Genomic DNA, 57,671 nt, shown 5'->3' on the forward strand with positions numbered 1-57,671 from the left:
AAGGGCAGGTTACTCACGTGTTACTCACCCGTTCGCCACTAATCCCCGGTGCAAGCACCGGATCATCGTTCGACTTGCATGTGTTAAGCACGCCGCCAGCGTTCATCCTGAGCCAGGATCAAACTCTCCGTTGAAGTAAAACAGACACAACCCAAGAACCCCGGGAAAACGGGATAACCAGGCTGCACAAAATTTGAAACCAGCTGTAAAAACCAGACCACACCACGGGGTGGCRYAACCTGGTCAATTCAACCAATCCATTACAATAAATTGGTATCAACAAACTTGGCACACTATTGAGTTCTCAAACAACAGACACACCCGGCACCACCACAACCAACATTCAGTCGCGGATCGCTCCGGAGCAACTTTTCAAACTTACCCGATCTTGGGAGTGTTTGCAAATTCGCATTTCTGCGATTTACTTTCTTCCAAGAAGGTCCCCACCGTTATTTAGCGCGCAAATTTGCGAACCATTTTCAGGCTGTTTATCAGGGGGTCGGTCGCTTTCTTTCCGCATCAGCGGCGGCGACTCGAATTACTTTACACGCCGGGAGGACCCCGCACAAATCGGCCCGTGGAGGCGGTGCCCTACGCGCAGAACCCTGAATTGGCGCGGATTACCGGCCGCCCCCGCCCCTATCAGGCCGCACACACGCCCAACTGGGTTTTGTGCACCGCGTCACACTCCGCAACAGTGCCGCCGTCGTGCGTCTCGCAGACCCGCCGGCACGTGGTCGGGGGCGCTTCCCGAAGCCTCTGTCCCGGCGTCGGCCGCAGGACTATGCTTCCAGCTGCACCGATGGGATTACCACCGTGCGGAAGTCGTTGCGTGGAAGGACATCAGTCATGGAATGCATAACGTGGTTCGCGCCGATTTTGCCCGGGAAGCTGGAGGCGTGGAAAGCCCTGGACTCGGAGATGAACGGGACGCGCGCCGCGGACCACAAACGTTCGCGCGAGCGCATGGGCATCACCCGGGAGGTCGCCAGCCTCATGCAGACTCCCCAGGGGGACTTCGTCTGCCTGTTCCATGAGGCCGAGGACCTGGCCAAGGCGTTCGGGATCCTTGCGACCTCGGACGATCCCTATGACGTCTGGTTCCGCGAGCAGCTGGTGGAGCTTCACGGGCTGACGCCGGAGATGCTGCAGGGCCCTCCCCCGGCCCAGCTGACGTTCGACTACAAGGCGGGGTGAGCGTCCGCCACACCGAATTCGACGGCGCCCCTGCGTGCCATACTCAGAGCGTGACGACGTCGTACGCGTTCCGTGCCGAGCTGTGGCACAACCCCGAGCAAGCCGGCTGGCACTTCATCACGCTGCCGCCGGACCTGGCCGAGGAGCTCAAGGACGAGGCCGCGCCGTTCCGCAAGGGCTTCGGTTCGGTGAAGGTGAGCGCCTGCATCGCCGGGCAACGGTGGCTGACCTCGCTCTTTCCGGACAGCAGGCGCAACTCGTACCTGCTCCCGGTCAAGAAGACCATCAGGACCGCGGCCGGCATCCATGCCGGGGATCAGGTGGATGTGGAACTCGACCTGGAACTCCCGGGCTGAATCCGGCGACGGTCCGGCGCGGGCCTTCGACGGTCCGGCGTCAGTCCGGGTACCGTCACCGCGCCGCCGTGGCCTCCACGAACGCCACCTGGGTGGCATATTGCTGATAGAGCTTGACGGCCTCGTCGATGTCAATGTGCCCGAAGTTCAGCGAGACCTGCAACCCCTCCAGCTGGGCGCTGGCCGTCTCGGCCGCGCTCACACGGTCCGCCACCGACCGGGACGTGGCGAAATTTGTTGCCAGCGCTGCTGCCACGGAACAGACCACCGCCAGCAGGCACAGCCCGCGCCACACGATCGAGTCGTCGGCCAGGTTGAAGACGGCCGCCACCGCTTCGGTGAACCCAGTGCCCCCGACGGCGGGACCTGCCGTGAACGCGGCGGCAAGTGCGCTGCCCACAATGCTGATGCCGGCCAACCGGGTCCGACGTGGTCGTTCCCGGCCGAGGTAGGACTGAAGGTCCCGTTGTTTGTCATCGATGCGGTTGGATAGCTTCTGCCGCGTATCGGATGTTTCGTCCATGACCTGGTCCCCGGTTCCCTCGCCGATCGTGTCCGCACGCCCGAAAAGTAGGATCCGGCTGCCAGCGGTCCGCCTGTTTCCCCGGCTTCCCCAGCCAAGGCGGAAGCTCCGCCGCGTAGCCGCTCCCCCGAAACGCGCACACGTTTAGGATGCTCCCGCGCCCCGGCGAGTGTCTAGACAGACCCGCCAGCTGCGCTGCCGGAGAATTCGCCCTGCACCGGCATTCCGCACCGTCCCCGGAATTGCGCGCCAAAAACGGACAGCCGCTGCGTGAATCCACGTAGCGGCTGCCCGGAAACGTGGCGGAAACCAGGTTGCGGCCACTTTTTTTCCCGCCGCCGTGGGTCCGCGGATGATCCCGGCGACCTCCGCATGGCACTCAGGCAAACGCACGACGTCGGGCCTGGCCTCCGTCTCCGTTTCTGGAGGCGGGGGTCAGGCCCGGACGGTTACTGGAGTGCGGCTGCGGGGATTCGGTCAGCGCAGGGTCCGCAGGGTCGCGTACGGTTCGCTGGGGAGATTGCCGGCCATCCATGGGCGGGTGGACCGGACGGGCGGGGTGTGGCCCCGGCCGTCGCGGAAGACCGCGACGAAGGTGGCGACGGCTGCGAAGACCAGGAGTCCGGCGAGCAGGATGGCGGTTAATTCCATTTGTGAAGCACCTCGGGCGAGTGAGCTGGTTGATGGGGCGGATGATGGGCAGGTTGTGGGCCGGAATCCGGGGTGATCGGTGCGGGTTTGGCGTTGCGGCTGTGGTTCTGGATTCCGGTCCTTTTGTGGGGACATGTCCAGTTTCCGCTCGGACCGTGTGAGCCACCGTGTGAGCTTTTTTCCGGCCGGCTTCCGGCCTGTTTCCGGCCAGGTTTACCGCCCGGTGCGGCTCCGATCGCGCGTCGCCAACAGCTCCGCCAGCACCCCCGCCGCTACCCCGTGGCACCGCCACCATCACCCCCTCCCGCCCCCCCACCAGCGGCGTAGCATGACTCATATGGCCGACACTTGGATTCGGCTCCTCGGTCCGCCCAGGATCGAGTCCGCTGGCACCGCACCCCGGCAGCCCCGCGGCCGCAAGGCGTGGGCTGTGCTGGCCTACCTCGCGCTTCAACCGGGCGGCACCGGCCGGGCCCGGACGGCGGCCCTCCTGTTCCCCGACGCCGAGGACCCCCTCGGCGCCCTGCGCTGGAACCTCTCCGAACTGCGGCGGACCCTCGGCGCGGAATCGGTCGGCGGCGACCCGCTGCGGCTGGTGCTGCCGGCCGGGTGGAACTGCGACGTTATGGCGGCCCTGGCCCCCACCAAAGACGCCGACCCCCGCACCCTCGACGGCGAACTCCTGGAGGGGCTCGCCTTCGACGAATGCCCAGCGTTCGAATCTTGGCTGGAGGACCAGCGGCACCGGCTCGAGAACACCGTCCTGACACTGCTCTACGAGGCGTCGCTCGCCGCGCTGGCGGCCGGAAGGGCGGACGACGCCGTCGACCTCGCCACCCGTGCGCTGCACCTGGACCCCTTCAACGCCGACTGCCACGCCGTGCTGATCAAGGCCCTGGTGTCCCTGGGCGAATACCGTCGGGCGCGGGAGCAGGCGGACAAGTGCCGCGAGCTCTACCGCCGGGAGCTCGGACTGGGTGTGCCCGCGGAGGTGCGCCGGGCGCTGTCCGACGCGGCGCCGGCGGCCGGTTCTGCGGCCGAGCCGGGGCTGCCGGCGAGTTCCGCCGCGGTGCGGTCCTACCTCGATGCCGCCGAGGCCTCGCTCTCGGCTGGCTCGGTGGACCGTGGTCTGGAGCAGTTACGCCTCGCGGCCGAGATCGCGCAACGGACCGGCGACCATCATCTGCTGGCTGAATCGCTGGTCACGCTGTCCGGGGCGCTGATCCATCAGGCCGGCGGCCGCGGCGCCGAGGTGGCCGATCTCCTGCACAGAGCTTTGAAGTCGGAGGGATTGGATCCTGAGGCGCTGCAGTCGGACACGCGGAATCCCGGGCGGCCGGCCTCGCGGGTGGCGGCGGCCGCGTACCGGGAGCTCGGGTACCTGTCCGTGCAGCGCGGCATCCCGGACCGGGCGGCCGGCTGGCTGGAGCAGGCGGCCCGGGCCGCGGACGGGTTCGACGACGAACGGTCCCGGATCCTGGCCATCCAGGGCATGGCGGCCTCGGATACCGCGCACTACAGCGAGGCTTTGGCGGCCCTGGCCGAATCGATCCGGCTCGCGACCGCTGTGGGCGGCCGCCGTCTGCTGGCGTTCAGCGAGGCCCTGGCCGGCCGGGTGCATCTGCTACGCGGGGATCTGGAGCCCGCAGCTGAGTGCCTGGACCGGGCCCAGGAACTGATCGCGGCCGAACACTGGACGGCGTTCGAGCCCTTTGTCGCCGGGCTCCGCGGCGAGACCTATCTCGCCGCGGGCCAGCTGGAGGAGGCCGCTCCCCTGATCGACCGCTCCTGGGTGATGGCCGACGTCGCGGGCGACCACTGCTACCTGACCCTGGCCGCCGGGGCCAAGGCCCGGCTCAGCATGGCGCTGAACGATCCCGCCGGGGCCGAATCCTGGCTGAAGCGGGGTCTCGACACCACCCCCTGGTATCTCTGGTACCGGGCCCGGCTGCTGGACACGGCCGCCGAGGTCGCGATCGACGCCGGCTCGCCCGCCGCCGGGGACTACGCCGACCGGCTGGGCACCATGGCCAGCCGCGGCGCCTTGCGCGAACTCGTGGTCCGGGCGCACTCGCACCGGGCGGTCCTGGGCGACACCGCCGCCGCCGAGACCATCCCGTGGCTGGCCAAGGACATCGACAACCCGGCGCTCAACACCTACCTGGCACGGCGCGGGCAGCTCTGACGACTGGCTAAGTCGCGCAGGCTGTGGAGCCACTGCGTCGCCCCGATGCACAGGCGAAGATTCCTGCTGACGGGACCCACACCCGGTGCTAGGGTGACGAAATGGCAGCAACCCTGGTTCGTCCCCGGCGTGGCAAGGTCATCGCCGGGGTGTGTGCCGCCCTGGCCGACCGTTTCGAGGTCCCGCGGTCGTTCGTCCGCCTCGGGTTCATGTTCTTCGGCCTTTTCGGCGTGGGCGAGTTTGTCTATCTCGCGCTGTGGATCATCATCCCCGAGGGCGACTAGCCCGAGCACGGCTTCAGCACAGGGCAGGACTGCCGCACCGCACAGGGCATAGCTGCCATCACTGGAGCTGAACGACGGCGGTGGCGCGCCGCCGTCGTCGTCGTACTCCTGTGGAAGCACGGGTGGGTTAAACAAAAGCAGGGCCCGTCCGAAGACGGGCCCTGCTAGAAACCTAACGGTTCCGGGTATCTAAGGAAATTAGATAGCCTGGATGTTGGTGGCCTGGGGACCCTTGGGGCCCTGCTCGGTTTCGAAGGAGACCTTCTGGTTCTCTTCGAGGGAGCGGAAGCCGGAGGAGTTGATCGCAGAGTAGTGTGCGAAAACGTCCTGTGAGGAGTCATCGGGGGAAATGAAGCCGAAGCCCTTTTCAGCGTTAAACCATTTGACGGTACCAGTAGCCATTATTTTTGTCCTTCGTGAAGGTGGAGGAACTGTCCCGACTTTCGGGTCCTCCTGTTTGGGGTGCTCAAAACCGCTGCTTCAGAAGAACATGGGCTTTCGACCATGCGTACTGCCTGAACTACGAACTGCATAAACACAACAACAGGATCAACTGTACAGGAGATTCCGGACACCAATTACCACACCCCCGTCGAGGCGCCGTCCGCGGCACCCCGCCCCGCACCGCGCCAGCCGTCTGCGTGCCCGAGTGTGCCGTGCCGCTCGCGGGCATATCCTGCAGGAAGACCTGTCCGTGACCGTCAGTTACCGGAGGAAGACCCATGGAAATGCCGAAAGCGTCCGACGCCGACAAGGAGCACTTCCGCTCAGTGCTGCCCGACCAGCCCGAGGTGGTCATCAAGCCGATGTTCGGAAACCTCGGGGCGTTCGTGCACGGGAACATGTTCGCGGGCCTGTTCGGCCCCACCATCGGTGTGAAGCTGGCCGAGGCGGACAAGGAGGCGCTTGAAAGCACCGAGCGGACGGTTCCGTTCGGGCCGCCGGAGCGCCCCATGGGCGGCTACACCGGTTTGCCGGAGGTCTGGAACGCCGAGGGTGACGGCGACGATGCGCGGGCCAAGGCATGGGTGGAGAAGGCATTCGAGCACGTGGCGGGACTGCCGCCGAAGGCTCCGAAGGTTTCCAAGCCCCGGCCCAAGAAGTAGCAAGGCTTAGGGCATTACAACGTTCACGAGTTCTGACCGGCTGCCGGTCTCCAGGTCCTCGGTGAGCGCAAGCCCACCGATCTGGGGGCAGTGATACTTGTACTCGCGGGCGCCCTTTTCAAGCGGCGTCCAGTCGTAGACCTTGACGCAGTCGGTGTACGTGCCTGACTTGGTGGAGACGGTCTCGCCGGTGGCTACGGTGTCCCGCGTGTCTTCCGCGTGGCCAGGGTAGAACTCCTGCTTGTAGGAGTCACCGACGCTCTGCTCGGCCTTCATCCAGATGCCGGCTTTTGCCCCGTCTTGTCCATGGAGAAAGCTGCCGGAGTGGTTTACCAGCGTTCCATTCGCGTAGTTGCCCACTTCCTCGCCGAAGTACCAGACGTCGCCGTTCTTGTGTTGCGCCAGGTAATCCCGGGTTTCCTCTACCAGCTGCCCGTTCTTGTACTCCTTATCCAGATAGATCGCCGTCTCAACGCCCTCTATGGTTTTGGTTTCCGGCAGGATTTCGATCTCGATCCTCTCGGTGACTTTTCCGTGCTCGGTGGTCTCGTAAGTCAGTTTTTTGCCGACAGGGAGGGCGAAGTATTTGTTGGTGATTTCCGTGGTGAAATCGGCGGGGTTGATCTGCGGGTTGTACTCCGCGGCCATACTCCTTTTTGTGTTGTCGAGGACAAATAATGTCGCCCCGCCAACAACGAGCAAGAGGACGATCACACCAAAGAAGATTTTGGTTCGTCGCTTCATGACCGTTCCCACTCCTTCTGAGTAGAAATTCCTGCACTGGGTCAGAGCACCGTTGCTTGCCCATGGCCCTAGGAAAAAGGTAGCGGTCCGCACGGAACCAGAACACCCTTGACGAACACCGCATGTGGAGAGCGCCTCCCCGTAGCGCCAGCGAAGGTACGATCTGTCTCAGCGAGCGGGACGCCGCCCGTCATCACTTTTGCCTAAGTCTTTATGGGGGAGACGAAATGCTTGAATTGATACGCATCTACTGGACGCGCCAATTACTCAGGCTGAGCATGGCCGCGTTGACAGTGTGGATCTTCGCGGCTGCCATCCTGTCGCTCGTGGCGCGTTCCGGGAACGCAACTGCGGTACGACAACCCACGACCGTCACAACCATTTTTACAGGGATGTTCGACGGCATACTGGCGGCCGTCGCGCTTCCTGGCGTACTCGCCGTCGTCCTAGCCATTAGCGCGTCGGTCATCCGGGCGAGGGACGTGAAGCGCCGCGATCCGGTCCGGCGCTTCAGCCGCCAGCAGCGCCGGGAAGGCATGTCGAGGGCGGAAGGCAAGTGCGAGATGGAGGCGGGCTTCCGCCGCCGTTGTTCCCGTCCTGCGGAACACGGTGACCATTTCTATCCGTGGTCCAAGGGCGGATCCACCAGCCTGCAGAACTTCGTCGCCGCGTGCAGCAGGTGCAACCGCGCGAAAGGCGCGAAGATCCCGTCGCCAGGCCAGCAGGAAAGGCTGGAACGACGACGGCGGACGTACGTAACGCACGAGGATGCGGTTGCGGTTGGTGAACGGCAGCCGCTCCCGAACTGAACCGAAATCAGACTCCGCAGAGGGTCAACACCCTGGCGATCGGGGCCGGGGTGGCCGGGCTGGCCACCAGGTACGGGCGAACGTGGGACGAAATCCAGACCTATTACAGTTGACAAGAAATTAAAACCGCAAATGACAGGTTTTGTTGACTAAAGAAGTCTATATCGAACGCGAGTTCCAGTGCTAAGGTCGGCGAGAACTTTCATCTGAATCTGATTTGTGGGGGCACAAATGAATACACGCCTGGGGCGCAACGATGTTCGATTTCCTGACGGAATGACTTGCCAGCTGGCCAACGGCAAACGGCTTTCGCCAGTTTCTGGTCGGCTAGCCAAGACCGCAGTCATGGCAAGCGCTGCTCTCCTGGCGCTTACAGCTTGTGGAGGCCAAACTGTGGCCTCACTGCCGACGGCGTCATCTTTCAAATCAGCTTCCGAGACTCCCACTGCATCGCCCACGGCTACTGCGCCCGCAACAATCTCCTGCATCACGGAAGATTCCAGTGAAACCCACCAGCAAACCGTCTTTATCTGCACGAAGGCCGACGATGGAAAGCTGCTGTGGATGGAGCAAACAGCATCAAAGCGGGTAAAGGATGCTCGGGCAGCGGCCGCTTCGGTCGCCCTTAAGGCCGCTGCCGCCAAGGCAGCTTCTGACGCAGCCGCCGCGGAAGCGAAAGCCAAGGCTGCGCAGGAACAAGCCGCGGCGGAAGCGGCACGCCAGCAGGCCGCTGCGGCAGAATCAGCACGCCAGCAGGCCGTAGCCGCGGAAGCCGCACGCCAGCAAGCCGCAGCGGCGGCTGCCGCAGTGAAGGTTCAAATCCCCGTTCGGCCAGTAGTCCCAGCAGCTCCCTCTGGATGCGATCGCAACTACTCAGGTGCATGCGTGCCGATCGCTTCTGATGTGGACTGCGCTGGCGGGAGCGGCAACGGTCCAGCCTACGTACGAGGACCAGTAACCGTCGTCGGAAGTGACATCTACGGCTTGGACCGCGACGGTGACGGTGTTGGCTGCGAATAGCGCGGTCTACTCCATTCAACACGTGACTAGGCCGTATTCCTCCACCGGTATGGGGGTGGGATTACCAAAACCGGGCAGCATGTAGCCCCCCCCCCCCCGGTGTCGTGGTTGCCACATATCCGCTGAGCACGCGACTGCCTTTGCGTGTCCTCAAGAGTGCAAGGCAGTTGCCGGGCCGGCGGCAGCGCTGCTGACGGCGACCTGTACGTAGCGACGCTGCGGGCATATCCTGCCAGCAAAGCCAGCCCTGCATCTTGGCTACGGAGAAGAACCATGGAGACCCCGACGGCCGCCCGACATGCGGCTCCGCAAAGCGTCGACACAATTATCATCGGGGCTGGGCAGGCGGGCCTGGCCACGAGCTACTGGCTGAGCCGGGCCGGCGTCGAACATCAGTTGCTGGAACGGCGCGAAACCCTTGGCGGGGCCTGGCAGGACCGGTGGGACGCGTTTTGCCTGAACACGCCGAACTTCTCGCTCGCGCTGCCCGGCATGCCGTATGACGGCCCCGCCCCGGAAGCATTCATGCTGCGAGATGACCTCATCGGCTATTTCCGGCACTATGCGGAGAGCATCGGCGCTCCTGTCCGGACGGGTGTGGATGTCACGCGTATCGCGCCCGCGGAGGGCGGCGGCTTCAACGTGGCCACAACCCAGGGCAGCTGGCGGGCCCGGAACGTGGTGCTCGCTACCGGCGGTTACCAGAAGCCGAAAATCCCCGCACTGTCGGCCCAGCTCCCTGGCCACATCCTGCAACTTCACACCGACAGTTACCGCAACCCGGGCCAGCTGCCCGACGGTGCCGTGCTGATCGTTGGCACCGGCCAGTCCGGCGGCCAGATCGCCGAGGAACTGCTCGCCGTCGGCCGCGAAATCCATCTGGCGGTGTCCACGTGCCCGGAAGCACCGCGCCGGTACCGCGGCCAGGACCTCCTCTATTGGATGATGCAGCTTGCACAATTCGGCCCCGACTACGGACTGAACGGCCTCACCGTGGGGCAGTTGCCCTCCCCCGCGGCGAGGTTCGCCTGCAACCCGCTGGTGTCCGGCGCCGACGGCGGCCACGACATCCACCTGCGGGACCTCGGCCGGCGCGGCGTCCGGCTGCACGGCCATTTGGAAGCAGCCGACGACGGCGACCTCGTCTTCACTGATGACATTCCGGAACGCCTGGGCCTGGTGGAGGCGGCGTTCTACCAGCGGATGAAGCCGATGTTCGACAGCTATATTGCCGCCACCGGCATGTCCGCACCGGAGCCGGAGCCGCCGCGCAAGGACGACTGGATTCCTTCGGAGCCGGCGCGGCTGAACCTTGAAGCCGCCAACATCACCTCGGTCCTCTGGGCCACGGGCTACCGGCTGGACTTCAGCATCCTGGACATCCCGGTGCTGGACGAATGGAACTACCCCCGGCACCACCGCGGCGTCACCGAACACCCGGGCTTGTACGCCGTCGGGTTGCCGTGGCTAACCGGGCACGGCTCGTCCATCGTGGCGGGCGTGGGCCGCGATGCCGAATACATCGCGCAGCACATCGCGGAGAACAATGCACAGGACATCGGCGCCCGGTGACGGCGGCGTCCCAGAGGGGCGGCTACCCCGCGCAAGGCCCGTCGAAGTCCACTGGCGCGGCGAGGCCGGCCGAGCTGAACCATTCCCTGGCCCATGCCTGAACCGAGGGCATCGCGAGTTGCTCGGCAACAAGCCCCGGCGGCCCGTCGAACACGGCCTTCCCCTCCTCCAGGAGGTCCCCGGTACCGCTGCCGGCGAGGAGCCCGAAGAGGGCAGGCTGGTCGAGGAAGGGAAACTTCGCGCCGTCGCCGTCGGTCAGCACGCCCCAGCGCGAGGTGAACAGCGAAAACTCCTCCGGACGCTCCGCGCAGTCAACCACGAGCGGGCAGGCTTCGCCGTCGAGCTGGATCCGCCGGTAGTTGGGCTCCGTCTCGTCGAGGGCCATCAGCTGGACATCGTCCAGCCACGAAAGCCAGACCGCTGCGCACTCCCCCAGCAGCGGATACGGGGCCGCGGCGATGTAGCCGGCCTTGCTCACGTGGGCGGAGTGGCCGACGGCGATGTTGTGGAGCTGCCCCCGGACCAGCGGCAGGACCGCGCTGACAGGCTGGTGGTAGTTGGCGAATTTCCGCCGCATCACGTCGGCGCTTGAATTCGAGCCGATGGAGACCACCAGGGAACGGGCTTCCAGCGGTGCCGCGCCCGCTTGCGCGAGGGCTTCATCCAGTCCGGCTGAAAGCTCAAGGGGCCGGAATCCATCACCGTCCATGACACCCGAAGCCACGGGCGAGTCCCACGGATACAGCAACGGATCCAGATGGCCGGCGGCGCTGACCCCGCCGGTCCGGTTCAGTTCCATGGACTCGGCCGGGTGAAGCCGTCGGCATCGTGCTGGAGACTAATCAAGGTTGCCCGCTTTCGTGATTCGGGACTTCCAGTGTCCCGCACTTTTTGGGGAACGCCACCTTCGGATTTTAAGGGGCCCCGGAACCCGGCGCCGGAGATCGACGACGCCTCCATGGTCGGGCGGACGGCTACGCCGCGTCGCGCCAACGCGTCACGCAGGGCGGGGTGGACGCCAACGTGCGCAGCTCCGAGGTCCTCACCGGCGACGTGCACCGCAACTGGGCCACTGACGTCAAGGTGGACTACAAGGATCGGGCGCCGCCGCAGTGGGGTCGGAACTGGTGTGCACGTCCATCACCTCCACGGGCAATGGCTCCGACTCCACCACGGACGCGACAATGGCCTGGAACCCGCACCTGAAGTTCTACAACGTCACCCGCGGCTACGTGAATACGAAGATCACCAAAGACGCGATGACAGCCGGCTTCCGGACGCTGGACCACGTCACGACGCTGGGACCGCCCGTCCGCACGAAGGCCTTCTTCCAGATCCGGGAAAGTGTTCCGGGGCTGCAGTAGCGGGGGAAGAATCCGTTCGAACCAGCCTGGACGACGGCGGGCACGCGTACGCCGTCGTCGGCTCTCCCCCGCCGTTGGGCCTTCACGGCGCCCGCGAATACCCACGGATGCCTGGACTGGTTAGCTTTGAATGGACGCAAAAGCCGTACTCACGAGGCAGAATCGTGAGCCCAACGGTACGATCTCCCTAGCTGCAGCGCAGCAGGGTTTCGACAGGGCTGTAAATCGATGGGGGACGACTGAATGGTGGAACTGAAACGCATCTACTGGATCCGCCAGGCTCTCCGTGCGGCCTATTCGGCTGTGATTGTGTGGCTGGGCGCCTCCGTTGTCCTGGCGCTCATGCCGAAAGCGAACCCGGCGGGCAGCCGCAGCGCAGCAACCGCAGCCGAAGTTCTTCGCGGCATGGCCGACGGCGTTCTGGCTGCGGTCGCCGCCCCGGGGCTTTTACTGGTGGTTCTGACGATTGTTGCGGCCGTCATCCGCGCCAGAGACCTGAAACGCCGGGACCCGGCCCGGCGTTTCAGTCGCCAGCAGCGCCGGGAGGGCATGACACGCGCCGGTGGCCAGTGCGAGATGGAGTCCGGACTCCGGCGGCGGTGCCGGCTTCCTCCTGCGCACGGCGACCATTTCTACCCGTGGTCCAAGGGCGGATCCACCAGCCTGGAGAACTTCGTCGCGGCCTGTGCCAGGTGCAACCGGGCCAAGGGCGCGCGGGTTCCCTCGCCCGGTCAGCAGGCAAGGATGGAACGACGACGGCGGGAGTACGTTGCACCGGCCGGTTCCGTCAGCGTCGGTGCGCGGCAGCCGCTCGCCTGAGCGACCGGAGACGAAGCAGTGCGGGTAGTTCGCTGAACTCCTGACGCACCCAGGTCCCAGCCACCCGCACCCCGGACCGACGCCGCAATAAAATAGGGACGGCACTACTCCTCCACAGCCTGTCTGTGATCGCCTGTACCTTTGGCCTAACGTCAGCACGCACCGCCGCCTCAAAGACACGATGGACTACTACGCAATCAATGCCCCGCGTGAAAACCACGCAGGCTGGTCCCTGTTGGGCGCCTAGAACGCGCCGCTCGCCATCTCGTTTTTTGTGGCCGCCTTCACCGTGCCCAACCAGCGCAACCTTGGGCGGCAGCAGCTCGCCGAAATTCAGCGGATCCGCGAGGGCACCATCCGGGTCATGACAGCGCCGGAAGCGCTGGACCATTTCCAGCAGCTGACCGCCCTGGCCAAGGACCTCCTCTCAGACTTCCGCGAGGTGGAGCAGAACTTCCGGAAGCCGGACCGCCAAGTCCGCGAACCGATCGCCACGAGGGACGGCACCCAGGGCGAGCTCCTGGAATCGATCTTCGCCAACCAGCAGGACATCAGCAGCTCGCTGCAGGGCCGGACGTTCCAGGGCTTCGGGGACTACCTCATGTCCCCGGAGTCCCGGAGAAAACTGCAGGAACTCCTCCAGCGCGCCACACGGATCGAAGCCCTCGCCCACACCGAGAACCTCCACGCCGTGGCGAACCTGCACCAGGACTGGCTGCCCGCCGTCGAACAGACCGAGGGCACCGTCCGCCAACTGTCCCAGCAGATGCGCCGGCTGCTCGACGACAAGGTCTTCCTGGAGAACAAGCGCATCATGCAGCTCATCCGGAGTGTCGACTCCGGCGCCCTCGCCACCCGGGAGCAGCCGCCGTCGGGAGACTTTATGAGCATCGCGGCACCGTCCGTCGACATCACGCTGCCGTTCGAACGGCCGCTGTATGAGCCGAGTCGGCGGGTGATGGTGGACGACGTCGTCCTCACCGCCGATGACGCCGACGTGGACGCCGGCGCCCTGTTCAGCCAGTTCTACGTGGACAAGGAACGCCTCAAGGCCAACATCGACGCCGTCCTCGCCGACGCGGAACAGGCCACGCTCGCGGAGGTCACCGCGACTTACCCCGTCTCCCAGGGCCTCGCGGAGATCATGGCCTACTACCAGCTGGCGACGGAATCGGACTGGGCGAGCATCAACGCCGAGTCCTTCCAGCAAATAGCCTGGCATTTCCCGGACGGCAGCATCCGCGAAGCCACCTTCGAACAGATCATCTTTGGAAGGCCAGCATGAATCCGGCAGCGAATTTCCCCAGCCCGGCAGAAGCGGACATTATTTAGGCGGAAGCTCCGAACACGCCAAAGGCAGGGCGGCTTTCACAGCCGGCCTGCCTTTGGTTGCGACCTTGCGAAGTTCGTGGCGGGGCTCGTCGCAGCCCGAAGACGCCACATTTCACGCTCCGGGAGTCTCGGAACCCCAACACGACTCTGGAGAACTTCTGGGACAACATTCCGAGGCCCGTTCACCTGCGCACTGCCGGTGGACGTGTCTCGTCTCGTCTAGGAGATGTTCACGAGACAGAACTCCCCAGTGTGTTCAGATGACGCTACAGGCGCTGTCTGCTGACCCGGGACCGGAGGTAACAGGATCGGCATGTTGGCGTGACATGAGCAGCCACACGGGTGAGGCGTGGAGCAATCAAAGAACCGCACGCCGTCCTCTGTGCCGGTTCCCTCGACCGTTTTCGCCTGGCAGGTTTTATCGGTTGTCAGCTGTCGCATTGGCGGCTGTTCGGTCTTTCGGGTGCCTCATCTCAGCGGGCACGGGGTCGTCGGCTATTCCAGCGGTCGGAGAGGGCAGGTCTTGCTCTTCAATCTCCACCACATAGCGCTGCCATCCGGACCCAGCTTGGTATCGCGCCAACCAGACCTCGATGGTTCCCAGCAGTTTCCGAGACTTGCGTCGGGCTCTGCCTCTGAACCAGACGTCGGAGATGCCCTCCGGCAGGGCGAGATCCTCAACGGGCTCTATCGACCCGTCCTCGTACGAGTCGGACAGGCGATAGAAGTAGTGCTCCACGTCGTGACCTCGCCCAAACAGGAAGAGATGGCGCTCATCCGCCGGTTGGGCTTGCAGCTTCTCGATGTTTTCGCGCGCCCAGTCCGCAGCCAGCAACTCCGCGCAGACGTCAGCGAGCTCGTTCAGGCGCAATGGGATCTGCCCGCCCTCCGTCTGAGGTCGGCCTTCCTTTTTCGCCCGGGCCCATTCGGTCAAAAGGTCCGTGGCAGGAGGTGACGTGATCTCGACGATGCCTCGAGTTCGGCCGTCGTCACTCACCCACGCGCCATCGGGCATCTTGTCCCCGCCCGCGGAGTCCGCGAGCCTGATGTCGACACCAAGGACATGCTCCATGGCCAGGAATGCGATCTCTTCTTCGCGGCGTGCTTTCGCGCCGGCACCGTTGCTCATTCCTAGATTCCACCACATCCTGGTGGCCACGGTGAATTTGGGTTCAGGCTGAGCCCGAGTATTCGATCACTTGCTGTGACTCGACCAGCCGCGCGTGTGCGGCGGTGATCATGCGCCCTTCCGGTAGGTCGCATTGAACACAACCTCGGCAAGCCATCCCTTGAAGCTGCTGTTGTCCTGGAACTCCTTGAAGAGCTGGGTGTCATCGGCGATGAGTCGAAGCATCACTTGGCTAAGCGCCCGGTCACTCTCGACGCGGGCGTTCACCGGGTCGTTGTTGGTCTGTGCGTTCCGGTAGGCCTCGTCCTCAGACACAAGCCGCGGGATCTCCTCCGTGATGAAGCGCTCGACGCGGTCGGCATCATTCCACTCGATGTTGCCGAAGTAATCGTTGAAGCTCCTCACGATCGCGGAGAGCCTTTCGAGCTCCGGGTCCGTGCGGTGTCCGCCACCGGCGGCCGGAACAGGGTCGAGCGTGCCGTCCTCGTCATCGAGCACGATCTTCATCGCGTTGAGCTTCTCGGCGCGGTACGACTCCAGGTCGATGTTCTCGAGGATCCCGGCGGCGAGGTCTTCTTCCTTGGGGGCTGGCAGCTTGGGGACGAGATGGTCGAGGAAGATGGAACGCTTCTCCCACTCAGCGCTGCCGTACGGCAGCACCGTGGACAGGAAGTTGTAGGTGCGCAGGAACGCCTTCGCGTTGCCCTTGAACGTCACCTGGTCGTCCTCGTCGGGGAGCTCAATGTACTTGGCGACACAGACGTCGAGCAGCGGGTCGAGACGGTCACGGGTCTCCCCCGCCAGGTAACGGCTGACGAACTCGTCGATATGCTCCGGCGTGTAGATGCCGAACGCGTCGAGGTCGTTGACGAGATCGTGCAGTTTGTTGGCATCCGTCTCTTCTGCCAGCACCGTCGTGCGGTAGTACGGCTCGAACGCTCGCTGGATGTCGTCGGCCTCGTTGGCGAAGTCGAGCACGAAGGTGTCGTGCTTGGCGGGGTGCGCTCGGTTGAGCCGCGACAGCGTCTGCACAGCCAGTACGCCAGAGAGAGTCTTGTCGACATACATCGTGTGAAGAAGCGGCTCGTCGTAGCCGGTCTGAAACTTGTTCGCGACGACAAGAACCCGATGTGGATCGGTCTTCACTTGCTCGGCGATCGCGTTGGACGGAAAGCCATTCAAACTAGCCTCCGTCACCTTCATGCCCTCGTAGTCGTGCTCGCCGGAGAACGCCACGACAACCTGGTACGGGCTCTTGCGGGCGGTGAGTGCATCGCGCATGGCATGGAAGTACTCGATGCACCGTGCGATCGATGAGGTCACGACCATGGCACGGGCCTGGCCGCCGATCTTGCGCTTCGCAACCACCTGAGCGAGGAAGTGGTCGACCATGATGCCGGCCTTCTGTCCGATCGCGTGTTCGTTGCCCTCAACGTAGGCGCGGAGCTTCTTCGAGGCGCGCCTGGCATCGAACTCGGGATCGTCCTCGACGGTCTTCATGAGCTTGTAGTAGCTACCGACCGGAGTGTAATTGGCGAGGACGTCAACGATAAAGCCCTCCTGGATCGCCTGTTTCATCGTGTACGAGTGGAACGGCCGGAAGCCCGTGCCCCCGTCCGCGTTGGGGACCGGCTCGCCGAACATCTCGAGAGTCTTGTTCTTCGGCGTCGCGGTGAACGCAAAGTAGCTCGCGTTCGTCAGGAGCTTCTTGCCTTCGATGATCCGGTTGATCCGGTCCTCGACGGTGTCCTCCTCGTCGGCTTCGACGCCGCCGAGCGCACGCGAGACGGCCGCGGAGGTCTTCGACCCCTGGGAGGAGTGCGCTTCATCGATGATGATCGCGAAGGTCCGGTCACGGTGATCCGCGCCGATGTCGTCCAAAATGTACGGGAACTTCTGCACGGTGGTGACGATGATCTTCTTGCCCGCCGTGATCGCCCCCCGAAGATCACCGGACCTGTCGGCGTGGACCACGGTTGACCCGACCTGCAGGAACGACTTGATGGTCTGAGTGAGCTGGTTGTCGAGGATGATGCGATCAGTCACCACGATGATCGAGTCGAACGCAATGCGACCAGCGTGCGTGGCCTCGGTGAGCTGGTGAGTCAGCCAGGCGATCGAGTTCGACTTGCCGCTGCCCGCAGAGTGCTGGATGAGATAGCGGCGACCCGCACCACGTGCTTCGACGTCGGCAAGCAGGCGGCGCACCACGTCGAGCTGGTGGTACCGGGGGAAGATCCCCTTCGATACCTTCTTGCCAGACCTCGGGTTCTTCTCGACGACGATCTGAGCGTAGTTCTCGATGATCCCTGCGAGACTCCGCGGCGCGAGCACTCGCCGCCACAGGTAGTCCGTCATGACCCCCTCGGGGTTCGGCGGGTTCCCGGCGCCGTCGTTGAACCCCTGGTCAAAGGGAAGGAACCATGACGAGATCCCCTTGAGTTCCGTACAGAACCGCACACGCTGATCGTCAAGCGCGAAGTGCGCGATCGTCCGCCCGAACGCAAAGAGCGGCTCGCGAGGATCGCGGTCACGCTGATACTGCTGCACCGCGTCTTCAACCGTCTGGTTCGTGATGTTGTTCTTCAGCTCGAACGTGAACACCGGCAGACCGTTGACGAATGCCACGAGATCGACGGCATCACCTGTGTTGCTGACGCTATGATGCACCTGTCGGGTGATAACGAACCGGTTCGCATCGAACAGGACGGCGGCCTTAGCATTGCCCACCGCCGGCGTCGGGTAGTACAAGTCGACGTTGAAGCCATGGTGGTCGACCCCATTGCGCAGGGCATGGACGACGCCTCGCCGGGTGACCTCTCCCTGCAACCGAGTGAGGAACTTATGGCGCGTGGGAGACTCCGTCGCGAGGCCGAGCGGTTCGACGAGGTTGGGCTGGGTCGCCCCAATGAACGCTACGAAGTGGCCGAGGTCAAGGGCGTAAGACGCGCCGTAGTCGGCCGGTGCGCCCTCGATCCAGCCGCCATCTCTCATCTGGGCGACGATGAGCGCCTCCAGGCTTTCCTCGTTGAGTCGCTGCATGGTCACTCCTCGATCTCGCCCAATGCTTCCTCGAGATCATCATCGGGCCCGAAGGTTCCGCCATCGAAAGATTTGGGGCCATCAGGCAACGCCGCTGCGATCCCCCTGACATCAAACTGGCCCGTCACAACGTCGGCAACGAGGCGAGTGCGGAACTCCTGGAGGAGCACGATCTCGCGCCGAACTCGTTGCATCACACTGCTGATTTCCTGTTCAGCTGCCCAGACTTCCCGAACGAAGGACGCTTGAGCGTCCAGCGGGGCCAGCGGGATACTGATTCGCTTCATCCGACCAAGACCAAGATCCTGATTAGTCGCTCCTCGAGTCTCAAGTTGTGACTGCTCGTAGCAGGCCGGGGAGTTCAGCACAACCTCGAGAAACTCTGGAGACACTAGATCCCTCTTGAGCTTTAAGACGGCGATGTGCACCCACACCTGAAACCTCTCATCGAGATCCACAGCCTTTGCTACACCAGTCGTTCCACCCTTGGTATAGAGAACATCACCGACCTCAGGACGCACGCGCCTGTCAAACTCGGCGGCAAGGCCATCATCGACATATTTTAGGTCCTCGAACGACCACGCCCCTGGTCGAACGTTTCGAGCTGACAAGAATGGGACGCCTGAGTCCGTATACGTGGGTGAGAAATGAGGGCCGTCAACGGCGCGATGGATAACCCGTCCGAGAGGAACGGCGCTCCAACCGTTCCTCACATACGGAAACCATCGATCTCCCGTAAAGGTATCTCCGCCCGAAATTCGGGTGCTTACTTCGACGCGACGCTGTTCTTCAAGGAGGGAGATGAGGCGACGCTTTGCGGAGATGGCCTTGTCGATTCGGGCATTCGCGTGGGCGAGGTACTTCGCGATCGCGGCCTGCTCCCCTGCCGGTGGCACCAGGCACGGCATGCGTTTAAGGTCAGCCCAACTCAACTGCTGGCGCAGACCGCTACCCATCCCATATATCCGCTTCGATGAGTCGACCACCCTCAGGTACTGAAACGCATATGGGTCGGTCCAGCCACCGATCGATCGAAGGCCAATGTAGGCCGAGGTGATGATCCCCCGATGCTTGACTTGCCCTACTCGGATGCTCGTCCGGTCATTCTGCAGATCAGTAGGACGTACGACAACGTCCCCTGGATCAAGCACCTGGTAGCCCTCATAGGATTCAGGGACAAGACCACGCTGCTTCTCGATGGGCTTGACAACCACCTGCCCATAGCTCAGCGAAAGTACCTGCGACTCAATCAATCCATGGTTCTTGCGCCGGTTCTCCTGCAGAACAGCGAGCCCCGGTTGCACCCGCCAGTGACTCGGAGTTCGAGACGACCAGAAAGAATTCGACGATAAGTCCGCGTACCGCGGCAGATCACGAAACATCAGTCCACACCCGCGATCTCGGCGATCAGGTCATCGGTCTCGGCTTCGAGGGCACGGATGTCGGCCTGAATTTCGGCCAATGTGCGCATCGGCGAGGGCTTGTAGAAGTGGCGGGTGAAGGAGATCTCGTAGCCGATCTTTGTCTTCGACTCGTCGATCCAAGCATCTGGGGCGTAGGGGGTGACTTCGCGACGGAAGAAGGTCTCGATGCCGTCGCCGTGTTCACCTGCCGGTTCGGTCAGCGGGACTTGCTCGGTGTCGCGGAGCTCGGTGTCGGGCTCGTACTCCACTACGCGAATGCTGTCGTCGACGATCGCTTCGTAGCGACCGTGCAGCGGGTCGGGCACGGCTGCGTACGCGAGCACCTTCCTGATGACAGGCGGCGCTGCCTCATCGCGCACGCCTTCCTCCTTGAGCTGCTTGATCTCCTTGACCGTGTAGACGCGGTTCGGGTCCACCCCGACGATGCGCAACGGTCGCTCAACGGTGATCTTGTGGTAGCCAAAGTCGACTCCGTCGAACACCTTGGAGCGATCGGGGTCTTCGTACTGGTCGAACGCCGTGAAGGCTTTGAGCACCTTGTCGGCGTCAGTCTTGGAGACCTCGACGCCCTTTTCACCGAGGTTCTTGCGGAGCGGCGTAGACCATCCGGTGGCGTCAATGAGCTGCACCTTGCCCTTGCGGCGCTCCTCCTTGCGGTTGGAGAGCACCCATACGTAGGTCGCAATACCGGTGTTGTAGAACATTTTGAGCGGCAGCGCGACTATCGCCTCGAGCCAGTCGTTCTCGATGATCCACCGGCGGATGTTACTCTCGCCCTGTCCCGCATCGCCGGTGAACAGCGAAGATCCGTTGTGGACCGATGCGATCCGCGAGCCCAGCTCCGTGCCCTGTTTCATCTTTGAGATCAGGTTTGCCAGGAACATCAGCTGCCCGTCGCTGCTGCGCGTCACGAGGGAGAACTCACTGTCGCCATCGTGCGTGACCACGAAGCGCGGGTCGATGATCTTCTTCGCGCCTCCGAGGCGGTCCTGGTCGGTCTTCCAGCTCTTGCCGTACGGCGGGTTCGAGAGCATGAAGTCGAACTCCTGGCCGGCGAAGGCATCGTTCGACAGCGTCGAGTACTCGGGACCGCCAACGATGTTGTCGGCCGCTTTGCCGTCGCCCTTCAGAATGAGATCGGCCTTGGCGATCGCGTATGTCTCGGCGTTGATCTCCTGCCCATACAGGTGGGTAGAGACCTTCTTGCCGGCGGGTTCCGTGAGATGGTGCAGCGTCTCCTCGGCGACAGTCAGCATGCCGCCGGTGCCCATCGCGCCGTCGTAGAGACGGTACGTGCCCGAAGGGATCGCGTCTGCGATCGGTTCGAACATCAGCCGGGTCATCAGCCGCACGGCGTCGCGCGGGGTCCAGTGCTCGCCGGCTTCTTCGTTGTTCTCCTCGTTGAAGCGGCGCACTAGTTCTTCGAAGACGGTGCCCATGCCGTGGTTGTCGAGGCCTGCCGGCGACAGGTCAAGGTCAGGCGCGAGGAACTTCTCGATCAATGATCCGAGCGCATCGGCCTTCGTGAGCCGGGGGAGCTGGTTGCGGAGTTCGAAGTTGTCGATGATCTCCTGCACGTTGTGGGAGAACCCGTCCAGGTACGCCTCGAAATTCTGCCGGAGACGGGTCGAGTTGGATACATGGCGCAGGTCCTGCAGCGAGAACCCCGACGTGTTGTAGAAGTCCTGCTTCGCCGCGTCCCTGAGCGGCGCATCCTGATCGGCGATGCCTGCACCGTCGAGCATCTTCTTCATCGTCATCACGGCATCACGCGTCGGACCAAGGACGCTGTCGAGTCGCCGCAGGACTGTGAAGGGGAGGATCACATCGCGGTACTTGCCGCGGACGTAGAGGTCGCGGAGCAGGTCGTCAGCGATGTTCCAGATGAGCGCCACGATTCGAGCGTGGTTGATGGAGCTATGCGGCACGAGGATCCTTCACTCTTGACCAGACTGCCGGGGCGACGATCTGCTGTAGGAGAGCCGCCGAACCTGCACGAAGGCAGACGGCTCCTCGGATATTCTCTCAGACCTGGTAGTTCCACCTCTGAACGGTCACACGGCGAGCCGTCCCAGCATTTTGCATCCCAAGGCCCCGGCGACTGCCATGAATGTCGAATGGCATGATGCCAGAGGATTGGGAAGGCGGTGGCGATGCACGTGCGTCGCGCGACTCAAGCACTCCGCGTGGAGACTATTCCAGTGTCGACAGCTTTCTCTGGGCCAGTCTCTTCACGGCCTCGGGAGTTGGTCGGCCACGTTGGGCGTCCACGCAACCCTAAGTTGCGCAGCCCGGATCGTCCGGTGCAAATTGAGAGCCATTTCTCTCCGTGATGCCGGATCCGTCCGGAGCTTCCCATCCGGCGATCTCAAAGTATCGAAGGGTGACGGCAGGGGCGGCATCGTCAGATGCGACAGTCGCACCACCTCTTCCGGCGTCTGACGTCCCTGGGCCTCGTCCAAGGTGACCCGCAATTGGGCCGCGTGGATATTGCTTCGCATCCGTCGAATGGTTTGTTCGCTGGAGGTCCGGGCTTCCTCGTCAGCGAAGGACTTAGCTCGCGCCAGCCCTGTGCTGTATCGCTTTAGTCAATTCGCGCAACAACATCGCCGCTTCCCGCAAAACCTCTGGTGGGACCTCCCCAGCCCTCCGGTGGAAGACTCGGTTGCGTAGGTCACGCATCGTGTCCAATTCCGTATATTGCTCGGGAGAAATCAGTCCTCGATCACGAAGCTGCCGTAATAGGGCCGACAAAGGTGGCAACCTATCGTCTTCGAACTCGGCTATGTCCTTCAGCAGAGTTTCAAACAGCACCCACGCAGTGACGAACTCGCCGAGGGCCAGCTTTCCTGGTGAGCTGGCTTTCAAACTTGTAGTCGTAGTCCGTCTTCGATTTGTCGGATGGCGCGAAGCAGCCATAGCGCTTAGGTACGCGTTGTAGCGTGATTGGTCGCCCGAGAGCATAAGATCCGCGAGTTGATCAGCCACGGGCCGGCGCTCGAAGTCTTGCTCCAGCAGATTTAGATAAGTCGTCACTGAGGAGGCGGTCGCCGAACTCTGCTCAGCTAGATAGTCGAAGAGCACGTCTATCCGACCCAATGTCGCATCGGTAAGGTCGATACCCAGGGCAGATAGGCGCGTGCGGAGAAACTCAGCTAGTTCGTAGTGGTTTCGAAAAGGTGTCACAGCGACAGTTACTCTCGCATCGCCAGCCTGCTGAAGTTGCTCGAGGGCGATTTCGCCGGCGAGCACTAGACCGTTGAGCTGGTCAAGAAGTGCGTACTCTGAAGACGAAAGTTCGCCTTCCAGTGGCTTGTACACCAAGTCATGCTCGACCTCAGACCACGCATGCATAAGAACAGACGCCACTTGGACTTCAACGAGAGCCGACGCGTAGCGCTCTTGGCCCGCGCTCAAGCGAGACTCCGGGATGTTGACCCGGAAGTGTCGAGCACCGTAACCGGAAAATCGCTGCCGGCGGGCCGGGGCGTCCGAATCTGTTTGCGCGCCGCCACCGCAAGCCACGTCAAGCTCGGGCTCGCCAGCCTTGCTAGCATCTGCGTCCCTCTTAGGGGGGAAGTGTTTGCCCGTCTGAACGTCAAGCGTCGTTCGAATGACTTGCTCCACTTCATCCATCTGGCCAGGGAAGTAGAGCGCTACGCGGACGCCAGCACGGTCAGCGATATCTTCATTGATCTCCGCAATGGACTTGTACGGCGTCTGGCGGTCGCGCGAATGCAACTTATCAACAAGTCGATCAACGGATTTGGCCCGACTAGTGACTATGGCGCGCAGGCCCGAGCTGGCAAGTTCGGTCTCCAGCAGGCCACGAGCCGTGCGCGCCGATGCCTCCCAAAAGTCGAACTGCCGCTCGTACTCACTTATGAAGTCGTCAATGACTCCCACACTTACCCCCTAGACGTGGCTGTCGTTCATGAGGAGTCTACGGTTCGAGCCAGCAAGCTCCACAAATCCAAACGGGCGAAGTCGCGGGGTTTCATGTCTCACGTTGGGATCACATCAGCGCTCCTCAGCCATCCAGACGCCGGACCTCATCGGGAGTCCTCGCACGCGCCGAGCAGTGTTCAGCACTGGCCGGAACTGTCCGAGGAGGGACGCTTGATCCGGGCGCCCCTACTTCACCGAGCCAGGTTGCATATCAGCAAAGGCAACTATTCTGCGGGATCGTCCCTTTACTAGAGCTCCTACAGCGACCTCGACGCGGGCACCGGGTCGCTGTGTCCTGCTGAGTCCAAATGGATTACGCCATAACCGCGCCCGTCAGCCTTCGTCCTTTGCGACGGCATAGAGGTCGTCGGGGTTCCAGACCTGCTTGGCGATGTCGCGGTAGAGGTTGCCTCGCTCGATCACATCAGCAGCCTTGAACTGTTCGTGGGCATTGAATGGCAGCCCGCTGGTCTTGGCGAAGGACATGAATCCGGGGTTCTTCTCGTAGCTCAACGGATTGAGGCTGGCAGCCAGCAAGTTCTGGCCAAAGTAGTGCGGCAGCTTCTTCTCGTAGGGGTCGTCGTTGTAGCTGGCGTTGAACTGCTTCGGAAGCAACAGCAGGTCGCCGATGCGGTTGCGATGCCTGGCGAAGTCGGCCTCATGGTCGAACTCGTCGTTGTGTCGCTCGAAGTGGTCGGCCCAGATGTGTTCGACCTCGTACCGCACCTTCGTGCCGTTGGTCAGCTCAATGTAGGAAGAGCTACGGCCGGACCTGACGCTGATGTAGTCCGTGATCCTCGCGAGGATTTTGTGCAGCTGCCCCCGGTTTTGTTGGTGGACGTACAAGTTGTCGTTGCCGTCAAAGTTCTCGTCGATCTTGAGCAGAGTGTCCCGGAGGGCCGTGGCGAGCTCAGGCACCGTGAGTCCGCGGATGTCGCGCATGACGTTGAACATGGCGTACTGCATCGTCGAGTAGGCGGTGGCCCGGAAGTTCCAGATGCGCCAGGCGAGCAGGATGTCCGTGAAGCGGCCGACGATCTCCAACTTCTGATCAATGACATGTTTGCTGTCCTCGACCAGAAGCGGGGCGAGAAGCAGCTGGTCCTGCAGCGTGAAGCCGAGGTCGGCGTTGTAACGGATGAACCGCAGTGGGCTGTCAGGGAGGAATGTTCCCCTAGAAGCCTGGAGAATGCGCCCGTACTGGTGACTGTAGAAGTCGAGGTCGCGGGTGACGAATTCATGGAAGTCTTCGCGAGACTTGAGCCCAATACTGTCGTGGGCGCCGCGGAGCCAGCGATGAAATTCCGTTCCGATGCGGTCCCAGTCTTCCGGCCTAGCGCCCTTCCTGCGTTCGCGGATCTTGGTTGAGTATTGGCTGCGGAGCCAGGTCTTGAGAAAGTCCGAGCTGGCGTCATCGGCGCGGTCCTCAAGGGTGCGGAGTCGTTTGCGCCAGATGTCGTTTGCCGTCGTGCGGGGCTTGCCGTCTTCCATGTTGGACAGGAGATAGCCCTTGAGCATGTCGGCCGGAGTGAGTTTGAGGCCACGGTCGTTCATCGTCTCAAATATCGCGTACGCATCGTCGTCGGAATAGGCAGTGATTTGCACGAGCTGGACCCTGTCTTTGAGCCAGTCAATGAAGAATGGAAGTGCCTGCTGTCTCAGCTCCTCCGGGAAAAGACCGTCTAACTCGCTGTACCGTGCAACGAGCGTGTGGACTGACTCCGGCGCCTCAGCGGGCGGTTCATACTCGCCGGTCTCGAAGAGTCCCTCCATGCAATCCGTGCGGTCAGGAACAGCGAGATTGAACGACTTCTCGCCGAACTTCTCAGAGAAGATCAGCTGGTCAATGTCGACTGCATCGTCCCGCCCATATTGCAGGCGCCGCAAGTACGTGAGCAGCAGGGTGAGACTGGTCAGTCGCTGTTGGCCATCGACAATGAACGGCTGGCTGCCTTTCTGCGAGACGATAATCGAGCCAAGGTAATAGCCCGGGTACCCGGCCACGTCCTTACGGGCGTGATCAGGCTGGTGAAGCTCGAGAAATTTTCGGGTTAGGTCAGCGACGAGCTCGGCTAGCTGCTTTGTTTCCCATTTGTACTCGCGCTGGTAGTAGTCGATCGAGTACTTCTTCTTCTCAAGCACCTCTGCCACCGTCTTGGCCACGCCATCGACAGTGCGATCCGTTTCGCTCTTTATTGTGACGCTCACGTCATCCCCCTTTTTCGCCGCAGTGCCAACCGAATAATCAGACCATACGGGCGTCCGTATCGACAGAAGCTTCCGACTGCTTATCGTGCCGCCAGCGAAACAGCGGCCAATTGTTGACGACAATTGTCGGTGCAGGCGTGCGTCTGGGTAACCTCAACTCACTCAGCGGACAGCTTCTTCGCCATGGCAACGACGTGGGCTTACTAACAAGTGCGACGTGGACCGAGACCTAGCAGATCGCTTACTAGACTCTCAGGGTGCGAGAGACTGATTTTTTCGAAGAGGTAGAGACCAACGATGTTTGGGCCGTCCAGCAGTACCAGCTGAACTCCGGGTTCATAGAGCGAATTCATACCGGGACGGTTCAGACTGCTACTGACGTTGAAGTCGCCGTTCCCCTGGCCCGGGTCGTCCATGACGAGTTTCTAAGCCGCGGCACTGACGATAACCCCAGGATCTCGGTCCATGAGTCCCGTGCGGTGATGACCGCTCTTAGAGCCGTGCTGAAGCGCCTGGGTGTCGACTTCAAGCCGCCGTTTACTGATTTTGATGCGTTCTACAAATACTGGAAAAACAACGGCGGTTCCGGATCCTGGGCGGCGCGTCGGAGGATGCTCGCGGAACTGTTCGACCCTTTGCACGAACAACTGGCTGATCTAGAGGCCGGTACCGTCGCCTCGACCCTCGCGGAACCAGTAACTTCTAGGCCCCGCACGGGTTGGACCCGAGTTGATGAAGAAATCACGGAACTGCGGCGGCACTTCCAGAACGCAACAACGGAGCAGGACTACCGCAATGTCGGCAATGACTGTGTGATTATCCTGGAACGCCTGTCTGAGGCTGCCTATGTTCGCGAACGTCATCTGTTCGAAGGCGAAGATGAGCCTTCTGTGGCCAGCACAAAGAACCGCTTGGACCGAGTGATAGAAGTCGATCTTGCCGGTCCGAAGAATGCTGCGCTCCGAAAACTGGTGAAGGCGGCTATCGAGCAGGCCCAAGGCGTCAAACATGGCGCGACGATAAACCGGCAGTATGCCGGAGTGGCTGCGGACTCTGTCATCCTGCTCGCGAATATGCTGCGGCGCATCTCGGGTGGCCAGGCGTAGGACTCAACCTCAGCCCTGCACCCCGGGTGCGTGTCAGCTACGACCTTCACTGCGACGGCTCCAAAACGCCAATGTCACCTCGGGCGGACCGTGTCGGCACGCAGGGGTGAGGGCAAGAAGCGGCGCCGAAAGGCGTATAGAAGGGACAAGGGTCCGTGAATTACGACGACTTTCAGCTCGCCTTATTCTGGGTGCTATCCAGAGCCCCAACGGTTAACCCGTTTCCTACTCATATTTCTTTTCCTGAGAAAGCTCACCGGCGGCCGTCGTGTAGCGGAAAGCACGCTTGCCCGGAGCTTGGACTGAACCAGACCACACCTGAAAGGACACCCGGATGGCTATATCTACTTTGTCCCGAAAATTGCTTTGGGGTCGCGCGGCCAGCCATTGTGCGATGCCCTCGTGCCGTAGAACGCTGGCCCACCAGTCCGACTTCAATGGCGACGCCGTTCTGGTAGGCGAAGAGGCTCACATTGTGGCTAAGAGCCCCGATGGGCCCCGGGGCGACTCCCCGTTATCGCCAGAGCATCGCGATGAGTACAGCAATCTCATACTTCTCTGTCCAACTGACCATGCACTGATAGACAAAGCCCCGGAAGACTTTTCCGTTGGCTTCCTGTTGGATATGAAGGCACAGCACGAGGCCTGGGTGCGAACAACCCTCGGGGCCGCGTCCAATCCCGCAGATGAAAAGTGGGCAGCCCTAGTCGATAATCTGACGGCCAGGTTGAGCTTGGATACATGGCACAAGGATGTCAGCTCTGTACTCAGCGGCGGAGAAGCAAGCATGGCTGTCTCAACCGAAGAACGACTACGCGCCTGCTTGCATTGGATTGCCACACGGCCGTGGCCGAAAGGCCATGATGACCTGCGCAAAGTGATCGAGACGATCGGGCACTTCATAAATGAGCTACTGAGCACGTTTTCCCAGCATGCCGGTCCGGACCGCAGCGGCAAGCGTCTCCGCTTCAAAGCCTTTTATAAGATCCCCGTCTGGGACGAAGTGCTTTATGAATCACTCCTCAACGAATACAAAGAATGCCGCCATTATCTCGCCGATATCATCCTGGAGCTGACCCGATACGCAAACCTGTTCAGCGACATCGTCAGGGACGAGATTGATCCGGATTTCCGGGATGAACAGGGATACGCAACGCTCATCATCGAAGGCGACATCCTCCGGTTCGATACCTACGTCCCTCGGTTCTCACAGGAAGAGATATCTGAAATCGTTGCCTCCGAGAATCCGTTTCATGCTTTTGGCGAAGTCCGCTCGGCACGAACCCCCCGCTTCTCGTGGTGAGGGGAGAAGCTTCCAATCCGCGCTGGCCTCTAGGGCACCTTACTCAGCCGCGCTGAAGAAGCTCTTCGGGTCCTCCGTGCCCAGGAGACCGCGGTGGAACGCACCGGCATCCACCGGCCCGATATCGGCGAAGAGCACCGCTACCGTCCTTGAATGGACGACGGTATACCGGGTGAGGCCGTCCAGCCACGAATGAATCCCGGTGTAAAATCCAACCTCCAGCACCTATAAGGGCTCGACAACGGCAAACTTCCTGGCCACCGTCGAGGGAGCACCGATCAGCGTGCGCCGGTACCCGTCGACGTGCACGCGGCGCACTGCGAACAGATCCAGTCTGTGGCCATCGAGCCAAGTGCAGTAGTCGAAGAGATCTCGGCTATAAGCAGCCAGCGTGTGACGCGAAAACTGCGCCAATTGTCAGGCCGCAATAATTTGGGCGTGTCTTTCTACATCTCCTGCAATCACGTTACTCTAAGCGACGTCCACAACCCGAGTCTCTGGCAAACCCACAACATAACGGTCATTATGTTGTGGGTTAACTGCGCACTCTCGGCCGAACAAGCGGCCAGCAGCCTGGTCGGTGTTTGCACGACGACACGCCGGTATCGGAACCTGCGCCGACAGGTTTTGCCGGCGGGTGCCGCGGGAGGATGGGCTCAACTCCTGCGAGCCTAACGTCGCCTCATACTCTCGTACTAGGTTCGAAGAACCCCCTTGTGCAATGGCGAACGTCATGCCAGAGTGCGCCAATGATTGAATCCGATGCGACGGTCGCGCGCGCACTCAGCACAATTCCAGTTCGTGCGTCTCGCCAAATGACCGCCACCGAGTATCAGGTGCGCGTGGCCGAGGTCCTCAACCTTTTTGAAATCGAAGCGGTGGGGAACGAAACGGGAATTCGTTACGGGGACGAGGGCGTTGAGCTGGAAGATCAGCCCTTAGAAGCGGCCGTTCGCATCCTCATTGGGAGGCGATTCGGCATCCCGGAAGCAATGCAGTAGCCCAACAGTAGGGGTCCTTCGGATCCAGTGTCGCGTTCCTGGGTCTTGGTCCAGACTAAGGGGTGGCATCGGTCGTTCCAGCCGTCACACCGGTCCTGAATCAAACTGCCATATTCACCTGGCCGGAGCCGTAAGGGTTCCGCCAGGTTCACCCCCCACTTATACGGAGTTATAGGGGGTTATGGGGTTTTTCCTATAACCCACTATAACTCCGCATAACTTCGTATAACCCCGCATAAGTCCGTATAAGTGGCAATAGTTGGCCATGGAGTGTCTCTGGGCGGTGCTGGTTTGGTTGACGATGACTGGTTTAGATGTCCCTGTCGCACGGGGGTGGATGCTGAACAACCTGCTCAGTATCAGAGTCACGACCCGGACGCAGCAAAATATCGCCCCAATGGAGGACCGTTCCGAGCCGGCACCGTGGCAAGATGACATCCATCATGGACAGGCAGTTGCGGCGCGCTCCTGACGCGGAATGGGTGTTGATGTACCGGCTCGGGCTGAGCCGGAAACGCATCGCTGAGCTGGTGGGGGCCCAACCCGCCGCCGTCGGTTACCACCTCGTCATCGCGCGCCGCCGGGACCCGGAGCTCATGGTGGCACATCTGGCCGCCGCCCACACCGGAACCAGCCCCTCCCCTGCGGCCCTTGCCCGCATGGAACAGATCATCGTCTGGACTACGGCCGAGCAACGGTTCCCCCGCGACCGCTCCGAGAACAAAGAGGAACGATCAATGGCCCGGTGGTTCTCTGACCGCCGGCGCGAGGCAGCCCAAGGCACCCTTCACGCGGCCTACGGCGAAGGCCTTGCCCGAGTCCCCGGATGGGGCTGGAACCCCAGGACAGCGTCCGAGGAAGCCAGATGGCACCGACGGCTAGCCCAGCTCGTGGACTTCCGCGAGGAAGGCAACGATTGGCCCCGCCACAAGAAGTGCGATTCTGAGCGGGAACACACTCTCGGCGTGTGGGTGCATGCCCAGCGGCAAAAGCACCGTCGCGGCGAGCTCGAAGCTGAAAAGGTCAAACTTCTGGACGCCGCCGTTCCCGGTTGGCAGGCCGGGAGGACCAGGGGCCGCCCTCCCCGGCGATGACCAGAAGGTTGCGCCCATTGTGTACAGGTGGAGCCTCCGCACAGCTCAAAGCTGGGCTGTCCCCGTTGGCATGCAACCCGTTTCTGTTGGATCGCTTCTGTCGCCATGAGCTGCCCGCCGGCCAGTTCGGACGGACGCCGGCCGGAGCCGGGCTAATACGGGCTCAGTGCGCTTTCCATACCCGCATGCATAAAGCCATATCCAGAAAGTTGGATATGCGATCAGTCCGTATTCGGCTTGCAAGGGAACTCATTTCTTGCCTCGGCCCGCAGAGGTTATTCCGTGACGGAACTCCACATCGTCGCCATTGCCTTCACCGAGCCGGCCAAGCGGGAACACTCTCTTTTGTTGGGAGCCGCTTCCGTCCATCACATCTTTTCGTGAACGAGCTCAACCGAAGCTTCGCGGAACCGACGCCGAACTATTGCGCCACCGCCGCCGCCATCGCATAAACATGCGCCGGCATCGGCCGGTGCAACTTCCAATTGATCGCAATCGGCTTCTCCCCCGAGTGCTGAACGTAATCCACCTGGCCAAGGCACGTGTACGGAACAGTCAGGCCGGTCTCGTCCTCTGAAGTACCCCTAGTGAAGATCAGAATCCTCGAGCCATACGACGTCCTGTCCAAATACCGTTTGCCCGTCGGACTCCCCGGCGACGTCGCGTTCTGCGATTCCCAGTGGAACAGTTCCGGGCTGATGGCGTAGTCCTTGTACATCGTGGTTGCCGAGTGCTTCTTGTCATCTTTGTTGAGAGTGACGAAAAATGCGTCCGTGGACGTCGCCGGGCACCACGCCACACCTTCCCGGTGCTGAACATTCTTGCCGACCTCCAGCGAACCGTACTGCAATGCCGCCAGAACCTCCTCACGCCGGTAGGTCGCGTGCGAGAGCAGCGGAACGTGCTGCAGCCCCGCTCCGAGGCCCTTGGCGGCATGCTTGGACGCCGCCACTCCCAGCTTCACGAGCTGGCGGATCTCGCTGCACACAAACTGGTAACCGCGCAGGAAGTCCAAGCCGGCGTCGTACGACTGGAAACCGCCGCCGTCGTCCCAGAGAGTGTAGAACAACATGCGGGCGAACGTCTGTTCTCGCATGCCGAGGTCCGCGTATCGGGGCGCGTCGGCGTCGACGAGCATTGAGTAGGCCTCGGCCCGTTCCGGATCGTCCACGTGGATCAGCGCAGCCATACGGCCGAGGAGCTTCTTCTCGTCGGCGTCGGACAAGTCCTGCAGCCTGCCGCTGAGGACGGCCTCCAGCGGCGAGAACCCGTCGATCAGGCCGGCTTGGCGAAGGTAGCCGGTCCATGAATCCTTGGTCGAACGGTAGATCGACTTCACGTCGTTCCCGGACTGCTCGAGATACGCCGACAGCTCAGTCTCCGCGTACGAGGTGATATCCCGGACCAGCTGCGCCCGGTTGAACCGCAGCTGAGCCCTGATGTTGTCCAGCACCACCTTCTGAGCCACCCGGTCCAACACAATTTGTGAGCCCGACGGCAGGTACGGAAACTCGTCCTCAACGGCTTTCTCCAGCTCCTTCCGCCCGTAACCCGTCAGCGCCCGGTACCGCAGGTCGAAGCGGAACTCACGGCGCTGCTGGCCGATGAAGTCCATGACCGTCAGCACGGCCTTGCCCTCGGCACGGCGCAGCCCGCGTCCCAGCTGCTGGAGGAAGATCGTGGCACTCTGCGTGGGCCGGAGCAGAAGTATGGTGTCCACCTGAGGCAGGTCCAGACCCTCGTTGAAGAGGTCGACGGCGAAGATGCAGTTGATCTCCCGTCGGCGGAGCCGCTCCAGCGCCGCCGAGCGGTCGGCGGCGTCGGTGCTCCCGTCGACGGCAGCGGAGGCGATGCCGGCGCGGTTGAACACCTCGGCCATGTAGTGCGCGTGCTGGACCGAGACGCAGAAGCCGATGGCCCGCATCTGTTCCGTGCTCGTGACCTTGTCGCGCAGTTCGCGGATCACCTTGGCGGCGCGGGCGTCGTTGCCGGTGTAGAGGGTGTTCAGCTGCGCGGTGTCGTAGTTGCCGCGCTTCCACTCCAACTGGCTCAGGTCGACGTCGTCCGAGACGCCGAAGTAGTGGAACGGCACCAGAAGGTCGGCGTCCAGGGCGTCCCAGAGGCGCAGTTCGCTGGCGGTGCGGCCCTCGAAGAACTGCTTGGCGACGTCGACGCCGTCGCCGCGTTCCGGCGTCGCGGTCAGTCCGAGGAGCTGCTGCGGCTGCAGGTGGTCCAGCAGCCGGCGGTAGGTGGGTGCCATGGCGTGGTGGAATTCATCGATGACCACGACGTCGAAGAAGTCCGGTGCCAGCTGTTCAATGCCGAGGGATGACAGCGACTGGACGGAGGCGAAGATGTGCTTCCACTGCCCGGGTTTGTGTTCCCCGACGTAGAGTTCGCCGAAGGCGCCGTCTTGCATGACGTCACGGTAGGTGCGGATGGCCTGTTTGAGGATTTCCTGGCGGTGGGCGACAAAGAGCAGCTTCAGATCACGGCCGGCCGCTTCACTCAGGCGTTTGTAGTCCAGTGCTGCGATGACGGTCTTCCCGGTGCCGGTCGCTGCGACCACGAGGTTGTGGTCGAAGCCCTTGAGCCGCTCGGCCTCCAGGTCTTCGAGCATCTCCTCCTGGTGGAGGAACGGCTGGACTTCGAGTCCGGTGGCTGCCCCTGGAATTGCGGTCCGCCGGCCGCCGTTGCGTTCCAGGGCGGCGTCCAGCTTCTCGCCGTCGCGTTCCGGATCGTAGCTTTGGAAGGCGCGTTGCGCCCAGTAGCTGTCGAAGGTGACCTCGAACTTCTGCAACAGGGCCGGTGTGCCGACCGAACTGAGGCGGACATTCCATTCCAGGCCGTCGAGGAGGGCCGCTTGGCTGAGGTTGGAGCTGCCGACGTAGGCGGTGTCGAATCCTGAGTCGCGGCGGAACAGCCAGGCTTTGGCGTGCAGGCGGGTGGCCTGGGTTTCGTAGCTGATCTTCACCTCAGCCCCGTACCGGTTCACGACCTCGTCGATGGCGCGGCGTTCTGTGGCGCCCATGTAAGTGGTGGTGATGACGCGGAGTCTGGCACCGCGTTCCCTGAGCTCCTCAAGCGCAGGGTGGAGCAGCCGGAGGCCTGTCCAGCGGACGAAGGCGCACAGTAGGTCGACGGTGTTGGCGGACTCGATCTCGGTCCGGAGCTCCGCAGCGAGGTTCGGATCGTCTTTGCTGTTGGTGAGCAGGGCACTGTCCGACAACTTCGTAGTGGGGCGGCGAAGGTTGCGGCGTTTGAGTGTGTCCGGCCGGTGGAGCGAGTGCAGTTGGCTGGGGCCTTCAGCGATGCGGTCGCTGTGCTGGATCTCTTGGAGGAGCTTGTTCGCAAGGGCCACGCGTTCGGTGGGTTTTGCTGCTGTCAGGGCTTGGCGGACTGCATCGGCGACGTGGCGGGAGAGGATGTCTGGGCTGTCTTCGTCTTCTATTCCCGCGAAGATCGGCTGAAACCCTGATGTGCGCCCCAGGCGTGCGCCGAGCAGGTCCGTGTTCAGAAGTTCGTATAAGCCCTCGGACAACTGCTCCGCAGCCGCGTCCCCAATGAAGTTAGTCACTGCGTCAGGTTATGGGTTCGGTTCCCGAAAGGCCAACCAATGAAACGAAAGAGTTGAAATTATTCAGCAATTTCTTGGTCGCGGCCCAGATCGCTCACCTCCGTTACGTTTAGTTAAACTTCGACGATCAATGTAGCGGTCAACGCTAAAACCGAAAGCGAGCACTACCGGAAAGCTTGCAGCGGCCAAAATCTTCCCGCCACACCAAGCGGCGGAGAGAAACGAGCATTTCCTACTGGCTCCAGCGATTCGCATGAAACAAGACTTCTTCAAGAATATCCTCACTGCTTTTTACGTCGGCGTTACGTATTCCCAGGCTTACAAGCGGCAGTTGAGCAACTTCGTCTTCAGTATGTCTCAATCGGGCCTGGACCTCCGCGTCACCTGCCTTGCGCAAGCGAAGCCGGCTTTCCGTCAGGGAGGACTCCGGCGATGGCAGCAGCATTACCGTCAGAACCCTATTGGGGAAGCGTAAGGCTGTTCGAACGGCAATTTTCGCCAACGCATGGATAAAGACATGATCATTGGACATGACCGCATCTTGAACGTCGGATAAGTACGCCCCGTAGTACTCATCGAAAATGTAATCCCAGTCGTTGAGCTGACCTTCCAAAATTAGGCTGCGAAAATGATCACGTGAGACGAAGTGGTACTCACCACCCTGTGTTTCCCCGGGGCGCATCATTCGAGTCGTGATCGGAGTAATAAGAGAATAACGCGCCGCCACTGCACTACTGCAAAGACGACTCTTACCCACGGCAGAAGGCCCTGACACAACAATTAACAAGATAATCCCTAAAATAGCTCTGGCTGGGACACAGCAGGTGCCGAAACGCTGCCGTGCAGAAACCGGATAACCTGGCTTACACAATCCGCGCGATAATCGTAAGACCGAAACTCTCCTGGCCGCATCTCAGCATAGGTCTTCTTACTCCCCGCGGGCACAAATATGGAGTGAAAATTATGAGGAATGACGTAAGGAAAATAATCTGCCTCTTCATGCAAGATCCGCTCCTGGAAGGAAATACGACCGCTGCGTTCCGACCTAAACACAGAATAGTTTCCATCCCTTGTCAATACCCCCATTTGACACACAAAGGTAGCTTTACGCCGTGCGGATCTACCCATTAGATTCAACAACCCAGAAGAACCAAGCGCGTTCCACCATCGCTTCGTGTCTGGTCCTGGCAGGATGGGCGAGTTAGCGAAGTCAGCATTGAAATGCTCCACAAAAAGCATTGTGTCTTCGAGAATCAGGGGGTAAGAGTCCGTCTTAGCAGCAAAACGCGCTAGGCGCTTGAGTGGGTCTCTCACAAGGATTTCTTCCTCAAGAAGTCCTTGACCATCAACCTGAGGCTCAGGCGGAGAGGCCCCAATGGTACTCTTCCTGGTCGTAATGCCCGCGGCGCGGAAAAGGAAGTTGTACTGGCCCAACTTGACCGGGCTTCCTGTAGAGAGGTAAACCTCGCGGCACTCCAAGTTCGGCACTAACAGCCGTATTCTCTCTAACACAGCCGAAGGGACTCGCATTCGTTGCGATCCTTCAGATTTATCTGTTGATTCACGAAGTGCTTCGAACGTCACGGAATTTGCCGAGTATTCGCAAACACGCATTGAAGGAGTCTCAGCCAGTTCAGCCTTAGTAGAATTGGCGCACTCGAAATAGACAACAGGTAGAAATACCCGCTCGACCGTTTGAAACAAGACTGCGGCCAAAAGTTGCATCATGTCCATAATGCGCGGCGTCGCAAAGTCGTCAATGCTGATCCGCAAGGAACCGAAACCTAAAACGTCAGGATGCGAGGGAGACCACACATGCACTTTTATAGGGTGTGCATCTTCCGCAGCGGCAAGTAGCTGGATGAAGGACGGTGTAGCGGTCGGTTCGCATAATCTCGCCCCTGGAGGATTCAAAAGCCTCCATGAGGTGTGCTCGGTACGGCTACTTTGGTTCACGGCTGAAAACAATCACATAGGAAACGTCAAAGTAGCGGTCTACAGCAGTCGCTGTGTCCACTTTAGTGACAAGCCGCACCAAACGGTCACCTGCTACGTCGGTAACGAAGCTAGCATCAGTACTTACCCCTGAATTCCCGGCCTTGGGCGATGCAAAGACCAGGAGGGGGAACATGTCGTCTTCCGGCTGAACCTTCAAGTCTTGTGTAGCCGTGGCAGTGCCTTTGATCATGGGCACGGTGACAGCTCTTTCCAGAGCGGTAAGGTTATGACTCTGCAGCTGCTTTACTTGTGCAGGTAAATCTTTATAATCGTTCATGGTTGCGCCGAGCCACAATATTGCACTGACTAGGGAAATAAGGCCGATGCCGCCTATGAATTTTATCCAATTTTCTCTAACAAATTGCTTTGTTGCTAATATTCGCTGATGTCGCAGGGGCAAACTGGAGATCTTCTTCTGGGGAAAGGGATCGGCATCGCCGACGACGATCTTTTTCCAGTTTTGGCCGAAGTGATGGCTCTTGTTAGCAAACGACTCGGAGTCGCCTCTACTGATGGTAGTAGATTTAACCTCGTAGAAGTGGCAAGCGCCGATTTTTTCGCCTATCTGGAGCTCTATAGGAAGCCGACCGTGGTTGACTATGTGAAAAACTAAGACGCCGTTCCATAGAGGATCGATGTAGGACGCTGACAAAACCACCCCAGCGGTTGCGTGCGTCAAACGGGGGAGAGTTATGGCTCCCCATTTCTCGCCGAGTCGAATGCTCTCGATCGAGTTGACCGTAATATTCTCACCCGGGCGAAGCGAGATTCGACCGTTAGTTTCACGTAAATCGAATACCGATTTACGATCCTTAAAATTTTTCCGGTCGCGGCTCCGACCGTAGTTGTGACTGTATACGAGGGGACCGAGTGTTATTCCAAGCCGGTTGCCAAAGAAGTTCTCATCGAAAATCTCTTTGCCACGATTGTTGGTTCTGACACTTAACGGATGGTTGACATGTGATTCCTCCAAGTTCGACGGGTCGAAGGCGTAGGTTATACCGATGGAATCAGCGCTAATGAGCTTCATGACTTCCGACTTGCTTAACATAAACTGCTGTCCGTTCCTGCCCCCAGAGGCGCATGGATGCTTGGGCGCATCCTCTAACTTCCTATACCCGTAGAACACCTAGAACACCGTCACGGACACTTCCATTGACAAGCTCCAGTGAACCTGCCGGCCGGCATGTGTCAGATGATCACGAGAGCGAGCATACAACCAGGGACCCTCATAGGCTGCTTCAGGCGTAATGTAATAATTGCAGCTGCCGACTAATGATCGGAAGCCGAACACGCTATGGATGCTTTTCACTGAGGCGCAGACAGACTCCCGGGCATTGCCGCATAATCAGCGCCATCAGGATGTCCAGGTACTACGGCTTCGAGTCGTGGCCCAATTGCTGCGACCGCCGGTTCCCAGCATCGCCTGCGTGAGAATCGAGTCGGCTGTGCTCCAATTCCCCCGGCAGGACTGGAAGTGTCTCAGAACGAAGGATCCTCGCCCGACCCAGGTCGGACGCGGAGCATGATCTCCGCGCCTGCGCGGTCCGCCTCCCGCTGTGAAGATCTGCTTCGGGAATTCCCGCGGGAAACCGACAAAACGCGCTCCTTGATAGTCATCCCTGGGAGAGCCAAATCCGCTTCCGGAGTCTCACCCGCTCGGACCGTCGCTGCGGCGCGCTACCAGGAAACTCTTCAATGGGTGTCCTCACTTGCACCGCTCCGCCCAGGCGGGAGAGAGATAGTCGCCAAACAATCTCCCGGGGGCAGGGGAACCATCCATAGCAGCTCCCATCGCTCTCACAGCCAATTGCTCCTCGTTTACGAAACACAATGTGTTTCCCGCACCATCCCTTAATGTTGAACCTGAGCCGAACGAAACCGTTTACGTAAACCGTTTGCGTAACCCATCACTCAACTGGGGTCAAGTGGCCCAGCGGGCACCCTCAGGGAGGAGGAACAGTGGTCACCATCCGCGATGTCGCCAGGCATGCCGGCGTCTCCCCGGCCACCGTCTCCCGGGTTGTCAACGGGCTCGTCGGCTACTCCGACGAGACCCGGGCACGCGTCGAAAACGCGGTCAAGAGCCTCAGCTACGAAACGGACTCCCTCGCCCGGGGCCTGAAGACCCGGCAGACGTCCGTGATCGGGCTGCTCGCGCCGATGGTCTCGGATGCACTGGCCTCCCAGGTGATGCAGGGCGTGGAGGAGGAGGCCCAGGAACGCGGCTACGCCGTAATGCTTGGTCGCACGGGCGCCAAATCCGCCTACATCGCCGGCTACCTCCGGACGCTGCGCACTTACCGGGCCGCCGGCGTCATCCTCATCTCCGCGGTGATCACACCGGAGACGAGGCAGCTGCTGGGGCCCAACGTCCCGATCATTTCCGTGGCCATCAGCGACAAGTCGGGCTCCCCCAGCGTGGCCATCGACGACGAGCAGGCAGCTTACGACGCGACCCGTCACCTGCTGCGGCTCGGCCACCGGCGCATCGGCCTCCTCACCGGGGACCCGGCGTCGATCTACGTCGCCCAGCCCCGCAAACGCGGCTACCTCCGCGCCATGACCGAAGCCGGCTGCACCCCGGTCACCGCCACCGGCAGCTTCTTCTACGAAAGCGGGGCCGCCGGCGTCGACGACCTCCTGCAGCAGGAACCCGGCCTCACCGCGATCTTCGCGATGAGCGACGAAATGGGCGCCGCCGTCGTCAATGAACTGCAGCGGCGCGGCCTCCGGGTGCCGGAGGACGTCTCCGTGCTGGGCTTCGACAACACCTCCACCTCCCTGCACGTGAACCCGCCGCTGAGCACCATGGCCCAGCCGCTCGAGGACATGGGACGGATGGCCGTGAAGAAGCTGCTCCGCTCCCGCGATCTGGGGCCGAAGATCATGCCGCACCGGCTGATCGAGCGCGGCTCCACCGCGCCGCCCAGTTCAGCCCCGCCCAATCCAACACCGGCGAACCCGGGCCCGCCCGGCACCCAGGAACCAACCAGCTAGACCCGACAAACCACCCACCAACGGCGACCGCCGGCACTCCCCCGTGCCACCAGGCCACCCGCCGCGATTCCGCATGCACCAAACCACTCGCACCACCCGCTCGCACCAAACCACAACAAGGAGCAACACATGAGGCAGCGCCGCCGCACCTGGCAGACTCTTCTCGCCACCACCGCAACCCTGACCGTCGCCGCCGTCGCCCTCACGGGCTGCGGCGGAACCGCCACTGACGCGAAGAGCAGCCCGAAGGCCGCCGCGTCCTTCGAGGGCAAGGGCCCCATCAACTACGTCTCCAACCGCGATGCCTCCGGTGCCGCCAACAAGACGATCGAGGAATGGAACGCCGCCCACCCGGAAGAGAAGGTCACGTTCATCGAACTGCCGGACTCCGCGGACCAGCAGCGCCAGCAGCTCATCCAGAACGCCCAGATCAAGTCGGACACCTTCAGCGTGCTGAACCTGGACGTCGTCTGGACCTCCGAGTTCGCCGCCAACAAGTGGATTATGCCGCTGCCCTCGGACGCGATCCCCACGGACAAGATGATCCCCGCCACGGTCAACGCCGCGACGTACCGTGACTCCTTGGTGGGCGCCCCGTACTACACCGACGGCGCGCTGTTCTACTTCCGCTCGGACCTGCTCAAGTCCGCCGGCATCGCCGCCCCGCCCAAGACCTGGGACGAGATGAAGACCGCCTGCAAGGCCATCCTGGCGCTCCCGGAGGCCGCGGGCATGTCCTGCTACGCCGGCCAGTTCGACAAGAACGAGGCCCTCACGGTCAACTTCTCCGAGGCCGTGGCTTCCGCAGGCGGCACGGTGGTGGACGCAGAGGGCAAGCCCACCGTCAACACCGCTGAGGCCAAAAAGGGCCTGAACCTGCTGGTGGACGGCTTCAAGGACGGCCTCTTCCCGTCCGACGCCATCACGTACCTCGAGGAGCAGGGCCGCCGCGCGTTCCAGGACGGCAAGCTCGTCTTCATGCGCAACTGGCCCTTCCTCCACGCCTCCCTGAGCGCCACCGACGGCTCCAGCAAGGTGGCCGGCAAGTTCGGCATCACCTCCATCCCCGGCACCGACGGCCCCGGCGTCTCCACCCTCGGCGGCCGCAGCCTCGCCATCTCCCCGTTCACCCCGAACAAGGCCACTGCCCTGGAGTTCGTCAAGTTCTTCACCAGCGAGGAGCAGGCCCAGAAGCGCCTGGCGCTGTCCTCCCGCGCCCCGGTGTACGCCTCGCTGTTCGCGGATCCCGCCGTAGTCGCCAAGCGCCCGTTCTTCCCCACCCTGCTGACCTCGCTGAACAACGCCCAGCCGCGCCCCAAGGTGGTCCAGTACGGCGCCACCACCAAGGCCATCCAGGAAGAGGCGTACGCGGCCATCACCGGCAAGAAGGACACGGACACGGCCCTGAACGACATGCAGGCCAAGCTCACCGAGCTGTCCGCCAAGTAGTTCCGAACTATTCGAGCACCAGCCGGGCCGGCCGATTCACCCCGGCCGGCCCGGTGCCTGCAACCCCAGTGAGGTTCCCAGAATGACGACGACGACCGTCCCGCCCGCCGGCGCGCAAACCGGCACGCCCCAACCCGCCACCCCGCGCAAACGCGGCCACCGCGGCACCCGCACTCCCGGCGAAGGCCGCATGGCCGCGCTGCTGCTCTCCCCCACCATCCTGGTGCTGGCCCTGGTGATCGTGTACCCGCTGCTCGCGGCCGTGCACCAGTCCCTGTTCCGCGCCGAATCCGGGCTGGACGCGGACGGCTTCGTCGCCGACGTCGAATCCTTCGTGGGCCTGGCCAACTACGCCGACCTCTTCGTCGGCGAAACCGGGCGGCGCTTCCTCAACGCCCTCGGCAACACCACGTTCTTCACTATTACCACCGTGTTCCTCGAGACCGTCCTGGGCCTCTGCCTGGCCCTGGCCATGAACCGCGCCTTCCGCGGCCGGTCCTTCCTGCGCGCCAGCATTCTGGTTCCCTGGGCCGTGCCCACCGCCGTCTCCGGTCTGCTGTGGCGCTGGATCTTCCAGTCCGACGGCATCGCCAACACCCTGCTCGGCAGCGAAATCCTCTGGACCGCCGAGGGCAACGCCTCCCGCGCGGCCATCATCATCGCCGAAGTCTGGAAGACCGCCCCGTTCATAGGCCTCCTGGTCCTCGCCGGCATGCAGGTCATCCCCGGCGAAGTCTACGAAGCCGCCAAGATCGACGGCGCCGGCTGGTGGCGCCAGCTCGGCTCCATCACCCTCCCGCTGGTCAAGCCCACCCTGCTGGTGGCCGTGCTGTTCCGGATGCTCGACGCCCTGCGCATGTTCGACCTGCCCTTCGTGCTGATCGGCCCCGGCAAGGAATCCGTGGAAACCCTGTCCATGCTCGCGTGGGACGAATCCAACCAGCTCCGCTACGGCTCGGCCTCCGCGTTCGCGATCATGCTCTTCCTTTACGTCGCCGTCGTCGCGATCGTGTTCGTGAAGGTGCTCGGCGCCGACGTCACCGGCGCCAAGGAACTGAAGCTCATGTCGAAGAAGTCCCGCTCGAAGGCAGCCCGCACGCTGGCGAACACTGACCAGGCAACCGCCGAACAGAAGAAGGCCGAGGCCACCCGATGACCATCTCCGACCTCCGCAACGCCGCCAAAGATTCCGGCGCCCCGGGCGCATCCGGTGCCAGCGCGCCCGACGCAAGCACCGCCGTCGTACACGGCAAGCCGAAAGCGCAGCGCACGTGGCGCTCCTATTCGGTGTACGTGGGCCTGGCGCTGATCTTCGCCTACTGCCTGGCCCCGTTCTACTGGATGCTGGTCTCCAGCCTCCGCCGCACCGCCGACATTTTCGACAACACCCTGCTGCCGGCGCCGTTCTCGCTGGAGAACTACGCCAAGGTGTTCGACGGCTCCACCATGTTCGGCCAGGCCCTGCTGAACTCGCTGGTGGTGGCCGGCACCACCACGGTGTTCGCCCTGCTCCTCGGCGTGTTCGCGGCCTACGCGATCTCCCGGCTGAACTTCCGCTTCAAGTCGGTAATCCTGGGCGTGATCATTGCGACGTCGATGTTCCCCGGCATCTCCGTGGTGGTGCCGCTGCTGCGCCTCTTCACGGACCTCGGCTGGATCAACACCTACCAGGCGATGATCGTCCCCAGCCTGTCCTTCGCGATCCCACTGGCGGTCTGGAACCTCACCACGTTCATGAAGGCCCTGCCGTTCGACCTTGAGGAAGCCGCCATGATCGACGGCTGCACCAAGTGGCAGGCGTTCCGCCGGGTCCTGCTCCCGCTCGCCGCGCCGGGAGTTTTCACCACCGCAATCCTGACCTTTATCCACAGCTGGAACGAATTCATCATCGCTCTGTCCATGATCAACGACCCCAAGATCCAGACCGCCACGGTGGCAATCTCCAAGTTCACGGGCGCCACCGAATTCCAGGCGCCCTTCGGCGAGCAGATGGCCGCCGGCGTGATCGTCACCGTACCGTTGGTCATTATGGTGCTGATCTTCCAGCGACGGATCGTCGAAGGCCTGACCGCGGGCGCGAGCAAATGAGCGCTGTTCCCGTTCCCGTCGCGGAGACCGCTCTGGCTCCCACCGCCGAGTGGTGGCAGTCCGCCGTCATCTACGAGGTCTACCCGCGCTCCTTCGCCGACGGCGACGGCGACGGCGTGGGCGACCTCGCCGGGCTCATCGCCCGGCTGCCGTACATCGCCGCGCTCGGCGTCGACGGCATCTGGATGACCCCATTCCAGCCCTCCCCGCAGGTGGACCAGGGCTACGACGTCACAGACTACTGCGGCGTGGACCCGCTCTTCGGCACCATGGAACAGTTCGATGTGCTGCTTTCGACTGCGCATGCGCTGGGCCTGCGGGTCCTGCTCGATGTCGTCCCCAACCACTGTTCGTCGGAGCACCCGCTGTTCCAGGCAGCCCTCGCGGCCGGCCCGGGTTCGCCGGAGCGGGACATGTTCCACTTTGTGCCGGGCCCGGTGGGCATGTCCGACGGCGGCACCGGCGCTGCGTCTGACACCGCCGACGGTTCGTCCAACGACGCTTCAGCTGACAACGTCCCGCCGAACAACTGGCAGAGCGTGTTCGGCGGCCGGGCCTGGAGCCGGGCGACACCCGGTTCGGCGACGGATACGGACTGGTACCTGCACCTGTTCTCGGCCGGGCAGCCGGACTGGAACTGGCGAAATCCCGCCGTCGGCGACTACTTCGACGGCGTGCTGCGCTTCTGGTTCGACAAGGGCGTGGACGGGCTGCGCATCGACGTCGCGCATGCTCTGTTCAAGGCCGACGGACTGCCGGACTCGCCCTCCACGGGCGGGGTGGTGGACGGGCTGCGGTCCAACCCGCAGGTCTCGGACCAGGAGGACGTCCACGAGGTCTACCGCCGCTGGCGCACTCTCGCCGAGAAGTATGAGCCGCACCGGCTGCTGGTGGGCGAGGTCAACCTGGAACCCGCCCGCGCGGCCCGCTACACCCGGGCCGACGAGATGCAGCAGGCCTTCGCCTTCGCGTTCGTGAAACTCGGCTGGGATCCGGCGGCGTGGGCCACCGCCGGGAACGAGCTCGAAGCCGCCCGTTTGGAGCACGGGGCCGCGCCGACGTGGGCGCTGGAGAACCACGACATCGTCCGCTCCGTCACCCGGTTCGGCGGCGGCGAAATCGGAGCTCTTCGCGCGCGGGCGGCCCTCGTGGCTCTGCTCGGGCTGCCCGGCGCCGCGTACATCTACCAGGGCCAGGAACTCGGCATGCCCGAGGTCGACGTCCCTGTCGAGGCCCGGGTGGATCCGATGTGGGCCCGCGGCGGCGTCTGCCGCGACGGCGCCCGCGTCCCGCTGCCGTGGACCGAAGACACCGGGCTGAACCACGGCTTCTCGCTCGGCGAACCGGCTGCGGAACCGTGGCTCCCGGTCCCCTCGGACTGGGGCGCGCACGCGATCGAGCTTCAGGAACAGGACCAACAGTCCGCCCTGAACCTGACCAAGGCGGCTCTAGAGCTGCGCCGGCAGTTGTGGAAGAACGAGGTCTTCACCGCGGACGACGGCGGCACCTGGCGGGTCGAGGCGGGAAACCTCCTGATCTGCGAACGCAACGAGCACTTCCTCGTCGCCGTCGCAATGGGCACCGAGCCCGTCCAGTTGCCCGCCGGCACGGTGCTGCTCAGCGCCGCGCCGCTGGCCGAGGACGGCTGGCTGCAGCCGAACAACGCGGCTTGGGTGCTGCGGGACTGAGGCTGAATGCGGTTGGGCCGTCCCCGTTTTCCTTGCGAATGTGAATGGCCCTTTGGCGTCCTGTAACTGAGTCCCTACTTTTCGACGAGGCCAACATTCAGCCCGTCGTCTGGGTGGTAGGTCCAGGAGACGCTGAAGTTATCCCACGATTCACGCTGGGTGCCGTCCAAGGCCCGGGTCTTGCCCATCTCGGCGCGGATGAAGTCAGGGACGTGGATGTTGTTGAGGACGCAGTCGATGTTCTGCATGGAAAGGCCGGAGTAGTCCTTTTCGCCCTTGCCGTCGAGGGAGAGGCTGTGGTCGCCGTCCCCGAGATCCGCGCCGGTCTCGCCGACGATGCCGCAACCGCCGGCGGCTTCCTTAAGTGGCCGAGGTTTCGAGGCTTCTGCCTGGGCGGCGGCCTTGTCGTTGGCATCGTTGACCGCGCTGATGGTGAAGGCGGTCCCAGCGATGCCGAGCATGGTCCCGATGACGAAGCTGGCCCCTGCGATCAGGAGTGCCTTGTTGGCTGGTTTGCGGGTAGCGACGGGCGGCGTCGACGTCGGCGCGTAGTTCGGCATTTCGGGCATTGTCATAATTTCCCCCAAATAGGCAAGTGATGGCCGTGGGATCCACCGGCCTCAGAGATATTACCCAGTGGCGGCGCTAAACGGATTCTTCCGCGCGGCGCCAAGTGGCCAGTGCCTCCGCTTCGGAACACCAACAGGCTAACCAAATTGAACAATGGCACTTTTCCAAAACAACCGAGATGAAACTTTTCAACGTGTCTGCATTCGATTGCACGGAGGCAATGTAACATCCGATATGCGGGTATACGCCCGTGACGCTATTGGGGGAAGCGAACGTGCTTGTAACTGTCGGCTGGCGCGGTGTACGGCCTTTGCCGCCCGCGCTCCACGCTGGGTTCCCTCTATGCGCGTCCATCACCGCACCCACTCCGCACGCTTCGCATCGCACGTCGGTCAGGTGTCCTATGAAAGGACTCTCATGAGCCAACCCCCGAACATTGCACCGTACCCGCCGGCCTTTGGCTACGGTCAGCCACAGACGAGCCACAAGTCGTTCTTGACGACGTGGCTGCTTTCGCTCCTCCTCGGTTTTTTCGGCGTTGACCGTTTCTACCTGGGCAAAGTCGGAACCGGCATCCTCAAGCTGATTACCTTTGGCGGTTTCGGTATCTGGGCCCTCATTGACCTCATCTTGGTCCTTGCCAACCGGACCCGGGACAAGCAGGGTCTTCCACTGGAGGGTTACGACAAGCACAAGAAGGTCGCCCTGATTGTCACCGGCGTTCTCATCCTCTTGAGCATTGTCGTCAACTCCGCCCGTGCCGGGTCAGCCTCAATGTCCGCATCGTCGGTTTCCACTCCGGCAAAATCCGCTTCGGCCTCCGCTTCTGCGGTCCCAGTGGAAACCAAGACGAAGGATCCTGCCGCTGCCAAAGCTGAGGCTGACGCCAAGGCCAAGGCAGACGCTGATGCTGCTGCCAAAGCTAAAGCCGACGCTGACGCTAAGGCCAAGGCAGACGCTGATGCGGCTGCAAAGGCCAAAGCCGACGCTGATGCTAAAGCCAAGGCGGACGCTGACGCCAAGGCAAAGGCCGACGCCGACGCGGCTGCCAAGGCAAAGGCTGACGCTGACGCGGCTGCTAAGGCGGCTGCTGAAGCTGGGACGATCAGCCAGCAAAACGCTCTGCGGGCCGCTGGAGACTACCTCGACTACACAGCCTTCTCGCGCACGGGTCTGATCAAGCAGCTCGTCTTCGAGAAGTATTCGACACCGGATGCTACCTGGGCGGTGGACCGTGTGAAAGTCGACTGGAACGAGCAGGCAGCCAAGTCCGCCAAGAGCTACCTCGAATACACATCCTTTTCGCGTTCCGGGCTGAAGGAGCAACTGGCCTTTGAGGGCTTCACCCCGGCTCAGGCCGAGTACGGAGTAAGCCAGACGGGCCTCTAGCGGCATGCCTCAGTCCTAATTGTGGGGCGTCGAGTCCGACACGGCCGCTTGCATACTCGCGAGCCCACCGCGGCAAAAGTTGGCGCTCCTAGTGGTCTGAGCCAATCTCCTTGTATAGGTGACAGCTCCCGGGGGCCGAGACGACGCGACCGAGTGATGGAGCTACCCGGGATTCCTCCCAACGCCGTTCCGTACACGCCGGGTACTCGTGGTCCACGGGTCCCTTCCTCTGAACAAATGAACCGATCAAGACCCTTCAGCGGGCAAATAAGTCTAGAAAAAATGAAAATGGGAACAATGAAGAAAGAACTAGCCCTGACGGGTTTGCTGTGTCTTGCGCTATCAGGGTGCGCAGGAGCAAATACACCAAAAGCTGCTCCGAACGTCACCGAGACCGTGACTGTGACGGAAACCGCCACCGCGACGGTAACAGCTACTGTGACGGCCGCGGCGGCGGCTCCAGCCGCCGCGCCTGCGGCAGCCGTACCTGCCGCTCCCGCTCCAGCCACGACGGCCGTAATTCCTGCCGCAGTTGCAGGCATGAATGCTCAGGCCCTCGACGAGGACTTGGCTGCTCTGGGATTCGAGAACGTAATCTACAACGCCGATACAGGCAAGACAGTCCTATTGCTGAGCAACTGGACCGTCACCGGAATTGATAACCCGGGCGCTACGCAGCCCGTTAGCAAAGCCGTTGTCGTTCACGTAACCAAGTAGCCTGACGGTGGGTGCAGATGGCCACATGCAGCCGTCTGCACCCACAGAACCGCGCTCCCCCACTCAAACACCACAGGATCGGCGGGCGGGTCCGACTTGATGAAGGTTGACTCCCCGAAGTTCTGCGCTCTTGCGGCCGCCGTGGCAAGCCGGTCGACCGTGGCAAGGTTCGCCTCGATTTCGGTACCGGTTTCCAGCCGCCCGCTAGCTATCCTCACACCAGTCCCATGGGCGGCCGGGTGGACCGGCCGCCCTTCCGGTGATCGTTCTATTTGGTGTTCAGCACATTCCAGAGGATCAGATCGTGGGCGTGCCTGGCTTTATCGTCGCCGCGGAAGTCTGCTTCCTTGACACTGGAGCCTGTGTCGATTCCGATGCTGGACGTCGACGCGAACCGGCCCATCATCGATTTGTTGGACAGCATGGAGACGGAGCGGATGTTCTTGTAGGGCACCGAAACGACGGCGAGCTTATTGCCGACGAAGCTCTTGTCCTGGAGGATGACGCGCATGTTCGTGATGCCCACGAAGCCGGTGCCTACTCCAATGCAGTCGTAGACCGCGTAAACTATCTCACCCTGCAGCAGCCCGGCCTTGATCTGCTCGAGCTGGTCCGGTCGGTCATGGATAACCTGGGTCAATGTGTTCCCTCGTTCGAGTCAGTCGCGGAGCGGAACGCCGTGCGCGTCCCGCTGGAATTGGGCGGAGCCGGCGATGATCATGATGCCTTCGATGACACCCCAGAGGCACACGATGCCGAAGGTGAACGCGCCCAGGACCAGTGTGAGGATGAGCTGGATGACGGCGATCTTGGTGAAGCCCAGGTAGAAGCGGTGAATACCGAGTCCGCCGAGGAAGATGCCCAGGAGCCCGGCGACGACCTTGGACTTCGGCTGCGGGTAGCCGTAGGCGGGGTTCGGCATCGGGGGCTGCTGCTGGTATTGCGGCTGCAACGGCGCCGGCGGGTAGCTCTGGTGCTGGGGCTGTTGGTACGGCTGCTGCGGTCCGACGGGGTGGCCCTGCTGCGGGCCAGCGTACGGCTGCTGCGGTCCGACCGGGTGGCCCTGCTGCGGGCCAGCGTAGGGCTGCTGCTGATACTGCGGCTGTGACGACGGCGCCGGCTGGTAGCTCTGATACTGGGGCTGGTACGGCTGCTGCGGGCCGGCATAGGGTTGCTGCGGTTCGACCGAGTAGCCCTGCTGCGGGCTTACGTGGGGCTGTTGCTGCCGAGGTTCGACGGGGTCCTGTTCGATCTGGTACGGCGGGGCTGCTGGCAGCTGGTAGCCCCCCGGAGGGGCAACGTTCGCGTCAGGGTGAGGCTGTGTCATGGTGGTGCCTTTCGAAGAGTGATGATGCAGCCCACGGCGGTCAGGCGGCAGCACCGTCTACGACGGCATCCCCCAAAATCCATGTGCCGACATCAGTTTGACGAAAAAAATCGCCAATTGCGCTGTTTGGTGCCGTATGTCCTGACTGAATTGCCGTCGGCATCCGGACCGCCGCGCGCGTCCCGACTACACTCTCAACTCAGAAGAGCCGCTTTCCCTGCCCACTTTTCAGGAGACCACCATGGATAACGAGATTCAGCTGATCAGTGACGGCGATGGCCTGGCGATCATCGGGGATCCGTCGGCTGTCGAACGGTTCCTCGTTTCTGAGGGGCTGCCATCGAAGGACCTCGGACTGCAACGGCTCGGATCTGCCCTCGGTAACGCGGCTGGAGTCGCACAGGCAGGTTCCGAGATTGCAGCCAACTCAGGCCGCTGGGTGAAGCTGACTAAGGAGTCAGCACAGCTTGTCAACAAGTACGGGCTGAGGGAAAGTTCGACGACGGGTCTCCGCTCCGGTGTGCTAAAGGGGAACACCGGCCAGATCAAGGGATTCGTCGAATTCGTGAAAGGGCCAGGATCGCTTGTGGCCAACCCGGCGATTCTGGCTGGTGCCGCAGGGATCATGGCGCAGTTTGCGATGCAACAGACCATGGACGAGATCACCGACTATCTCGCCACGATCGACGAGAAGGTCGACGACGTGCTCCGCGCCCAGAAGGACGCCGTGTTGGCGGACATGATCGGAGTGGACCTTGTGATCGAGGAGGCCATGACCATCCGGGAGCAGGTCGGCCGGGTCTCCGAGGTCACGTGGTCGAAAGTGCAAGCCACGTCGCTATCGATCGCGCGAACCCAGGCGTACACGTTGCGTCAACTCGACGCACTCGCGGAGAAAATGGAACACAAGACCAAAATCGGTGATCTCGCCACAACGTCCAAGGAAGCCGAGTCCAAAGTTCAGGAGTGGCTCGCCGTTCTGGCTCAGTGTTTCCAACTGCAGGACGCGATCGCCGTGCTCGAACTAGACCGTGTGCTGGACTCGTCTCCGGATGAGCTGGACCAGCACCGCCTTGGTCTGAGGACGGCCCGGCAGAACCGTCTGGAACTCATCTCGCGAAGTACACAGCGTCTGATGGCCCGCATGGATGCGGCTGCAGGCGTGGCCAACACGAAGGTGCTGCTGCACCCGACCACGTCCCGGGCTGTGGTGCATTCGAGCAACCAGGTCGCGGCTGGCGTTGTTGACTTCCACGGGCGGCTCGGGATCGACCGCCGTCGAGAGTCATTGGAGGCGAGACGATGGGTGGACGCGGCAGCGGAGGTAAGGGACAAGGCGCTCGAAACAGGAGCAGAGGGCGTCGATGCCGCCGGGCGCCTCGGTAACGAGACCCTCGACAGGGCCAGATCAGTGAGGGACAAACTCTCCAGCAGGATCGCCGAGCGTGCGCTCCGTCGGCGCGGGGACGACGAGGAACGCGACGAAAATGGTGACGAGGAAGGCTCAGTGAGCGCGGACCGTCAAACCTGAACTCTCCGGTTGGATTGAACCAGTGAGCCTCTCAGGCTCGGTTTACCAGGACAGGGTTGACGCCAACCGTTCTGGCCACGTTAGCGATCACATAGGCTGAGGTCTTCCCAGCGCTCTTGATCTACTGGACACCAAGGACGAGCACCCGGTGAAGCCGCGTACCCGGACATCTTCTGGCTTCCCAGGCACCTTCTCATATGGTGCTAATCTCGCTGGACGGGCCGCCGATGGTATGGAGGAATTATGTCTGGAATAGGCAACAAGGCTGCCGCCGTATTGAAGAACGGCGGGGCGAAGGCAAAAGCCAATGGAGACAAGCTGTACGCCCTCGCAAAGGACCCCGTCGTACAGGCACGAGTTAAGGGACTGGCCGAAGAGGGCAAGAAGATTTATGCGGTGGTAACAAGCACTGAGGCCAAGCAGGCTTGCCGGCAAGCTGCAGATTTCGTCAGGAAGACTCGGAAGAAGTAGCTCCGCGGCAACCGCCGCTGCCAGAGCATCAGGGAAGGCGCCCGCACCCGAGCCACTTCTCCAGCGAGACATCCACAGCCCGAGATCCAGCTCGCTGGCACTCGAGCACTTCTCTGAACACAAATTGTCGGCGCCAGGTGGGATCTTGCAGCATGGCAACCAAACGTCGTCGTTCAAGTAACGCGGGCGCCGCCGCCGCCGGGTGCGGCCCCTTCGGCTTCTTCCTCGCTCTCGCCGTGATCGGTCTCATCATCCAATACTGGTGGGTTCTCCTGATCGCCGTCGGCGTGGTAGCGCTGACCGTGGCAATCGTCCGCTTCGCCAAGACCCCGCACCCTCCGGTCAAGGCGCGCTCGCCCAAGGCAGCCCCACCACCCAAGCCCCGACCGATCAAGACCCCGCCCAGCCCGGCCCTCGTCAGTGAAGATCTCGCGGTCCAGATGCGCGCCGCCAAACAGGTCCGTCACGTACGGGACATGCAGGAGTGGGACTACGAGTGGATCCGGCTGACCTACCCTCGGAAGAGCAGCCGGGAACTCAGTGAAATCGCCAACGCCCACTTCGCACGGGGGCGGTCGATTGGCGTCAACTATGGGGACGTCTCCGTCCCCCGACGCAAAGGCCCCAAGCCTCGCTAACCTGCAGCGTGGCTATCCTGTCGCACGCTGGGCCCTCGCCCGACAGGCGGGAAGCGCCGTCGTGCTGCATTCGGTGGAACCCGCCCCTCTGGATGGGCGCTACGTGACCTCGCGTTGCTGTTCGCAGAAGCTCTACCCCTGCAGCACCGGGCTCGGCGACATCTCCGCGGCCTGGCGCAGGGCCTCGATCATGCTCCGCACGTCCACGATGCCCTTGCCCGCGATGTCGAAGGCCGTGCCGTGGTCCACGGAGGTGCGGATCACGGGCAGACCCACGGTGATGTTGACGCCGGCCTCGATGCCGAGGACCTTCACGGGGCCGTGACCCTGGTCGTGATACATCGCGACGATCAGGTCGAAGTCGCCGCGGCCGGCCAGGAAGAACGCGGTGTCTGCCGGGAGCGGGCCGCGGGCGTCGATGCCGTCCGCCTGCAGCTTCTCGATGGCCGGGGTGATCTTCTCCGCCTCCTCGCCGTAGCCGAACAGGCCGTTCTCCCCCGCGTGCGGGTTGATGGCGCAGACGCCGATCTTGGGGTTGGCGATGCCGGCGCGCTGCATGGCGCTGTAGCCGCGCCGGACCGTGCGTTCCACCAGGCCGGGCTCGATCTTGTTGATCGCATCGATCAGGCCGATGTGCGTGGTGACGTGGATGACTTTGACCTTGGGCGTGGAGAGCATCATGGAGACTTCCTCAATCCCCATGAAGTGCGCCAGCAGCTCCGTGTGGCCCGGGTACACGTGCCCGGCCTTGTGCAGCGCGGCCTTGTTCAGCGGCGCGGTGCAAATCCCCTGCACCTCCCCCTTCATCCCGAGCTCGCAGGCGATCCGGATGTAGTGGTACGCGGCGTTGCCGGCCTCCGCCGATTCCACACCCCACGGCAGGTCATGCGAGAGCAGCTTCGGATCAACCACGTTGATGCGGCCCGGTTCGAAGACGGCATCGGCCACGTCCTGGATCTCCACGATGTCCGCCGTCACGCCCAGCGCCTTCGCACCCAGTTCCAGCCGGTACACGTCGCCGATGACGACGGGCCGGCAGTCCCGGTACGCGTTCTCGGCCAGCAGCGCGCCCACCGTCACTTCGGGGCCGACGCCGGCGCCGTCGCCCATTGTGACGGCGATGACGGGGCGGGTGTCCTGTGCTGTTGCCTTCAAATCGGTGGCATTCAACTCGGCTGCTTTCAAGACTGAATTCATGGTTTCTCCAGATTTTGCGGAAGGGTCGAGTGGTTCGTAACCTGCAGTGCCGGCCGGGTCGGTGGCCCGACGGCTTTGGATTGATTGGTAGAGCTGCAACAGGGCCTGGTCATCGCCGAAGCTGCCGGGTTTGGTGCCTACCAGCCTGCCGTCGTCGGCCAGGCTGACCACCGCACCGTGTTGTTCGGCGCCGAGCGGCTCCAGCGCCCGGATGCCGAGGCGGTCCAGCACTTCGCGGGCGGTCTCGCCGCCGGTCAGGATGAGATCGGGAAGCACGACGTCGGGTCCCGACCGTTGTACGACGGCGGCGGACACGAAGTCCGACAGGCTGTGGACGATCGTGCCGACTTCGCGAGGATCCACGTTCTCGGCGACGACGGTCACGACTACAGGCTCGCGGGCGGCCAGGGCCTCGCGGACAATGCTCACCTTGGGGGCAGTCCCCGACTCACGCAGTTCTTCCGGGCTCAGCCCGACGAGCGTAAATCCTCCGGCCTGAAGCTCCCGCAGTTGCCTGCGTGCGGCCTCGGACGCGGAGCCGACGACGGCGAGCACCGGCCGTGCGGCACGGCTGACAGTAAGATCGGAGGTACTGGCGTCTCGTACGACTTGCGCGTTTCGCGCAGGGACCGGCGTTTTCGTGTCCGAAGCGGAGTGAACCGCCGGTCGAAGCGTTTGCGCGAGCACGGCGGCGATGCCGCCCGTGCCCACGAGGACGATCCTGCGGCCGCCGGCGGCGAAGTCCATCTGGGCCAGGGCTTGCACCACGGCTTCCAGGTCTGCCTCGGTTTCGCCGTCGGCCACCACGGTCGCGGCCTCATCACCCGCGAACAACTCACGGAGCTTGGCTGCCAGGGCCGGAGAACGGACCGCGGCGAGATCCAGCTCCTGAACGGGACTCTGCGGCAGAACCTCCGCGATCAGGGAGGGCGGCGTTGCTGCCTCGGCCTTCCAGAGTCCGGTATCGGCCAGGGGCACGCCGTCGGCGTAGGGACGTCCGTCCACTACGGTGCGCCGCAGCTGCGGCAGGGCACCGGCGATCAGCACGTGGAAACCGAGGTCCGCCAGGGCAGCCACTTCGGCGCCCACGTTGCCGCGCCACAGCGAGTCGATCTTCTTGAACAGCACAGCAGCGTCCACGGCGTCCTGCCCGGCAAAGACCCGGGCCACGGCGGCCGCGGCAGCTTCCGCAGAGGAAGACCTCGAGTGCGTGTCAGCAACAATCACGTCGGAAGTCGCGGAAGATGGCTCGAGCAGGATTCGCGTGTCGAACCCCTGCCGGGCAAAGCACTCCCCCACTTCAGCGGCGCCTGAAAAGTCATCGGCCTGTACGAGCACTGTTGCCATGTCTCCCTCCTCCCTTGGATCGGACTGGTAATCAAGCGGGCAATGAAGCTGGTCATCGAGCTCTTCATCAAGCTTTCGATGTCCTCATCATGACACAACTGCGCGAATCGCGCTAGAACTGTTGCGCGAATCGCGCAAACGTGGCAAGGTGATCCATGTAACACGGCGCAGGCCATCCGGTCGCCAGCCGTCCCCCGTTCTACCGAGAGGTCAACGATGACCGTTCTTCCTCAAGGACCCGAGATTTCCCGGCGCCGCCTGCTGCAATTTGGCGGACTGGCCGGACTTCTCCTGGGCACAGGCAGCGTTGCCGGATGTGCCGGCCCCACCGGCCTGCCGGGCCCCAGCACCTTGACCCTGGCGCTCAACCGCTCCCTGGTCAGCCTGGACAACAAACTCAACCAGTTCGACGCCGCCGTCACGGTCCAGCGCGCCGTACGCCAGGGACTCACCGCCATTGGCCCCGAGACCAAGCCCGTCCTGGTCCTGGCCGAAAGCTTCGTCATGACCTCCCCCACGGTATGGACGGTCAAGCTCCGCGAAGGCATCAAGTACTCCGACGGCACTCCCCTGAAGATCGAGGACGTCGCCACGGCCCTGAAGATGTACCAGCAGGTCCAGGGCTCCTTCGTTGCCGGCTTCTTCCCCGAGTTCCCCGCCGTGGTACCTGTGGATGACCGGACCTTCCGGATGGAATCTAAGAAGCCGATTCCCATCCTCGATTCGCTCATGAGCATGATCCTGATCAGCCCCGCGGCCAAGAACAAGCCAGAAGAGTTGCAGGAAGGCGTCGGCACCGGCCCGTACGTCGTGACCAAGTTCAACCGCGGCGCCGGCACCTACAGCCTGCGCCGCAACGAGAACTACTGGGGCCCGGCACCCGCGGTGGACACCGTCGAGGTTCGGTTCCTCCCGGAGGAATCCAGCCGCGTCATCGCGCTGCGCAGCGGCGAGGTGGATGTCATTGACTCCATCACGCCCGACTCGCGCGAACAGCTGGCCGGACTTCCCGGCGTCGTACTGAGTGAAGCGTCCAGCCTCCGGCTGAACCAGATCTTCTACAACTTCCGCAAACCGGCAGGGCATCCGCTGGCCGATGTCCGGGTCCGTGAGGCCCTCAGCTGGGCCATCAACGGCGAAGCGTTGGTCAAGGACGTGCTGGTGAACTCCGTCAGCCAGGCCGAGGGTGTCACCCCGTCCAGCCTGACCGGCTTCGCCAAGACCGGCACCTACGTTTACGATCCGGAGAAGGCCAAGGCAACCCTGAAGAGCCTGGGCGTCAACGACCTCAGCCTGAAGATCATCTGGGAAACCGGCGAATTCGCTTCCGACACCTCCGTCATGGAGGCCCTCGTGGAGATGTTCGGCAACATCGGCGTCCAGGCCCAGCTCCAGCAGTTCGAAGCCGGCGGCAACATCTCGGCCTGGCGCCAGGGCAAGCAAGGCGACTGGGACCTGCTGGGCAATGGCTTCAGCAGCCCCACCGGCCTGGCCATCACCATGATGCAGGGCATGTACGCCGGCACCGCGGAGAAGGAAAAGACCCGCGACACCTACCAGGGATATGTGAATCCCGCCGTGCACGCCAAGATCCAGGCCGCCGCCACCGAAGTTGATCCCGTACGGCGGCAGCAGCTGCTCGCCGTGGCCCAGCAGGCCATCTGGGAGACCTGGCCCTGCGCCTGGGCGTTCGTGCCCAAGTCCGTGCTGGCCCACCGCAACCGGGTGGGCGGCCTTTCGCTGGCACCCACCAACTCCTACCCGCTCGCTGACGTCCGGCTGGAGGCCTGACCATGACGAAGTACATCCTCAAGAGGATCGGCCAAGGCCTGCTGACCGTGTTCCTCACGGTTTCCACGGTGTTCATCCTGATCCGCCTGGCCCCGGGCGATCCGGCCGTTGCCTACGCCGGACCGCTGGCCACCACCGAAGAGCTGGCCAAGGTCCGCCAGCAGTTCGGCCTGGACCTGCCCCTGCTCGAGCAGTACTGGATCTTCCTGCAGCAGCTGTTCACCGGCAACCTCGGCACCTCGTACTCCTTCCAGGCCCCGGCCGTGCAGGTAGTCATGGAGCGGTTGCCGTACACGCTGACCTTGGCCACGTCCGCGATCCTGCTCACCACAGTTGTCGCCATCCCGCTGGGCGTCTGGATGTCCCGCCGGCCGGACACCAAAAAGGAATTCGGCGTCAACGTCCTGACCATCGCCGGGCAGTCCATGCCGGACTTCTGGACCGGCATCATGCTGCTCACGTTCTTCGCCGTCCTCATCCCGATTTTCCCGGCCTCCGGCTTCGCCACCTGGGGCAGCCTGGTCCTGCCGACCGTCACCATCGCCATCCTGCAGATCGCCCTGATCTCGCGGATGGTCCGGCGGGAAATGACGGCGAACTTCGCCGCACCCTACCTGACCGTCGCCCGCTCCCGCGGCGTCCGGAATTCCCTGCTGACCTGGCGCTACGCCATGGGCAACTCCGCCATCCCCGTCTTCACGGCCCTCGGCACCCGCTTCGCGGCCATGCTCAACGGCGTGGTGGTGGTGGAAGTGGTGTTCGCGTGGCCCGGCGTCGGCTCCCTGATTGTGCGGGCGCTCGAAACCCGCGACTACCCGCTGATCCAGGCCACGGTCCTGATCACGGCTCTGCTGGCGGTTGGAGTCCAGCTGCTCGTCGACCTCGCCTACCCGCTACTTGATCCCCGCATTCGTCTTGGAAAGGCGGCCACAGCATGAGCATCAGCGACACCGCAACTCCTTCCGCAGTCCCTCCGGCAGAAGTACCCACCGAGCCCTCGGCCAGGAAGTCCTCCCCCAGCGCCGTCACCAAGGAGCTGATCGCCAAGGCCGGCGCCACCCGCCGACGGGCCGGCGCCAAGTTCAAGATACGCACCGGCGTCATCTGCACGCTGCTGGTGGTCGTTCCAATCGTGCTGGCCGGGTTCCTGCCGCTGGCGGACCCCAACCACCAGGACCTTGCCCACCGGCTGCTTCCACCGCTGAGCGAGGGTCACCTGTTCGGCACCGACCAGCTGGGCCGCGACCTGCTCTCCCGGGTGCTGCATGGCGGCCAGGTCTCGCTCACCATCGGTGTCCTGGCCGTGGTGGTCTCCGGCACCATCGGCATCATCGCCGGCGCGGCAGCCGGGTACTTCGGCGGCAAGCTGGACACCGTGGTCTCCCGCCTGATCGAGGCGCAGATGTCCCTGCCGCTGCTGATGATGCTGCTGCTGGTGGTGGCGCTCTTCGGCCCGTCCATTCCGGTCATCACGTTCGTGATCGCCATCGCCCAATGGCCAGAAGTGGCGCGCCTGACCCGGTCCATGGTGCTCGTGGAACGCGAAAAGCCCTACGTCTCCGCCGCGCGGATCCTGGGCCTGCACCGCGTGCAGATCCTGATCCAGCACATCATCCCCAACGTCATCAAACAGGCCACGCTGGTGGTCCTGCTCCTCCTGGCCCAGGCCGTGCTGCTGGAAAGCGCGCTCGCCTTCCTCGGCGCCGGCCCGCAGCGGCCATTCGCCACGTGGGGGCGCATCATCTCCGACGGTCAGGGCTACCTCACCACCGCCTGGTGGCTGGTAACGGTGCCCGGCCTGGTCATCGCGATCATGGTAGTGGGCGTGAACCTGCTGGGCGACGGCCTCCGCGACCGTCCCCGCCGCAAGAAGAAGGGTGCCTGAGATGGCCTTGCATTCGGAAATGACAGAACAGCCGCTGCTGGAAGTCCGCGACTTCCAGGTGGAACTGATCACCGACGTCGGCATTGTCCGCGCCGTGGACTGCGTCAGCTTCACCATCCACCGGGGCGAGACGGTCACCATCATCGGTGAGTCCGGTTCCGGAAAATCAACGACGGCGATGGGCCTCCTCCGGCTCCTGCCGGAGGACCTCGCCGTGATCTCGGGATCGGTCAAGATCGACGGCGTGGACGTGATCGCCGATGCCAAGGCGATCAACAAGGTCCGCGGCAGGACCCTCGCACTGATCCCGCAGGACCCCATGACGGCACTGAGCCCCGTGCACTCGATCGGCAACCAGCTGTTCGAGGCCATCCGGATCGCCGGCGCCGCCTCGACCAAGGACAAGGGCGCCGTCCATGCCCGCGCCATCCGGCTGCTGGAACAGGTCCACATCCCCACCCCGGATGCGCAACTGAAGAAATACCCGCACCAGCTCTCCGGCGGCATGCTCCAGCGCGTCCTGATCGCCATCGCCCTGGCCAGCGAACCGCAACTGCTGGTCGCCGACGAACCCACGTCCGCCCTGGACGTCACCGTGCAGGCCGGCATCCTGGACCTGCTGCTCGAGCTGCAGGAACAGCGCGGCATCGGCATCCTGATGATCACGCACGACCTCGGCGTGGCCCGGCTGATCTCGGACCGGATCCACGTCATGAAGGACGGCGCGTTCGTCGAGTCCGGCGAGGTCCAGCAGATCGTGGACAACCCCGCCACCGACTACACGCGCAAGC

Annotated in this window: 48 protein-coding genes, 1 rRNA gene and 1 pseudogene (1 of these 50 running past the window's edge); 28 read left to right on the forward strand and 22 right to left on the reverse strand. The window is 62.8% G+C overall.

Features of this window, described 5'->3' with window-relative positions:
- Positions 1-134 (reverse strand): 16S ribosomal RNA (locus AC1DDO_RS21965); the annotation flags it as partial.
- 715 nt (positions 135-849) lie between these two features.
- Between AC1DDO_RS21965 and AC1DDO_RS21970 the strand changes: the two genes are divergently transcribed.
- Together AC1DDO_RS21970 and AC1DDO_RS21975 are read left to right on the forward strand one after the other, a co-directional pair.
- Positions 850-1,197, forward strand: a complete 348-nt coding sequence (locus AC1DDO_RS21970; RefSeq protein WP_441411443.1) for a hypothetical protein — start codon at positions 850-852, stop codon at positions 1,195-1,197.
- 50 nt (positions 1,198-1,247) lie between these two features.
- The gene (locus tag AC1DDO_RS21975; RefSeq protein ID WP_476972749.1) at positions 1,248-1,553 is read left to right on the forward strand and encodes a DUF1905 domain-containing protein; all 306 of its coding nucleotides are present in this window, start codon (positions 1,248-1,250) and stop codon (positions 1,551-1,553) included.
- A 55-nt stretch (positions 1,554-1,608) separates the two neighbouring features.
- Here AC1DDO_RS21975 and AC1DDO_RS21980 read toward each other — a convergent pair whose 3' ends face one another.
- Entirely contained in the window at positions 1,609-2,076 is a 468-nt protein-coding gene (locus tag AC1DDO_RS21980; RefSeq protein WP_441411445.1) for a hypothetical protein, read from the reverse strand.
- Between the two features lie 477 nt (positions 2,077-2,553).
- Positions 2,554-2,727: a hypothetical protein gene (locus AC1DDO_RS21985; protein WP_441411446.1), complete on the reverse strand. Its 174-nt coding sequence runs from the start codon at positions 2,725-2,727 to the stop codon at positions 2,554-2,556.
- Between the two features lie 337 nt (positions 2,728-3,064).
- Between AC1DDO_RS21985 and AC1DDO_RS21990 the strand changes: the two genes are divergently transcribed.
- Together AC1DDO_RS21990 and AC1DDO_RS21995 are read left to right on the forward strand one after the other, a co-directional pair.
- A complete protein-coding gene (locus AC1DDO_RS21990) occupies positions 3,065-4,912 on the forward strand; it encodes an AfsR/SARP family transcriptional regulator (protein WP_476972750.1) in 1,848 nt (615 codons plus the stop codon).
- A gap of 101 nt (positions 4,913-5,013) precedes the next feature.
- Entirely contained in the window at positions 5,014-5,196 is a 183-nt protein-coding gene (locus AC1DDO_RS21995; RefSeq protein WP_476972751.1) for a PspC domain-containing protein, read from the forward strand.
- A 198-nt stretch (positions 5,197-5,394) separates the two neighbouring features.
- Here the strand turns inward: AC1DDO_RS21995 and AC1DDO_RS22000 are convergent, their stop codons facing one another.
- Positions 5,395-5,598, reverse strand: a complete 204-nt coding sequence (locus AC1DDO_RS22000; RefSeq protein WP_011690916.1) for a cold-shock protein — start codon at positions 5,596-5,598, stop codon at positions 5,395-5,397.
- 320 nt (positions 5,599-5,918) lie between these two features.
- Between AC1DDO_RS22000 and AC1DDO_RS22005 the strand changes: the two genes are divergently transcribed.
- Positions 5,919-6,302, forward strand: a complete 384-nt coding sequence (locus AC1DDO_RS22005; protein ID WP_476972752.1) for a TfoX/Sxy family protein — start codon at positions 5,919-5,921, stop codon at positions 6,300-6,302.
- A 6-nt stretch (positions 6,303-6,308) separates the two neighbouring features.
- Here the strand turns inward: AC1DDO_RS22005 and AC1DDO_RS22010 are convergent, their stop codons facing one another.
- On the reverse strand, positions 6,309-7,046 hold the full coding sequence (locus AC1DDO_RS22010) for a hypothetical protein (protein ID WP_476972753.1): 738 nt from the start codon (positions 7,044-7,046) through the stop codon (positions 6,309-6,311).
- A 227-nt stretch (positions 7,047-7,273) separates the two neighbouring features.
- Here AC1DDO_RS22010 and AC1DDO_RS22015 point away from each other — a divergent pair, with 227 nt between their 5' ends.
- Positions 7,274-7,855 (forward strand): HNH endonuclease, encoded by a 582-nt coding sequence (locus AC1DDO_RS22015; RefSeq protein ID WP_476972754.1) that lies wholly within the window; start codon positions 7,274-7,276, stop codon positions 7,853-7,855.
- A gap of 1,293 nt (positions 7,856-9,148) precedes the next feature.
- Positions 9,149-10,447 carry a flavin-containing monooxygenase gene (locus tag AC1DDO_RS22020; RefSeq protein ID WP_476972755.1) on the forward strand — a complete coding sequence of 433 codons (1,299 nt, stop codon included), beginning with the start codon at positions 9,149-9,151 and terminating at the stop codon, positions 10,445-10,447.
- A gap of 22 nt (positions 10,448-10,469) precedes the next feature.
- On the opposite strand, the gene AC1DDO_RS22025 is transcribed toward AC1DDO_RS22020, so the two are convergent.
- Positions 10,470-11,246 carry a hypothetical protein gene (locus AC1DDO_RS22025; RefSeq protein WP_476972756.1) on the reverse strand — a complete coding sequence of 259 codons (777 nt, stop codon included), beginning with the start codon at positions 11,244-11,246 and terminating at the stop codon, positions 10,470-10,472.
- Between the two features lie 126 nt (positions 11,247-11,372).
- Between AC1DDO_RS22025 and AC1DDO_RS22030 the strand changes: the two are divergent.
- The 3 genes and pseudogenes from AC1DDO_RS22030 to AC1DDO_RS22040 all read left to right on the forward strand — a co-directional run.
- Positions 11,373-11,811, forward strand: a pseudogene (locus AC1DDO_RS22030) (alkaline phosphatase D family protein); the annotation flags it as partial.
- Between the two features lie 243 nt (positions 11,812-12,054).
- Positions 12,055-12,630, forward strand: a complete 576-nt coding sequence (locus AC1DDO_RS22035) for an HNH endonuclease (protein ID WP_476972757.1) — start codon at positions 12,055-12,057, stop codon at positions 12,628-12,630.
- 274 nt (positions 12,631-12,904) lie between these two features.
- Positions 12,905-13,915: a DUF3375 family protein gene (locus tag AC1DDO_RS22040; RefSeq protein ID WP_476972758.1), complete on the forward strand. Its 1,011-nt coding sequence runs from the start codon at positions 12,905-12,907 to the stop codon at positions 13,913-13,915.
- Positions 13,916-14,380: 465 nt separating this feature from the next.
- Here AC1DDO_RS22040 and AC1DDO_RS22045 read toward each other — a convergent pair whose 3' ends face one another.
- From AC1DDO_RS22045 to AC1DDO_RS22070, 6 genes are all read right to left on the reverse strand, one after another.
- The gene (locus tag AC1DDO_RS22045; RefSeq protein WP_476972759.1) at positions 14,381-15,091 is read right to left on the reverse strand and encodes a hypothetical protein; all 711 of its coding nucleotides are present in this window, start codon (positions 15,089-15,091) and stop codon (positions 14,381-14,383) included.
- A 108-nt stretch (positions 15,092-15,199) separates the two neighbouring features.
- Positions 15,200-18,133 carry a type I restriction endonuclease subunit R gene (locus AC1DDO_RS22050; protein WP_476972760.1) on the reverse strand — a complete coding sequence of 978 codons (2,934 nt, stop codon included), beginning with the start codon at positions 18,131-18,133 and terminating at the stop codon, positions 15,200-15,202.
- A gap of 2 nt (positions 18,134-18,135) precedes the next feature.
- Positions 18,136-19,386 carry a restriction endonuclease subunit S gene (locus AC1DDO_RS22055; RefSeq protein ID WP_476972761.1) on the reverse strand — a complete coding sequence of 417 codons (1,251 nt, stop codon included), beginning with the start codon at positions 19,384-19,386 and terminating at the stop codon, positions 18,136-18,138.
- Positions 19,387-19,514: 128 nt separating this feature from the next.
- A complete protein-coding gene (locus AC1DDO_RS22060; protein ID WP_476972762.1) occupies positions 19,515-21,485 on the reverse strand; it encodes a type I restriction-modification system subunit M in 1,971 nt (656 codons plus the stop codon).
- A gap of 625 nt (positions 21,486-22,110) precedes the next feature.
- Positions 22,111-23,463 carry a hypothetical protein gene (locus tag AC1DDO_RS22065; protein ID WP_476972763.1) on the reverse strand — a complete coding sequence of 451 codons (1,353 nt, stop codon included), beginning with the start codon at positions 23,461-23,463 and terminating at the stop codon, positions 22,111-22,113.
- 375 nt (positions 23,464-23,838) lie between these two features.
- Positions 23,839-25,713, reverse strand: coding sequence for a DUF262 domain-containing protein (locus AC1DDO_RS22070; protein WP_476972764.1), 1,875 nt, complete (start codon positions 25,711-25,713; stop codon positions 23,839-23,841).
- 257 nt (positions 25,714-25,970) lie between these two features.
- On the opposite strand from AC1DDO_RS22070, the gene AC1DDO_RS22075 reads away from it, so the two are divergent.
- Both AC1DDO_RS22075 and AC1DDO_RS22080 read left to right on the forward strand, forming a co-directional pair.
- The gene (locus AC1DDO_RS22075) at positions 25,971-26,819 is read left to right on the forward strand and encodes a hypothetical protein (protein ID WP_476972765.1); all 849 of its coding nucleotides are present in this window, start codon (positions 25,971-25,973) and stop codon (positions 26,817-26,819) included.
- Between the two features lie 475 nt (positions 26,820-27,294).
- Entirely contained in the window at positions 27,295-28,122 is an 828-nt protein-coding gene (locus tag AC1DDO_RS22080; protein ID WP_476972766.1) for a hypothetical protein, read from the forward strand.
- 39 nt (positions 28,123-28,161) lie between these two features.
- Here AC1DDO_RS22080 and AC1DDO_RS22085 read toward each other — a convergent pair whose 3' ends face one another.
- Positions 28,162-28,347 (reverse strand): hypothetical protein, encoded by a 186-nt coding sequence (locus tag AC1DDO_RS22085; RefSeq protein WP_476972767.1) that lies wholly within the window; start codon positions 28,345-28,347, stop codon positions 28,162-28,164.
- Positions 28,348-28,536 carry a site-specific integrase gene (locus AC1DDO_RS22090; RefSeq protein ID WP_476972768.1) on the reverse strand — a complete coding sequence of 63 codons (189 nt, stop codon included), beginning with the start codon at positions 28,534-28,536 and terminating at the stop codon, positions 28,348-28,350.
- 335 nt (positions 28,537-28,871) lie between these two features.
- Here AC1DDO_RS22090 and AC1DDO_RS22095 point away from each other — a divergent pair, with 335 nt between their 5' ends.
- On the forward strand, positions 28,872-29,123 hold the full coding sequence (locus AC1DDO_RS22095; protein WP_476972769.1) for a hypothetical protein: 252 nt from the start codon (positions 28,872-28,874) through the stop codon (positions 29,121-29,123).
- Positions 29,124-29,554: 431 nt separating this feature from the next.
- Complete coding sequence (locus AC1DDO_RS22100; protein WP_476972770.1) at positions 29,555-30,217, forward strand: helicase associated domain-containing protein; 663 nt, start codon at positions 29,555-29,557, stop codon at positions 30,215-30,217.
- 421 nt (positions 30,218-30,638) lie between these two features.
- On the opposite strand, the gene AC1DDO_RS22105 is transcribed toward AC1DDO_RS22100, so the two are convergent.
- The 4 genes from AC1DDO_RS22105 to AC1DDO_RS22120 form a co-directional block, all read right to left on the reverse strand.
- Positions 30,639-33,794 (reverse strand): DEAD/DEAH box helicase, encoded by a 3,156-nt coding sequence (locus AC1DDO_RS22105; RefSeq protein WP_476972771.1) that lies wholly within the window; start codon positions 33,792-33,794, stop codon positions 30,639-30,641.
- A gap of 232 nt (positions 33,795-34,026) precedes the next feature.
- Complete coding sequence (locus AC1DDO_RS22110; protein WP_476972797.1) at positions 34,027-34,569, reverse strand: hypothetical protein; 543 nt, start codon at positions 34,567-34,569, stop codon at positions 34,027-34,029.
- A gap of 20 nt (positions 34,570-34,589) precedes the next feature.
- Positions 34,590-35,567, reverse strand: a complete 978-nt coding sequence (locus AC1DDO_RS22115; RefSeq protein WP_476972772.1) for a non-canonical purine NTP pyrophosphatase — start codon at positions 35,565-35,567, stop codon at positions 34,590-34,592.
- A gap of 169 nt (positions 35,568-35,736) precedes the next feature.
- Positions 35,737-36,822, reverse strand: coding sequence for a dCTP deaminase domain-containing protein (locus AC1DDO_RS22120; protein WP_476972773.1), 1,086 nt, complete (start codon positions 36,820-36,822; stop codon positions 35,737-35,739).
- Positions 36,823-37,754: 932 nt separating this feature from the next.
- On the opposite strand from AC1DDO_RS22120, the gene AC1DDO_RS22125 reads away from it, so the two are divergent.
- The 5 genes from AC1DDO_RS22125 to AC1DDO_RS22145 all read left to right on the forward strand — a co-directional run bounded on the left by AC1DDO_RS22125 (position 37,755) and on the right by AC1DDO_RS22145 (position 44,017).
- Positions 37,755-38,792: a substrate-binding domain-containing protein gene (locus AC1DDO_RS22125; RefSeq protein ID WP_476972774.1), complete on the forward strand. Its 1,038-nt coding sequence runs from the start codon at positions 37,755-37,757 to the stop codon at positions 38,790-38,792.
- A gap of 129 nt (positions 38,793-38,921) precedes the next feature.
- Complete coding sequence (locus tag AC1DDO_RS22130; RefSeq protein WP_476972775.1) at positions 38,922-40,241, forward strand: ABC transporter substrate-binding protein; 1,320 nt, start codon at positions 38,922-38,924, stop codon at positions 40,239-40,241.
- An 82-nt stretch (positions 40,242-40,323) separates the two neighbouring features.
- Positions 40,324-41,397 (forward strand): carbohydrate ABC transporter permease, encoded by a 1,074-nt coding sequence (locus tag AC1DDO_RS22135; protein WP_476972776.1) that lies wholly within the window; start codon positions 40,324-40,326, stop codon positions 41,395-41,397.
- Positions 41,394-42,329 carry a carbohydrate ABC transporter permease gene (locus AC1DDO_RS22140; RefSeq protein WP_476972777.1) on the forward strand — a complete coding sequence of 312 codons (936 nt, stop codon included), beginning with the start codon at positions 41,394-41,396 and terminating at the stop codon, positions 42,327-42,329. The genes AC1DDO_RS22135 and AC1DDO_RS22140 overlap by 4 nt, the downstream gene beginning before the upstream one ends.
- On the forward strand, positions 42,326-44,017 hold the full coding sequence (locus AC1DDO_RS22145; protein ID WP_476972778.1) for an alpha-amylase family glycosyl hydrolase: 1,692 nt from the start codon (positions 42,326-42,328) through the stop codon (positions 44,015-44,017). Before AC1DDO_RS22140 ends, AC1DDO_RS22145 begins: the two co-directional genes overlap by 4 nt.
- 74 nt (positions 44,018-44,091) lie before the next feature.
- Here the strand turns inward: AC1DDO_RS22145 and AC1DDO_RS22150 are convergent, their stop codons facing one another.
- Complete coding sequence (locus AC1DDO_RS22150; RefSeq protein WP_476972779.1) at positions 44,092-44,586, reverse strand: hypothetical protein; 495 nt, start codon at positions 44,584-44,586, stop codon at positions 44,092-44,094.
- Positions 44,587-45,004: 418 nt separating this feature from the next.
- Between AC1DDO_RS22150 and AC1DDO_RS22155 the strand changes: the two genes are divergently transcribed.
- Positions 45,005-45,976: an Ltp family lipoprotein gene (locus AC1DDO_RS22155; RefSeq protein WP_476972780.1), complete on the forward strand. Its 972-nt coding sequence runs from the start codon at positions 45,005-45,007 to the stop codon at positions 45,974-45,976.
- Positions 45,977-46,273: 297 nt separating this feature from the next.
- The gene (locus tag AC1DDO_RS22160) at positions 46,274-46,693 is read left to right on the forward strand and encodes a hypothetical protein (RefSeq protein WP_476972781.1); all 420 of its coding nucleotides are present in this window, start codon (positions 46,274-46,276) and stop codon (positions 46,691-46,693) included.
- A 268-nt stretch (positions 46,694-46,961) separates the two neighbouring features.
- Here AC1DDO_RS22160 and AC1DDO_RS22165 read toward each other — a convergent pair whose 3' ends face one another.
- On the reverse strand, positions 46,962-47,333 hold the full coding sequence (locus tag AC1DDO_RS22165; protein WP_476869988.1) for a PH domain-containing protein: 372 nt from the start codon (positions 47,331-47,333) through the stop codon (positions 46,962-46,964).
- 18 nt (positions 47,334-47,351) lie between these two features.
- The gene (locus tag AC1DDO_RS22170; RefSeq protein WP_476972782.1) at positions 47,352-48,020 is read right to left on the reverse strand and encodes a TM2 domain-containing protein; all 669 of its coding nucleotides are present in this window, start codon (positions 48,018-48,020) and stop codon (positions 47,352-47,354) included.
- A 241-nt stretch (positions 48,021-48,261) separates the two neighbouring features.
- Here AC1DDO_RS22170 and AC1DDO_RS22175 point away from each other — a divergent pair, with 241 nt between their 5' ends.
- The 3 genes from AC1DDO_RS22175 to AC1DDO_RS22185 all read left to right on the forward strand — a co-directional run bounded on the left by AC1DDO_RS22175 (position 48,262) and on the right by AC1DDO_RS22185 (position 50,660).
- Positions 48,262-49,551 carry a hypothetical protein gene (locus tag AC1DDO_RS22175; protein WP_476972783.1) on the forward strand — a complete coding sequence of 430 codons (1,290 nt, stop codon included), beginning with the start codon at positions 48,262-48,264 and terminating at the stop codon, positions 49,549-49,551.
- 243 nt (positions 49,552-49,794) lie between these two features.
- Positions 49,795-50,022, forward strand: coding sequence for a hypothetical protein (locus AC1DDO_RS22180; RefSeq protein WP_476972784.1), 228 nt, complete (start codon positions 49,795-49,797; stop codon positions 50,020-50,022).
- A 152-nt stretch (positions 50,023-50,174) separates the two neighbouring features.
- On the forward strand, positions 50,175-50,660 hold the full coding sequence (locus AC1DDO_RS22185; RefSeq protein ID WP_476972785.1) for a hypothetical protein: 486 nt from the start codon (positions 50,175-50,177) through the stop codon (positions 50,658-50,660).
- 132 nt (positions 50,661-50,792) lie between these two features.
- Here AC1DDO_RS22185 and pdxA read toward each other — a convergent pair whose 3' ends face one another.
- On the reverse strand, positions 50,793-53,204 hold the full coding sequence (gene pdxA, locus AC1DDO_RS22190; RefSeq protein WP_476972786.1) for a 4-hydroxythreonine-4-phosphate dehydrogenase PdxA: 2,412 nt from the start codon (positions 53,202-53,204) through the stop codon (positions 50,793-50,795).
- Between the two features lie 216 nt (positions 53,205-53,420).
- Here pdxA and AC1DDO_RS22195 point away from each other — a divergent pair, with 216 nt between their 5' ends.
- The 4 genes in view from AC1DDO_RS22195 to AC1DDO_RS22210 are tightly spaced (at most 19 nt apart) and all read left to right on the forward strand, a layout consistent with a single transcriptional unit that may run on beyond the window.
- Positions 53,421-54,995 (forward strand): ABC transporter substrate-binding protein, encoded by a 1,575-nt coding sequence (locus AC1DDO_RS22195; protein ID WP_476972787.1) that lies wholly within the window; start codon positions 53,421-53,423, stop codon positions 54,993-54,995.
- A 2-nt stretch (positions 54,996-54,997) separates the two neighbouring features.
- Positions 54,998-55,933: an ABC transporter permease gene (locus AC1DDO_RS22200; RefSeq protein ID WP_476972788.1), complete on the forward strand. Its 936-nt coding sequence runs from the start codon at positions 54,998-55,000 to the stop codon at positions 55,931-55,933.
- The gene (locus AC1DDO_RS22205) at positions 55,930-56,880 is read left to right on the forward strand and encodes an ABC transporter permease (protein WP_476972789.1); all 951 of its coding nucleotides are present in this window, start codon (positions 55,930-55,932) and stop codon (positions 56,878-56,880) included. The genes AC1DDO_RS22200 and AC1DDO_RS22205 overlap by 4 nt, the downstream gene beginning before the upstream one ends.
- 19 nt (positions 56,881-56,899) lie before the next feature.
- A protein-coding gene (locus AC1DDO_RS22210; protein ID WP_476972790.1) for an ABC transporter ATP-binding protein crosses the window boundary here: on the forward strand, positions 56,900-57,671 show its 5' portion. 86 nt of this gene lie beyond the right edge of the window; only the first 772 of its 858 coding nucleotides appear in the window; it begins with the start codon at positions 56,900-56,902; its stop codon lies off the right edge, out of view.

The organism is Arthrobacter sp. 10N43 (assembly GCF_056394525.1).

Coding starts and splice junctions, on each gene's coding strand:
- AC1DDO_RS22180 (WP_476972784.1), top strand. CDS start 49,795: ATGTCTGGAATAGGCAACAAGGCTGCCGCCGTATTGAAGAACGGCGGG.
- AC1DDO_RS22185 (WP_476972785.1), top strand. CDS start 50,175: ATGGCAACCAAACGTCGTCGTTCAAGTAACGCGGGCGCCGCCGCCGCC.
- AC1DDO_RS22025 (WP_476972756.1), bottom strand. CDS start 11,246: ATGGAACTGAACCGGACCGGCGGGGTCAGCGCCGCCGGCCATCTGGAT.
- AC1DDO_RS22145 (WP_476972778.1), top strand. CDS start 42,326: ATGAGCGCTGTTCCCGTTCCCGTCGCGGAGACCGCTCTGGCTCCCACC.
- AC1DDO_RS22015 (WP_476972754.1), top strand. CDS start 7,274: ATGCTTGAATTGATACGCATCTACTGGACGCGCCAATTACTCAGGCTG.
- AC1DDO_RS22160 (WP_476972781.1), top strand. CDS start 46,274: ATGAAGAAAGAACTAGCCCTGACGGGTTTGCTGTGTCTTGCGCTATCA.
- AC1DDO_RS22020 (WP_476972755.1), top strand. CDS start 9,149: ATGGAGACCCCGACGGCCGCCCGACATGCGGCTCCGCAAAGCGTCGAC.
- AC1DDO_RS22155 (WP_476972780.1), top strand. CDS start 45,005: ATGAGCCAACCCCCGAACATTGCACCGTACCCGCCGGCCTTTGGCTAC.
- AC1DDO_RS22100 (WP_476972770.1), top strand. CDS start 29,555: ATGACATCCATCATGGACAGGCAGTTGCGGCGCGCTCCTGACGCGGAA.
- AC1DDO_RS22005 (WP_476972752.1), top strand. CDS start 5,919: ATGGAAATGCCGAAAGCGTCCGACGCCGACAAGGAGCACTTCCGCTCA.
- AC1DDO_RS22130 (WP_476972775.1), top strand. CDS start 38,922: ATGAGGCAGCGCCGCCGCACCTGGCAGACTCTTCTCGCCACCACCGCA.
- AC1DDO_RS22035 (WP_476972757.1), top strand. CDS start 12,055: ATGGTGGAACTGAAACGCATCTACTGGATCCGCCAGGCTCTCCGTGCG.
- AC1DDO_RS22095 (WP_476972769.1), top strand. CDS start 28,872: ATGATTGAATCCGATGCGACGGTCGCGCGCGCACTCAGCACAATTCCA.
- AC1DDO_RS22175 (WP_476972783.1), top strand. CDS start 48,262: ATGGATAACGAGATTCAGCTGATCAGTGACGGCGATGGCCTGGCGATC.
- AC1DDO_RS22045 (WP_476972759.1), bottom strand. CDS start 15,091: ATGAGCAACGGTGCCGGCGCGAAAGCACGCCGCGAAGAAGAGATCGCA.
- AC1DDO_RS21995 (WP_476972751.1), top strand. CDS start 5,014: ATGGCAGCAACCCTGGTTCGTCCCCGGCGTGGCAAGGTCATCGCCGGG.
- AC1DDO_RS22120 (WP_476972773.1), bottom strand. CDS start 36,822: ATGAAGCTCATTAGCGCTGATTCCATCGGTATAACCTACGCCTTCGAC.
- AC1DDO_RS21980 (WP_441411445.1), bottom strand. CDS start 2,076: ATGGACGAAACATCCGATACGCGGCAGAAGCTATCCAACCGCATCGAT.
- AC1DDO_RS22010 (WP_476972753.1), bottom strand. CDS start 7,046: ATGAAGCGACGAACCAAAATCTTCTTTGGTGTGATCGTCCTCTTGCTC.
- AC1DDO_RS22050 (WP_476972760.1), bottom strand. CDS start 18,133: ATGCAGCGACTCAACGAGGAAAGCCTGGAGGCGCTCATCGTCGCCCAG.
- AC1DDO_RS22140 (WP_476972777.1), top strand. CDS start 41,394: ATGACCATCTCCGACCTCCGCAACGCCGCCAAAGATTCCGGCGCCCCG.
- AC1DDO_RS22170 (WP_476972782.1), bottom strand. CDS start 48,020: ATGACACAGCCTCACCCTGACGCGAACGTTGCCCCTCCGGGGGGCTAC.
- AC1DDO_RS21990 (WP_476972750.1), top strand. CDS start 3,065: ATGGCCGACACTTGGATTCGGCTCCTCGGTCCGCCCAGGATCGAGTCC.
- AC1DDO_RS22195 (WP_476972787.1), top strand. CDS start 53,421: ATGACCGTTCTTCCTCAAGGACCCGAGATTTCCCGGCGCCGCCTGCTG.
- AC1DDO_RS22135 (WP_476972776.1), top strand. CDS start 40,324: ATGACGACGACGACCGTCCCGCCCGCCGGCGCGCAAACCGGCACGCCC.
- AC1DDO_RS22150 (WP_476972779.1), bottom strand. CDS start 44,586: ATGCCCGAAATGCCGAACTACGCGCCGACGTCGACGCCGCCCGTCGCT.
- pdxA (WP_476972786.1), bottom strand. CDS start 53,204: ATGGCAACAGTGCTCGTACAGGCCGATGACTTTTCAGGCGCCGCTGAA.
- AC1DDO_RS22200 (WP_476972788.1), top strand. CDS start 54,998: ATGACGAAGTACATCCTCAAGAGGATCGGCCAAGGCCTGCTGACCGTG.
- AC1DDO_RS22205 (WP_476972789.1), top strand. CDS start 55,930: ATGAGCATCAGCGACACCGCAACTCCTTCCGCAGTCCCTCCGGCAGAA.
- AC1DDO_RS22000 (WP_011690916.1), bottom strand. CDS start 5,598: ATGGCTACTGGTACCGTCAAATGGTTTAACGCTGAAAAGGGCTTCGGC.
- AC1DDO_RS21970 (WP_441411443.1), top strand. CDS start 850: ATGGAATGCATAACGTGGTTCGCGCCGATTTTGCCCGGGAAGCTGGAG.
- AC1DDO_RS21985 (WP_441411446.1), bottom strand. CDS start 2,727: ATGGAATTAACCGCCATCCTGCTCGCCGGACTCCTGGTCTTCGCAGCC.